This window comes from Paraglaciecola sp. QJM3NY_14 (genome assembly GCF_056173245.1).
Genome location: NZ_CM149664.1, coordinates 4,440,701 through 4,498,371 on the forward strand (window position 1 = coordinate 4,440,701; position 57,671 = coordinate 4,498,371).

The window sequence follows — 57,671 nt, forward strand, 5'->3', positions numbered from 1 at the left end:
ACAGACACGCCGTTTTGGCGTTATTGCAAAAGCATGCCGATACCCAATACGCTATCCCATCGCATGCAATTATTCGAAGGTACCGGAAAAGTCTTTAAAAAAGCCGAAGAGTTATTTGGTGAAACATCATGGATACAAGTTATGCTGGGCCAAGGCATCATGCCCAAACAATACCATCCCATAGTAGACATGATGAGCGACGATGAGTTACAGCGCTTTTTGGATAATATTAAAAATAATGTGAAGCGCAAAGTGTCGAATTGGCCAGATGTTAACGACTTTATCCGTCACTATTGCCGAACCAAAATAGCCAGCTAATGGCATCGTTATTAAGGCTTAACCCAAATAGAAGCGTTAGTGTTAAATACATCGGCATTGAAAAAACGCCGGTTATTGTTATTGATGAACTATTGCTAAACCCAGAAGATATTGAAGTAAATGCCTGCGGCGATGTCGGCTTTAGCAGTGCTAAGAGCGGTTATTACCCAGGAACTCGCACAGAGCTGCCCAGAGATTACATCATTGAGATACTGCGAGCGACATACCAGCAAATAGCGCAAGTTTTTGCCATACCAAAAGCATTGCAACTTAAACCCCAAGCAGGCTACTACTCTTTGGTTGCGACACCCGAAAAGTATCTAAGTACTTTGCAACGCATTCCTCACTTTGATGCCGTGCAGCCTTATTATTTTGCCTTGCTTTATTACATCAGTCCTAGCCCTCATGGTGGAACAGGCTTTTTTAGGGACAATGCAACTCAGTTCGAGCGTATTTCAGAAGAAAAAGAGCAGACTTATTTGAAATTTGCCGAACACTTCATCAATCGTATGGAAGAGCCTGCAGCGGGTTACATTACCGATTCCACCGAACAGTTTACTCTTTATGACAAAGTTGAGTATCGACCAAATCGATTAATCATCTATCCAGGCAATCTTTTGCACTCGGGCTTAATCAATCCAGTAACCGATATCAGTAGCAATCCAGCGCAAGGGCGTTTGACGGCAAACATCTTTATTGATTTTAAGTAACGCGCTATTGCCTTTGTGCTATGTCTAGCAAAATCGGATAGTGATCTGAAAACTGACGTGTCTGTGGCGTTTTGAGCACGCTTGCGCTGATACTACTGATGTTAGCATCTCGCTTCTTCATAAGGCTCAAATCAAAGGATGTCCACAACCGGTCTAACCTAAACAGCGGCCACGCGACGGGGAAAGTCGCTCGAACAGGGTTTTCATTTAAGACCTGGTTAATATCTTTGAACGCCTTGGTCATAAATTGCCATTCGTTAAAGTCTCCCCCTAACACAATGGGTATTTTTGAGCCCGCCATCTTTTCCCGTAGGTACTCAGCAAGCAAGGCAAATTGCTTGCGTCTCTCTTGTTTCTTCAGTCCCTTGTGGGTGTTTATGACTCTAAGGGGGCCTAAACTTGTGTCCAAGACCACCTCTTGAATATTACGCGGCTGAAACCCGCTTTGACTGACATCCAAAGTTCTTTTGGATAGTACCGGATAACGGCTCAGGACAGCGTTTCCATACCAACCGCTGGATTCTTGCAAAGCGGGTGACGAGATAAGCTGAGTAAAGTGCCCTGCACATATTTGTTCAACATCATCCTGAATGCTGCGCTCGGGCGGCCGCGTGTCCATTTCTTGGATTAGCGCAATGTCCACACACTGACTCGCCAAAAACTGCCCTATACGTGCGTAGCTTTGCACTTTATCAACCCCAACGCCGCTGTGAATATTGTAAGTTACAATCCGCATAAATCTTAGCTCGCGTCTGCTTTTTTCAACTGATACATGCGTGCTAACTTTTGGCATACGTAAATCATAAGCGCCCAGAAGGCGATACCCGCTACCAAATAACCTATGGTTTCAGGAGAAGGATTTGTAAAAATCTTACCTAATGAATCCCCTACCAAGCCTTTGGCAATCATTGGAGGAAACATGCCTAAGAATGTACCTGCCAGAAATTGCACGAGCCCAATAGATGAAATACCCGCGACAAGATTAACGAGACTAAAGGGAGCAATAGGAATCAGCCTGATAACAGCCACTCCCACCACACCGCTGTCTTTAAACTTATCATCTACGGCTTGCACTTTAGCTCCGCCCATTTTGCGCAGCCCTTTAATTCCCATGATATGGCCCAAGCCAAACAGTGTTGCTGAGCTAAGCAAAGCGCCGAGCATGCCATAAACTGGACCCCATATTGGCCCGTAGACTGCCGCCACCGCGAGGGATAGAACCGTCACTGGGAAAAACACTAATCCAGCGATGATATAGATGACACAAATGGTCGGAATGACCCACATTGTGCCCCTTGTGTCTTGTAAAAACTGCTCTAAATTATCGGCGGTTAACCAAGGAATGGAATGGCCGGCCCAGAAAATCAAGCCGCCCAGCACGAGTACCAGTAATGCAATCAGCATGAAAACGATGGTTTTTTGTTTGGGGTTGCCGACGCCAACCACTTTGCCGTTGGACATTTGAATTGGTGCAATCAATGGTTTTTCTGGATCTGATAACGAACTAAAAACGGGTTGCCACGCCTTGTTGGTGAATTGATCATCGCGGACTTCAGCGAGTTGGTATCCGTGAGGCGCTTGGTCATTTAAAAGGTTATTCAATGGGTCTGGCGATTCAAAAATCTGCTCCACTTGCGCAATAGTGCGACCGGTATGCTCGGCAAGTAAATCATGACGAACGCGTATAATATCTTGCTGGTTCTGACTTGTGTCTCCAGCAAAGACTAAATCGACTTCAGTATCAAGACTCATAGAGCGGTTGCTAATATTGGATGAGCCAATCACTAAATAACGCTCATCAATACTCATGACCTTTGAGTGCACCCGCTTTTGAATACTCTCACCTGCTTCATTGGTCAGCGTCGAATACGTCACTTTAACGCGATTCTCATCTACCCCGTTTTCTAAAATACGTTTGAAATCAATCCTACTTGCCCAATATGCTTCACTTTCGAACTTTCCTTTTGGCTCGTAGGAACTAACGATTATCACTTGTAATTCTGGGCACGCCTTTAAACGAGCATTAAGTGCCTCCGCTACTTCTTGGCGCGTGGTGAACTGATTTTCAATGAAGATGAAGCGCTTAGCTTGCGCAATTAGGTCGAGCAGTAGGCGCCGCACTTCTTGTACAGGCTCAACCCCATCCATAAACGGTATCGTACGTGCCACAGCGCACGGCAAATCCCCCATGGTAGGTGGAAAACTGTCCGGCCATGACGCAGGTAACTCGCGGCCTGTGTTTTTGACAGGAGAGAAAGGGATCGCTTTTCGCTCGTTTATCCTGTCCCAGCGCCACCTGACAAGCTGAGCGAAACTTTCAACAATGGGCCCACTGGTAAGCACTTGCACGTCATGCAGTGGCCCATGGGGACCGTCGGGCCCTACTCGTTCGGGTTGATCGATCAGGTGTTCCCGGGTATCCCAGCGATTAGTCGACACATCCATACCTCCGGAAAAAGCAATTTCATCATCAATAACGACTATCTTTTGATGCTGGCTTCCCCCCATAGGGATGGTGCTGTCCAGAGTGGTTTTAACATTGTCTGGGGTTTTGTTGTCCCACACTTCTTTTGCCCACATCTCTCGTTGGCTAAAAAACGCTAGGGATGAGTCCCAGCGCAGTAAATATATTTTGATATTTTCGTTTTGCTCTGCCTTCCATTTTAATAGCTCACTTATCACTGATGGGGCGCTGGCGTTTTTTTCCTCGTCGCCGCGCAATAAGCGAATGCGGCTATCAATGTCCCATCCAACAATGAAAATGCTGCGTTTAGCATTACAAATCGCTTTATGTAAGGCCCGATAATAGTTAGCTCCGTCAATTAAAGGGGTAGCATGAGCCGCTTGACTGGTTTGCCAGCAATTTTCATTTTCTTTGAATAAAGACGAAGCGTTATAAGACATAATGTTCCCTTTTAGTTTAATTCGCTCTAAATACCTATGCGTACTCGAGCGAAAATTGATGGAGGTTTATAAGATTTACACATAGCGTGTGTATAAATTTTCACTGTCTAAAGAAGACGATGCTAAATTAGCTAGTGCACGTGATGCCTAAGGTTGCGACTAGTTCTCGCTACCGTTTTAGACGCCTTTACCTCGTAAATTAATGACCTACTAGGGCTGTGAGCAAAATACACGCCAGCTGATGAAAACCAAGGAGTCTGAAAAATTGGCGAGCAAAAAAATGAAGTAAACGTGGAATTGAGCGGATTTACTGAAAAATAACCTATACAATGGTCAACGCAGGTTTTCTGCAAACAATATTTTAAACAAAGTAGAGTAGATTATGAGTCAAGGTACAGTTAAGTGGTTTAATGCGGACAAAGGTTTCGGTTTCATTACTCCAGAAGACGGCGGAAAAGATTTATTTGTTCATCACTCAGAAATTAAAAGCGGTGGTGGATATGCAACTTTGAACGACGGCCAAGCGGTTGAGTTTGAAGTTGGTCAGAGCCCTAAGGGCCCATGTGCGAACAACGTAGTTCCTGTTTAATTACAGACTTACGTTAGTAATCGCCTAAGACGAGCCGCATAGCGGCTCGTTTCTTTTTAGGCTTCAAAAAATAGTCATATCAATGAAACCCAATTTAGTAGGTAATTATTAATTACAACGCAGCAATCGCCGCATCATAGTCAGGCTCATCAGCCGTTTCAGTTACTTGCTCGGTATAAATAACCTTTCCGTTTTCATCAAGTACCACCACACTACGTGACAACAAGCCGGTTAATGGCCCATCAACAAACTCAACGCCATAGTCAGTGCCAAATGTACCTCTGAAACTTGAACCTGTAGCAACGTTTTCGATACCTTCAGCACCACAGAAACGTGCGGCCGCAAAAGGTAAATCCGCAGAGACACATAACACTTTGGTGTTCTCTAACTTACCCACTTGCTCATTGAATTTACGAACAGACATGGCACAAGTCGGGGTATCGACTGAGGGGAAGATATTCAGAACTAAGCGTGAACCCTTATAATCAGCTAAGGTCGTTTCAGATAGATCTGTTTTCACTAAACGAAAATCAGCCGCGCTTTCACCAACACTTGGTAAAGCGCCGACGGTATTAAATGGATTGCCTTTTAAAGTCACTGTGCTCATATGTTCTCCAACTTTCTTTGATTAATAATGTACGTTCTGAAGATATTAAAATGGGGGACGAAAGAAAGAAAACAATGGCGAGGTCTTATAATTACTTTTATGTGGCGAGATAAAAGCTGGGGCAAAGTGTCAGCGAAAATATTCGGAGCATCGTTTGTGCCATTTATCCCGATTGCTATGTGAGGCAATCTAGCGCTGGGCGTCAATGGCTTTAATCACGCCCCCACCCCACTTTTGACGCTGATACCTAGCATCACTTCCAGATGAACATATGGTTATATGTATTGGTTTACATTTGTAGGACGCTCAGTCAACGATGCTAAACAGCCAAAGAGGTTACCTAGCTAAGGTAACAAAGCGATATGAATGGGGGTTTTTCTCATCAGGGTCGTTAGATTCACTTTCAATCTCTTGCCATGCACCATCCGAATAATTTGGAAAGTAAGTGTCCCCTGGGGTATCTAGATCAATAAAGGTCAAATATAAACGATTAGCGTGGGGCAAAAAATGCTGATAAACCGTTCCCCCGCCAATGACCATCACTTCTTGGTCGTGCTCTGGCATTCCGTCATTGTGCATATGTGACGTGGCTACAGCAATTGCTTGCTCACAACTATGTACAATGCTCGCATCTGCCAGTTGATAATTCTGATCGCTAGTGATAACAATATTGAGGCGGCCGGGTAAAGCCCTGCCAATTGATTCGTACGTTTTTCGCCCCATCACAATTGGCTTGCCTAAGGTGACACGTTTGAAGTGTTTTAGATCCGCAGGCATATGCCAGGGCATTTGATTATTAAGACCAATGACTCGTTGGTTTGCCATTGCAGCAACCATAGCTATCTTTGCCATGCTAGAACACCTTACTTTTCAACTACATTACTTGCTATTTACTCGGTAAACCTAGGTTAGCTGAGCTCTTTTTAACATAGCACTCTTTACAGAGCACTCACAGCTAACCTATATGCGGATTACTTTTGGTAAATCACTTCGAAATCGTCGTCTCCATCGAAGTCATCATCATCGTCGTCATCAAAATCATCGTCGTCTTCATAATTTTCCACTGTCTCTTTATGGTAAGTATCCCATTTAAAGCCAACTTCTTCGTCATCAGATTCTTCAATGGCGTCTTCGGGTAAACTTTCAATAAAGTCCATTACCTTGATGCATAACTCTTTGGTATTCTTGCCCTGCACTGCGGAAATACTGTGATATTCACCTTCCCAGTTCATGGCATCCGCGATTTTTTTACACAGGTCTTGTGCTTCGTCTTCAAACATTAAGTCGACTTTGTTAAACACCAACCAACGTGGTTTAGCGGCCAACTTAGGACTGTATTTTTCTAACTCAGTCACTATCGCTTTGGCGTTATCCACTGGGTCTGAACCATCGGCAGGCATCAAGTCAATAAGGTGTAACAATACCCGACAGCGCTCAAGATGTTTAAGGAATTGAATCCCTAAACCAGCTCCCTCAGACGCACCTTCAATCAAACCAGGAATATCAGCAATCACGAAACTGCTCATGGCATCTAAACGCACAACACCTAAATTAGGCACAAGTGTGGTAAACGGATAATCCGCTACTTTTGGCTTGGCAGCAGAGACGCTACGTATAAAGGTAGACTTACCGGCATTTGGCATACCCAGCAAACCTACGTCAGCCAATAACATAAGCTCTAGCTTAAGCATACGTACATCGCCTGGTGTACCTAGTGTTTTTTGACGTGGGGCGCGATTAGTACTGGTTTTAAAGCGTGCATTACCTAAACCGTGATAGCCGCCTTGCGCTGCTTTTAGGCGCTGACCATGCTTGGTCAAATCCCCCAATAGCTCACCTGTCTCGGTATCCGTTGCACGAGTACCTACTGGTACTTTGACTTCTAGGTCAGCTCCTTTACGGCCAGTACAATCAGCGCTTTGGCCATTTTTACCGCGCTCAGCACGATGAAATCTCTCAAAGCGATAATCGATAAGCGTGTTTAGGTTTTCATCTGCAACTAAGTAGACGCTTCCACCGTCACCACCATCGCCGCCGTCCGGGCCGCCATCAGGAACATATTTCTCTCGGCGAAAACTAACCGTACCGGCTCCGCCATCACCCGCTTCTACGCGGATCTCAGCTTCATCTACAAATTTCATCGTTAACTCAACTTTCAAGTAAAGAGTATAAAGAGTTTATACTACTTCGCAGTTGCTGCGGTGTTACACCACAACTGTGCTTATTTGTCTTATTCAAGCAAAATGATAAATAAGACGTCTCAAACAAAAAACCCCGCACAAGCGGGGTCTTTAAAACTGTGTAAGATTGCTAATTATTCAGCAACGATACTTACAAATTTACGGTTTTTAGGACCTTTAACTTCGAATTGAACTTTACCATCTGATAAAGCAAACAAAGTATGATCTTTGCCGATACCCATATTGTTACCAGCGTGGAAACGAGTACCACGTTGACGAACAATAATGTTACCCGCTAAAACTGACTCACCGCCGTAACGTTTAACACCTAAACGTTTACTTTCTGAGTCGCGACCGTTATTAGTACTACCACCAGCCTTTTTATGTGCCATTAGTTCGAACTCCTATTAAGCGCTTATACCAGTGATTTTCACTTCCGTGAACCACTGACGGTGACCCATTTGGGTACGTGAATGCTTGCGTCGACGAAACTTAACAATCTTAACTTTCTCGCCACGACCATGTGTTACTACTTCAGCAGTAACTTTTCCGCCACTTACAAAAGGCGTACCGATCTTAACATCTTCACCATTGCTCACCATCAAGATATCACCGAATTCTACTGACTCACCTGGAGCCACTTCGATCTTCTCTAGACGAACGGTTTGGCCTTCAGCCACACGGTGTTGTTTGCCACCACTTTGGAAAACCGCGTACATAATTAACTCCGCTCTGCGCTTAATCTTAGCGCTATATATTCAAAAACAGGGCGCGAATTGTACGTGAACCGTCCAGTCGTCGCAAGTACCAAATTGAATTTATTTGTTCAAATATGCAGCAACACATATTCTACGCGTCTTTGCGGGCAATTGTTACGTAATGTCTGCTGGATACCCTGTGTAATTTCTGTAAAATCGCACGCTAATTAATACCTTATCGTCAGAGTTGAATTTTAAGTATGGATTTAGACCACATCCTTTCACTCGCTGAGCCAGATATGCTCGCAGTCAATCAACTGATCCAAAAGCAGGTGAATTCAGATGTCTCGCTGATCAATCAACTTGGCTTTTATATAGTTAATAGCGGCGGCAAACGACTTCGCCCGCTGTTAACAGTCTTAGCGGCAAGGGCTTTGAATATTCAGACCGAGCAGCACCACACACTAGCTGCGATCATTGAGTTTATCCATACTGCGACATTACTGCATGACGATGTCGTTGATGAATCAACCATGCGTCGGGGCCGCGAAACCGCCAATGAAGTGTTTGGTAATCAAGCTAGCGTGTTAGTCGGTGACTTCCTTTATACCCGTTCATTCCAAATGATGGTGACCCTCGATAGCATGCGCGTCATGCAAATATTGTCTGATGCGACCAATGTGATTGCCGAAGGGGAAGTGCTGCAGCTCATGAACTGTAATGACCCTGACACCACAGAAGAGAGTTACATGGAGGTTATTTATAGTAAAACCGCTCGCTTGTTCGAGGCTGCCACCTTGTTAGCTGGAGTACTGACTAAGCAAAGTGAAGCGATTGAAAACGCTATGCAAGACTATGGTAAGTATTTAGGCACCGCATTTCAGCTTGTTGACGACATCATGGACTACGCGTCTGACAGTGAAGAGATGGGCAAAAACATGGGGGACGATCTAGCTGAGGGCAAACCCACCCTCCCGCTTCTATATGCTATGTGGCATGGTAATGAGCAGCAAACCGCGATTATTCGCGAGGCCATTGAAACGGGCAACGGCATGGATAACCTCGCTCCGATCTTAGAGACTATGGAACAAACAGGAGCATTAACTTACACCAGACAACAAGCTCTAAAAGCCTCTCAACAAGCCATCGATGCTTTATCCCCGATAGAAGAATCAGTCTATAAAGAAGCGCTAATTGGCCTAGCCCATATTTCGGTTGAGCGTGTAGCTTAGTCATTCATAATATTAAGCGATGTATTTTTGCCCGAGCTTGTCCTCTCGGGCGGCAGTTGAATCAATCCTTCGAAATACTCACTCGACCATTCACGGTTGACACAGATACCTTACCTTGGCCTTGTCCTGTACTTGTGGCTAACCAGCTACTGGGACCGTATTTTTCTTTTTGTACTGTGTCTTGGGTTAAACGGTTAGTGATTTTTCCGCCTGCGTGGGCTCGAATGTCAAACAACGCGGAAACCCCTTCCCTAAAATTCAAATCAATTTCTCCGCCCACCGAAGTGGCGTGAAGCTCTCCCCCTTCAGCCAGTGCTAGTGCGATTTTGAGCTCACCGTTAACGGTCTCTAATTTGGCATATTTAACGGTCTGCATCATTAGTTTTACGTCACCGTTGACAGTGGTAGCCCGTACTTCTTCACTACTGGATTCTGCGTTCACGTCGCCGTTAACCGTTTCATATCTATCTTCACTGCCTAGGGTGCTGCTTGAGCGAATATCACCATTGACCGTCTGAATGGCCACATCACCTTGAAGTTCGCTGGCGTTAATGTCGCCATTGACCGATTCAAGACGCAAGCGTCCAGCCAGCTGCTTGGCCTTAATGTCACCGTTAACCGTTTCTGCACTAACACCTCCTTTAACATCGCTGAGCAATACATCTGCATTCACGGCTGTGTAATTTAGGCGGCTTTGGCGCGGTACAAAAATCACGAGCTGATCTTCGTCATCCTGGTCCCAGCGACTGCTGTGCTTGCGGCTGTTTTTAACTTTCACTTTGATTAACACTTCGTTGCCTCTGCGTTCAAACACAAACCGCTCTGTTTGCTCGCCCAGCGTTCCTTTCACTTGTACTTGAGGTTTGTCCCAACCCTGTATTTCAGCCTGTCCATTGACGTGTTCTATTTCCACATATCCCTTGGGGTTTGCTTCAACGGTGCGATCGATCTGTTCGCCCGCAGAAACACTCAACACAGTCATGATACCGATTACTGTGAACGCCCCTTTAAGCATCATTAGTTTCATTTTTCACTCCTAACATTCTGACTAGATCTGTGACCACTTGGGTGAATGCACACGTTCTATTAAGTTGATCTGTTGCTGATGTACGCTTTGCAGCATTTTCAACAACGCCATGTTATTCGGTTCGTTTTGCAGTGCTTTCTTAATCGCCTCAGCGGCACTATCAAGCTCGGTTAATTGCTGCTGCCAATTGTCAGTGAGTGCGACTTCCCCTTCAAATTGCACTAACAGCGCATTTTTCTGCTCTGCGTGCTGAGCGCTTAAGGCAGCCACTAATTCATCTCCGCTCATCATGTCATCACTAGGGAGCAGTCCTTTCCAGCTTACCAAGGCAAGCATAGCGACAGCCGCTGCCAACACTGATGCCTTGGCCCAATAACGATTATTGCTATTAGCCCGAGCATTCTTCTCACTTAGGTCGAATACATTACCCGCTTCGTCTTCTTGCTTAACTAACGCCAACTCTATGCCCGGCCATAAATCACGTTCAGGTTGCTTTTTTGCGTCGAGCTGGGCAAGTTTTCCCTGCAAGACCTGTTCAAAATCTGGCTTATGCATACCCCATCCACTCCTCTAATAACTGCTTTGCTCGATGGAATTGAGCCTTACTTGTTCCTACTGCCATATTGGTCATTTGCGCGATTTCTTCATGGCGGTACCCCTCAATGGCGTGCAATACAAAAACGATACGAGCGCGCTCAGGTAAGCGGGTCACGTACTTTTCAATATCCACTTCCCCGGCAGAAGGTTCAGCAACGTCGTTTGCGGCGCTTGAGTCTTCTATATTAAACATGCGCTGAACCCAGCCACGCTGCTTACGAATATACGAAATCGTAATATGGGATGTCACGGTATGCAGCCATGTCGAGAACTTGCTTTGCTCTGAGTAATCCCCTATTTTCCGCCATAATTGAATAAAGACCTCTTGCGATGCATCCTCTGCCAACGCCTTATCTCCCGTTAGCCGGTAGCACAAAGCATATACCTGACCAATATATTGATGGTACAGCTGATGATATGCCTGTCGGTTTCCATTTTTTACTGCTAGCAGTAGCTGCCGCTCTTCATCGGTGGCAAACTTATGTTTAGCAGCAACAACGTTCGAATACTCAGTCAATCTTCTATCTTCGTTGGCTAGGTTACTAAGTGAGTCGCAGGTTACCTCACAAAGGTTTAAAGCTACAAAAAAGAAATGCGAATGAGTACAACGGGTTTAGCGACAATGACAACGAGAGCGATATGAAAGTACTAGGTTTATTTGCAGGTGTTACCCGCCCCATCGGCCCCAAACACGCCCCGTCAGGCATTGATAAGCGACCAGTCAAGCGCGCAGAGGTAAATCACCTTGGTATTGTCGGTGACGTTCAGGTTGATAAACGCTACCACGGTGGCCCTGAGCGCGCTTTACACCAATATTCTCTGCGTGGTTACGAAACGATAATAAAGCGCCACCCTTTGATGCACAGGACCGCGGTAATGGGCTCCATTGGTGAAAACCTTGCAAGCACCGATATGCATGATAAAAACGTCAACATTGGCGATATATATCGCGTTGGCGAAATTATAGTGCAGGTGACTTCCCCGCGCATTCCCTGCTGGAAGATTGAAGAAAAACTGAATCAAAAAGGCTTAGTCGAGCTCATTAAAAACCGGCAGATCACAGGTTGGTACTATCGCGTGCTTGAAAACGGGGTAATTACATTAGGAGACAGCATCACTCTTGTTGAGCGTCCCAATGCAAATTTATCAGTGGCATCTTTTGTTCAACAGCACTTTGACCAAAACACGTCAGCGGATTCACTACGCCAAATGAGCAATGCGATAGGCTTAGACTCAGAATGGCAACAAAAACTGCTACGCCGTATCGATAATCAATAAACTGCAGGCATAAAAAAACACCGCTTAGTGCAATGCAACTAGGCGGTGTTTTTAGTATCCAAACAGGCTTAAATTAAGCTTCTTGAATAATAACCAATTTGATTGTGGCCGTTACTTCTGAGTGCAACTGTAGGTCGATTTCGAACTCGCCAGTTTCACGTAAAGTACCAGTAGGCAATTTAACTTCAGATTTAGCAATCTCAACACCAGCGGCAGTAATTGCCAATGCGATGTCGCGAGTACCGACAGATCCGAACAATTTGCCTTCGTCACCAGCAGGTGAAGCGATAGTCACTTCAGCCAACTCAGCAACTTTCGCTGCACGAGCTTCTGCCGCTGCAAGCTGCTCAGCAATTTTTGCTTCAAGCTCTGCACGACGTGCTTCAAATTTTTCTACGTTTGCTTTAGTAGCAGGAACAGCTTGTCCTTGAGGGAACAAGAAGTTACGTGCATAGCCTGATTTTACAGTGACATTGTCACCCAAGCCGCCCAGGTTGGCGACTTTGTTTAGTAGTATGATTTCCATCTTGCTACCTCTTAATTTCGCTAGGGTTACTTGTGAGAATCAGTATATGGAAGCAATGCTAGGAAGCGCGCGCGCTTGATAGCAGTTGACAACTGACGCTGATATTTAGCGCTAGTTCCAGTGATACGGCTAGGTACGATTTTACCACTTTCAGTGACATAGTTTTTCAACATAGCGATGTCTTTATAATCGATCTGAACAACACCATCAGCTGAGAAACGGCAGAATTTACGACGTCTAAAAAAACGAGCCATTTTTTGTCTCCTTATTCTTGTTCGTCAGAAGCAGTAGCTGCTTCTGGTTCTGCAGACTTGTCTTCAGAAGACGGTCTTTCGTCACGCTTTTCACGACGCTCTTCTTTAGCCATTGGCGATTGCTCAGTTTCAGCATCTTTTGTACGCATAACAAGGTTACGCAATACAACGTCGTTGAAACGGAAAGCAGTCTCTAGCTCTTCAACTGCTTCAGCAGAAGCTTCAGCGTTGATAAGTACGTAGTGTGCTTTATGTAATTTGTCGATAGGGTAAGCCAATTGACGACGGCCCCAATCTTCCATGCGGTGGATTGTGCCACCATTCTGGGTAAGAATTCCGGTATAACGCTCGATCATACCAGGAACTTGTTCACTCTGGTCAGGGTGAACCATGAATACGATTTCGTAATGACGCATCATATTGCTCCTCACGGTTGTAGCCTCGACAGCACAGTCAAACTGTATGGAGACAAGGAACTAAAATTAAGGTGACTGTTTTAAGCGGCGCGAATTGTATATAAACTGGTCGAAGGGCACAAGCTATATTTATGCTTATGCCCTATAAAACGGGATGTTTAGACAAATAGAGACGATTTAAATAAAGTGACTCACCTAACTTCGCTGCTCTCTTCCTTAATCGTCTATATCTTGCTTAGTTAGCCAGTCACCAAGTTTTTTCATATCTTCTTCGGCGGCAAAGGTCAGCTCTTCAACCCAATCATGCACATTTTCCCACCATGCGGGGTGGTCGCCCTGCTGTATTTGGTTGGCAATTTTCTGCACCCTAGCCAAGCCAACAGACCCAGCTGCGCCTTTTATTTTATGGGCTTGGGAGCACACTTCATCTTTTTCACTGGCACTTAAGCTGAGCTGCAAAATATCTAAATAAACAGGCATATTCTCTTCGAACACTTTAACACTGGTGCTAACCATTTCATGGCCAATGGTATCCACTAACATTTGCAGTAAATCCAAATCCAATATTGCGTCTAACTCTTTATCAGATTCTTCATCTTTGGGTTTGTGGGACTCATACGGCTGTTCACTAAAGAGTGAATTAAAGACTTCAATGATTCGGCTCTTTTTAACCGGCTTAGCAATAACATCATCCATACCGCTATCAAGGTATTCTTGACGGCGCTTAATCACATTCGCTGTCAAAGCGACGATACTGGTTTGCTCCACCAAGCTTTCTTCATGCAACGTAGCTGCGACATCAAAGCCCGTCATGTCTGGTAGTTGAATATCAAGCAAAATCAAATCATATTGTTTATCGCGTACCATTTTAATCGCTTCGCCACCTGTCATCGCCACATCGACATGCTGATCAAGTTTTTCTAAAAGCGCTTTTGCAACCATTACATTGAGCTCTATATCCTCTACCAACAAGATATTCAGGCCACGTACTTGCAACTCTTCCACTTGCATCGGACGATTACTAATGGGCAAGGGTAACTCCACCGAGAAGCACGTACCTTTACCTATTTCACTGCTGACTTTAATTTCACCGTTCATCAGCGAGACCATTTGCTGACAGATAGCCAAACCTATCCCTGTGCCCGTGGCACTTTGATGCTCAGGCAAGTTCACTTGGTAATACATGGCGAATATTTTATCGAGCTCAGTTTGCGGAATACCCACGCCGGTATCGCCCACACGGAATGTCACATGGCTGATACCATCGCCTGAGGTTTGCGCTTCCACACTCAGGCTGACCTTGCCTTTTTGCGTGAACTTGACCGCATTGAACAGTAAGTTCCACAGAATTTGACGTAACCGGGTGCCATCAACTTCGACAAAATCAGGAAGCGGCTCTCTTATCTCGGTATCAAAAGCAAGGCCTTTATCTGCCGCAAGTAACTTAATAATGCTGCTTAATTCTTCTGTAAAATCTTTGATAGATACGGTTTTTAAAGACAGCTCAAGCTTGTCACGTCCCATGCGGTCAATATCAATAATGTCGTTGAAAATGTTACCTAACGTAATACCGCTGGCATAAATCGTACTGACCCAAGCAAATTGTTCTTTATCCAGTTTGGTGTCACGCAGCATGCGACTTAAACCGACGATGCCATTTAACGGCGTACGCAATTCATGACTGATCGTGGCGATAAATTTAGTTTTATCTTTACTCGCCTTAGCCACAATATTCTCAGCTTGTTTACGCTCAGTAATATCACGTCCAAACGCTAATAATCCCAAGCGTTTATTGTCTTTGTCATAAAAAGGTACCTTGCGCATTTCAAAATACCCACGGCGACCATCGGCGAAGCGCAGCCAAATCTCTTCGGTAATACTGACATCGTTCTCTAAGACTTCTTGGTCACTCGCCGCCACTTGGCGAGCCAACTCTTCTTCCCACACCTCGTGCGGCGTTAAACCAATTAATTCAGCTTCAGTTAGTCCGGTCATTTGCTCGGCGACGCGGTTGCAACCGGCAAATTGTCCTTCTTCATTGCGGTAGTAAATTAAATCAGGCGAGGCATCGATAATGGAACGTAATAACGTCGATAAACGCAGAGCCTGTTCTTCTTTTTCAGCCCTGTCTTTAATTTCATTCTCTAGTTCTACAAATACATTTTCACGTTCTTCTTGCGCATTTTTACGTTGCTCAATTTCGTAATTTAGCTGTTTAATATTGTTTTGTAGCTCTCGGCTAAGCAAAATATCTTCTTCGCGAAGCCGTTCAAGTTGTGTCACAGCGTCCGATAGGTGCTCTCTGGAGCGCTCAAGCTGCTTAACCAACTCACTGAAGAAAAATAACACCCATGGCGCACTGACTATGGTCAGAATAATCGCACTCATAAAGTCTTCGAGCTTTACATCACCAATGATGTAAATGCGCAAAAAGTACGTACCGGTCATGGTAAACACTAGGGTCAGAATAACGAACAGTACGCTGACACGCAGGGTGCCAAAACGGTTGATAAACTGGGCGAATCGAAGGGCCCAAGGTTCTACTGATTCTTCTCGCTGCATGTATCGCTCTCAAATCTGAATGTAAGGCTGTAAGCGCGACATGCTAGCAAGTTCGACCACAGGGTCAACTGATAATCGTTGGTGGCCGATGGCAATCCATGTAGGCTTATTCTGTGTGTAAATGAGATATCTCACCGCTGTTGGCAGGTTCTAGCAGTGTTCCCACATCGATACGCGTACTTTTTATGCAGTTTTTTTGGATAATTATTCTCATAGCAATGGAGAACTGGGTGTTTGCGGAGGCTTAAATTAACTATTTATTAACACTTTACAGCAAACACTACCTTTATTTCATAGGATATAACCAAGTAAATGGAATAGGCTTAACCTACTGTTTAACATGAAGTTAATAAGTAACACCCAACTTAATGTAAGGATTTTTCAAGCAAGTTCGCACTTCTCAATTGATTTATATATTTTAACTCGGTATTTTGTACGGCCTGCTTAGTATAAATATTCGATACTCGACTGGTATCCCCAATAATAAAAACGACAAGAATACATAGCGTGACATGGCGCAATTAGGCCACTTTTTTTGTGTGCCAAAGTTTACCCGTGAGCGCTATAGAAAAATACAGCAGCAACCTAAAACACAACCCTGACCAGTCGTCGGTTGAAGGAGTTACGTCAATGAGTTTATATAATCCTAATGATTCCAAAGACAACTGTGGATTTGGTCTAATCGCCCATACCCAAGGCGAAGCCAGCCACAAGCTTGTCATCACTGCAATTGAAGGATTGGATCGCATGCAGCACCGTGGTGGTATCGCCGCCGACGGTAAGACCGGGGATGGTTGCGGCTTGCTACTTCAAAAACCGGATGCGTTCTTTAAAGAAATAGCCGCTGAAAACGGTTGGAAATTAAGTAAAAAATACGGTGTAGGGGTTATTTTCCTCAATCAGGACGACACCTTAGCGGCCCGTGGCCGTGAAATTTTGAACGAAGAGCTAGAACGCGAAACATTGAGCGTTGCTGGCTGGCGTGTGGTCCCGACAGATCACTCTGTACTAGGTGATTTAGCCGCTTCAGGTGTTCCACAAATTGAGCACGTTTTTGTTAATGCGCCTTCTGGATGGCGCAAACGAGACTTAGAACGCCGCTTATTTATGGCACGTCGACGCGCTGAAAAGCGCATGAGCGAAGACAGCGAATTTTACATCGCTTGCTTATCCACGCTTGTGACTGTGTATAAAGGCCTTGTTATGCCGAAAGATTTGCCAAAGTTCTATTTAGACTTGGCAGATGAGCGCATGCAATCGGCGATTTGTGTATTCCACCAACGCTTCTCCACTAATACTTTGCCTAAGTGGCCATTGGCACAGCCTTTCCGCTTCTTAGCTCATAATGGTGAAATTAACACTATTCGTGGTAACCGTGATTGGGCGCAAGCCCGAAGCAGCAAATTCGTTACCCCCTTGTTGCCTGATTTAGCCGATGCAGCCCCCTTTGTGAATACTGAAGGCTCAGATTCGTCTTCATTAGATAACATGCTTGAGCTGTTCCTCGCTGGCGGTATGGATTTATTCCGCGCTATGCGCTTACTTGTGCCACCTGCATATCAAAACAACAGCACCATGGACGACGAGTTACGCGCGTTTTACGAGTTTAACTCCATGCACATGGAGCCATGGGACGGCCCCGCCGGTATCGTGTTGACCAATGGTCGTCACGTTGCCTGTAACTTGGACCGTAACGGTCTGCGTCCTGCACGTTATGTCATCACCAAAGATGGTTTAATCACACTTGCCTCTGAAATTGGTATATGGGATTACAAACCTGAAGACGTGGTCGAGAAAGGCCGTGTAGGCCCAGGTGAAATGCTGGCGGTTGATACCTACAACGGCAAAATTTGGCGTTCTAACGAAATTGATGAAGAGCTCAAAAGCCGCCATCCTTATCGCGAATGGATCGACGAAAACATTCGTCGCTTAACGCCTGTGGAGCAATGCGATGCGTCATTGATTGGTCAACGTGTGTTTGACGACAACATGATGGCCACGTACCACAAGCTGTTCGCCTACAGCTACGAAGAGCTTCAGCAAATTGTTAAAGTGCTTGCGAAAGATGGTCAAGAAGCGGTGGGGTCAATGGGTGATGACACCCCAATGGCCGTGCTTTCGTCAAAACAGCGCACCATTTACGATTATTTCCGTCAGCAATTTGCCCAGGTCACTAACCCGCCTATCGATCCATTACGTGAAAATCACGTTATGTCGTTAGCCACGTGTATTGGCCGTGAACAAAACGTCTTTAGTGAAACCTCAGGTTACGCTCATCGTGTATTGTTTGACTCACCCGTATTAATTTATACCGATTTAAAGCAACTGCGCGAATACAATGCTGAGCATTATTATTCTGAAGTGGTTGACCTAAACTACAAGCCAGAAGAAGGTCTGAAAAAAGCCATCTCTCGAATTTGTAATGAAGTCGAATATTTGGTCAAAACTAAACGTGCTGCGTTTGTTATCTTGTCTGATCGCAATGTTAAAGCGAACCGCTTAACCATCCCTGCAGCCATGGCTGTTGGTGCGGTGCAACGTCGCTTAATCGACAAATCACTTCGTTGTGACGCCAACATAGTCGTTGAAACCGCATCGGCTCGTGACCCACACCACTTTGCCGTATTACTAGGTTTAGGTGCTACTGCGATTTATCCGTTCTTAGCGTATGAATCTATCGAGCAAATGGCAGATAAAGGTGAACTTGGCGTCAGCGCTATGCAAGGCGTGTTGAACTACCGTAAAGGCATCAATAAAGGTCTGTACAAGATCATGTCTAAAATGGGGATCAGCACCATTGCCAGCTACCGTAGCTCAAAGTTATTCGAAGCCATTGGTATCAATGCTGACGTTACCAAGATGTGCTTCCAAGGCGTACCAAGTCGTTTACAAGGCGCTGGTTTTGAAGACTTCGAACAAGACCAAATTAACTTAAGCCGTGTGGCGTGGTTAAAACGCAAGCCTGTCGATCACGGTGGTTTATTAAAATACGTGCATGGCGGTGAGTATCACGCTTACAACCCAGACGTTGTCACCAGCTTACAAAAAGCGGTTGTCAGTGGTAAGTACGACGATTATCGCGTGTTTAGTACACTGGTGAATGAACGCTCCCCCAGTCACTTCCGTGATTTGCTTGCCCTTAAAGCGCAAAGTCCAGCAATTGATATTAGCGAAGTTGAACCGGCTGAAAACTTATTCAAGCGTTTCGATACCGCTGCTATGTCTATCGGTGCACTGAGCCCTGAGGCTCACGAAGCCTTGGCGATTGCGATGAACCGCTTAGGTGGCAAATCAAACTCAGGTGAGGGCGGTGAAGATCCAGCGCGTTTCAACACTGAGAAAAACTCCAAAATCAAGCAAGTTGCATCCGGTCGCTTTGGGGTCACACCGCATTACTTAGTCAATGCTGAAGTGATTCAAATCAAAGTCGCCCAAGGTGCTAAGCCAGGTGAAGGTGGTCAGTTACCGGGTGACAAGGTCAACAGCTACATCGCTGAGCTACGCTTTGCCGTGCCAGGCGTGACGCTTATTTCACCGCCGCCTCATCACGATATTTACTCTATCGAAGATTTAGCTCAGTTAATTTTTGACTTGAAACAAGTTAACCCGACTGCGCAAATTTCAGTGAAATTAGTATCTGAGCCGGGCGTGGGAACCATCGCAACCGGTGTTGCTAAAGCCTATGCCGATTTGATTACCATTTCAGGTTATGACGGCGGCACAGGTGCAAGCCCACTGACGTCTGTTAAGTATGCTGGTAGTCCGTTTGAGCTTGGCCTTGCTGAAACCCAACAAGCGCTGGTTGAAAACGGTTTACGCCATAAAGTACGCGTACAAACTGACGGCGGCCTTAAAACCGGTCTAGATGTAATAAAAGGCGCCATCTTGGGGGCTGAAAGCTTCGGCTTTGGTACCGGCCCAATGGTGGCGTTAGGGTGTAAATACCTAAGAATTTGCCACCTGAACAACTGTGCGACAGGCGTAGCAACTCAAGACGAAAAACTACGGGAAAACTACTTCATTGGTTTACCCGAAATGGTAATGAACTACTTCAAGTTTATTGCCGAAGAAGTGCGTGAAATCATGGCATCTATTGGTGTAACCAAGCTTGATGACTTGATTGGGCGTACGGAATTGCTTGAAATACTGCCTGGTGTAACCGCCAAGCAAAGCCATTTGGACTTAAGCCCTATTTTGGCTAAGCCAAAAGCGGGTACGCATACCAAGTTGTTCTGTTCAGAAATTGCCAATAACCCTCTGGATAAAGGCGACTTGAACGTACAAATTTTAAATGACGCTCAAGGTGCAGTCGCTTCATTGCGCGGTGCATCGTTAAAGTACAACGTTCGCAACACTGACCGTTCAGTGGGTGCCATGCTCTCTGGTGCTATTGCTAAAGTACATGGCAACCAAGGCATGCACGACGCGCCTATTCACATTCAGCTTACCGGTACAGTCGGTCAAAGCTTTGGTGTATGGAACGCGGGTGGCCTTGAAATGCATCTAGTGGGCGATGCCAACGATTATGTAGGCAAAGGCATGACAGGCGGTAAATTGGTTATCAGTAACCCAACCAACATCAGCTTTGACCCACATGTGAGCGCGATAATGGGTAACACTTGTTTGTACGGTGCAACAGGCGGCAAATTGTTCGCTGCGGGACGTGCAGGTGAGCGCTTCGGTGTCCGTAACTCAGGTGCTGTCGCGGTTGTAGAAGGTACAGGCGACAACGCGTGTGAATACATGACAGGCGGTATTGTTGCGGTCCTTGGCGCCGTTGGCGTGAACTTTGGTGCCGGTATGACAGGTGGTTTTGCCTACATTCTGGATGAATTAGACGATATTGAACATCGTATCAACCCTGAACTAGTGGAGATTATGGGCATTGAAGACAAGGTTATTTTGTCTGAGCACTTGCGTGGCCTCATCAATCAACACTACGAAGAAACAGGCAGCGAGTACGCCATGGGCTTACTCAACAACTTCAATGAAGTGTTGTCTAAATTCCGCTTAATTAAGCCTAAGACCAGTAATGTGAAAAATCTGTTGGGGCACATTAGTCGCTCATCATCAGAACTTAGCATTCAGGCCCAATAAGTAGCAGGACGAGAATCATATGTCTAAAAACGTATACCAATTTGTTGACGTAGAACGTATCGACCCGCCGAAAAAGCCGATCGTTGTTCGTAAAGCAGAATTCGCTGAAATCTATCAGCCTTTGACCCAATCGCAAACAGAGGGTCAAGCTGACCGCTGTTTAGATTGCGGTAACCCGTATTGTGAATGGAAATGCCCAGTGCATAACTTTATCCCTCAGTGGCTTGAATTAGCCAACCAAGGGAAAATTTTAGAAGCGGCTGAGCTTTCTCACAAAACCAACAGTTTGCCTGAAGTCTGTGGCCGTGTTTGTCCACAAGACCGTTTATGTGAAGGCGCGTGTACCTTAAACGATGACTTTGGTGCCGTCACCATTGGCAGTATTGAAAAATACATTACTGATACCGCCTTTCAGATGGGCTGGCGTCCTGACATGTCAGGTGTTGTAGCCACCAACAAGAAAGTCGCCATTGTCGGTGCAGGGCCTGCTGGCCTTGCCTGTGCGGATATTCTAGTACGTAATGGCGTCAAACCCGTTGTGTATGACAAATACCCAGAAATCGGCGGCTTGCTGACCTTTGGTATTCCGGCCTTTAAGCTTGAGAAAGACGTGATCACCCGTCGTCGTGAAATTTTCACTGAAATGGGCGTCGAGTTTGTACTCAATACTGAAATCGGCAAAGACATCGACTTTCAAACCTTGCTTGATGAATACGATTCCGTGTTCTTAGGCATGGGGACGTACAAGCCAATGCAAGGTGGTTTTGCGAATGAAGGCGCACCGGGTGTTTACGAAGCCCTGCCCTTCTTGATTGCCAACATTAACCGTCACCTTAAGTTTGAAAAATCAGCGGATGAATTCGTTGATATGAAAGGCAAAAAGGTCGTGGTGTTAGGCGGTGGTGATACCACCATGGATTGCGTACGTACATCCATTCGCCAAGGTGCCACAGATGTTATCTGTGCCTATCGTCGTGATGAAGACAGCATGCCTGGTTCACGCCGTGAAGTAGTTAACGCCAAAGAAGAAGGCGTTGAATTCACCTTTAACGTACAACCTCTGGATATCGAACTAGATGCCAATGGTAATGCGTGTGGCGTACGCTGCGTGAAAACCGAAATGGGCGAGCCGGATGCAGAAGGCCGTCGTCGTCCTGTTGTCATCGAAGGCTCAGAACATGTCATTGAAGCTGACGCAGTCATTATCGCGTTTGGGTTTCAGCCTAGCCCTGCGGGCTGGTTTGGTGACTACGGTATTATCCTGGATGAAAAGGGTCGTGTACGCGCTCCTGCTAAAGGAAAGTATGCATTTCAAACGTCTAATCCTAAGATATTCTCTGGTGGCGATATGGTGCGAGGCTCTGATCTAGTCGTTACTGCTATTTTCGAAGGCCGCGAAGCCGCAGAAGGTATGCTCGACTACATGGGCGTGTAAGCACCCCCAAGTCTACTGACATATCACACTGAATAAAAAGGAGCTTAGGCTCCTTTTTTTGTCGCTCTTTTTCGTCATTTGGGCACAGTGCGATGCCCTATCCACTTTGCCACTTATCAGTAAAACTCACACTTAGTCCATTAGCCTAAAAAATACCCAATACAATATTTGTATATGGCGCTACTGATGATCATGGGTTAGCGTAAACACATGACTTATTGAGGTATTAGCGCTATGACGACCACGATTACTCTACCCAACATCATGCAAATTGGCGCAGGCGCCATTAACGCTCTACCCGCGACCCTTGAAAGCCTTGGCTGCCAATACCCGTGCATCATCACCGACGCCACTATGGTCACCCTTGGCTATATCGATAAGATCACTACCTTACTAAAAGCGCAAAACATAGATTACGGCCTATTTAGCGAGACCATGGCTGAGCCAAGTGAAGATTCCATCCTGCCTGCAGTCCATTTGGTTCGTCAGGGAAGGTACGATTGCTTGCTAGCATTAGGGGGCGGCAGCGCCATTGATACTGCCAAAGCGATTGCATTATTAGCGACCCACGGCGGCACCATGCGCGATTACAAAATGCCCCGCACGGTTCATATGCGTAGCATGCCAGTGATTGCTATTCCTACCACCGCAGGCACCGGCTCAGAAGCGACCCAAGCCACCATAATTACCGATGCCAGCACAGACGAGAAAATGCTATGCATGGGGCCAGGCTTGATGCCCATGGCTGCCATAGTGGATTACGAACTCACCCTGAGCTTGCCCATGCGCATCGCTGCTGATACAGGCATTGATGCCCTCACCCATGCAATAGAAGCGTACGTGAGTCGCAAAGCGAATCTGTTTAGCGATCAGCAGGCCATCGCCGCCATGAAACTCATTGGGCAGAATTTACTGCGCACCTGCCAAGACCCGACAGATTTGCAAGCCCGGGAAGCCGTTATGCTCGGGGCTACCCTTGCTGGTGTCGCCTTTTCAAACGCCTCTGTTGCCTTAGTGCATGGTATGAGCCGCCCATTGGGGGTGCATTTTCATGTCCCCCATGGGCTAAGTAACGCCATGTTGCTGCCCACCGTCACGGAATACTCCATCAGCAGCGCCCCTACACGCTATGCCCAGTGCGCACTGTATATGGGATTGGTGAATGACTTTGCAGATGAAAACCAAGCGCACCAAGCACTGCTTAGCCAACTCAGGCTTATTAATACGACATTGAAGGTTCCAACGTTAGCAGAGTTTGGCGTACAAAAAGATATGTTCAATAACACCTTGGCGTTAATGGCTGAACAAGCCCTTGCCTCGGGCTCGCCGAACAACAACCCACGCTTGGCAAGTAAAGATGAAATCATCGCGCTGTATAAAACCGCTTGGGATAGTAAATAGGCAGCTGCGGCAACCTTGATCGTTACCTTAGTCGATACCTTTGTCGTTATCGTTAGAAAAGCACTCAACAAAAAAGGAGCCTAGGCTCCTTTTTCTTTATTGCTGATTTATCAAATACTTACTTATCTATTAACGACGTATCGACACAGCAATCTCGAATGGCGGGATTTAAGCGCTCACATTCTCGGCTTCCACTTCTTGGGCAATCTGCGTTAATGCTTGCTCAAACACGGAAGCAGGCTGACCGCCACTGATCAAATGTTTGTTGTTCACGATAACCGCAGGAACTGAACTAATCCCGTTAGATTGGTATAAGTGCTGAGCTTCGCGCACCTCTTGGGTGTACTTACCCGAGGTCAATACTTCTTGGGCAGCGGCTTTATCAAGCCCAACTCGCTCAACCACAGCGAGCAATTGCTCGTGGTTACTTGGGTCACCACTTTCTTTGAAGTACAAATCGAACAAGGCCAACTTAAGCTCTGTTTGTTTGCCTGCCTCTTCTGCCCAGTGCAACAACCTGTGCGCATCGAAAGTATTGTAAATACGACCACCGCCTCGATTACCAAACTCGTAACCCACATCTAGGCCGCGCTGCTTAATCATTTCGCGGTTCTGCTCACTTTGTTCAACACTGATGCCGTATTTCTCGGTGATATGCTCAACAATTTCTTGGCCCTCTGGGGGCATGTTCGGATTCAATTCGAACGGCTGCCAAGTGATATCCGCTGCAACTTTACCGTCAAGTTTGCCTAGTGCTTCATCCAAGGCTTTATAACCTATGATGCACCATGGGCACGACACGTCAGAAACGATATCTATTTTAAGGGGGGTAGCCATAATTTAACTCCTAATTGCTCAGCAAAACACAGTAGCGTGTTGCCGTTTAATAACCATTAGATTGGTCTTGCTTTGCTGATATTCAAGCGCAACAACCAAAAACACATCCTTAAAGCCAGTCAATCATTCGGTCGCATTCACAAAGATAAAGGCATGTAGGCGCAAGCATCAGCCCATCAAAATGCCGATGAATCTTAGCGGGCTAAGTAGCAAGACCGTGGTAAATGAAAAAAAAATGCACTTTTCGTAAAAAAACACGAAATTTTTGACGATTTAACTTGAGATAATTTCCCCTAACCCCATTTATGACCGCAGAACAAATTTCTGAGTAAGGTGAAAACCATGCTCATTTTAACCGTCCGAGTAATCGGCAACTTAAACCTTTATTAACATTGGAATTTTCAGGAGATTTGAAAATGGCAATTCGTCCTTTAAACGATCGCGTTATCGTTAAGCGTCACGAACAAGAAAGCAAATCTGCCGGCGGCATCGTATTAACGGGCTCAGCAGCAGAAAAATCAACTCGCGGTGAAGTTATCGCTGTCGGCAATGGTCGCACACTTGATAACGGCGAAGTGAAAGCTGTTGACGTTAAAATCGGCGACATCGTTATTTTTAATGACGGTTACGGCGTGAAAACAGAGAAGCTAGACGGCGAAGAAGTATTGATCCTTAGCGAAAACGACATCCTAGCAGTAGTCGAATAATCAACCGTTAACCAAATTTAGAGGAATTAATATCATGGCAGCAAAAGAAGTACGTTTTTCTGATGACGCTCGCGTAAAAATGCTAGCAGGCGTTAACATTCTAGCTAACGCAGTAAAAGTTACCCTAGGTCCTAAAGGCCGTAACGTAGTGTTAGACAAGTCATTCGGCGCACCTACCATCACTAAAGATGGTGTATCAGTAGCCAAAGAAATCGAATTAGAAGATAAATTCGAAAACATGGGCGCACAAATGGTGAAAGAAGTTGCTTCTAAAGCCAATGACGAAGCTGGTGACGGAACAACTACCGCAACCGTACTTGCACAGTCTATCGTGACTGAAGGCCTAAAAGCCGTTGCAGCAGGTATGAACCCAATGGATCTTAAGCGCGGTATCGACAAAGCCGTTATTGCTGCGGTTGAACAGCTTAAAACCCTTTCAGTTCCATGTGCAGACAGCAAAGCGATTGCCCAAGTAGGTACTATCTCTGCTAACTCTGACACTGAAGTAGGCGACCTTATCGCTGAAGCAATGGACAAAGTAGGCAAAGAAGGCGTTATCACAGTTGAAGAAGGCCAGTCTCTACAAAACGAACTAGAAGTGGTAGAAGGTATGCAGTTCGACCGTGGTTACCTATCTCCATACTTCATGAACAACCAAGAAAACGGTACTGTAGAACTAGACAGCCCGTTCATCCTATTGGTTGACAAAAAAGTATCTAACATCCGTGAATTACTACCGACTCTTGAAGCAGTAGCAAAAGCCTCTAAGCCTTTGTTAATCATCGCTGAAGACGTTGAAGGTGAAGCACTTGCTACGCTAGTTGTGAACAACATGCGCGGTATCGTTAAAGTGGCTGCTGTTAAAGCACCAGGTTTCGGTGACCGTCGTAAAGCCATGCTTCAAGATCTTGCCACCTTAACAGGCGGTACTGTGATTTCTGAAGAAATCGGTCTAGAGCTTGAAAAAGTGACCCTAGAGGATTTAGGCACAGCTAAGCGTGTTGTTATCAACAAAGACAACACCACAGTGGTTGACGGTGCTGGCGAAGAAGAAGCGATCCAAGGCCGTGTTGCTCAAATACGCGCTCAAATCGAAGAATCAAGCTCAGACTACGACAAAGAGAAGCTTCAAGAACGTCTAGCTAAACTAGCTGGCGGTGTTGCGGTTATCAAAGTTGGCGCAGCCACTGAAGTTGAAATGAAAGAGAAGAAAGACCGCGTTGAAGATGCACTACACGCAACTCGCGCAGCGGTTGAAGAAGGCGTAGTTGCCGGTGGTGGTGTTGCACTAGTACGTGCCGCGTCTAAAATTGTTGACCTTCAAGGCGACAACGAAGACCAAACACACGGCATTAAATTGCTACTTCGCGCAATGGAATCGCCAATGCGTCAAATCGCCGCTAACGCCGGTGCAGAAGCATCAGTCGTCACAAACGCTGTTAAAAATGGCGCTGACAACTACGGTTACAACGCTGGTAACGACACATACGGCGATATGCTAGAGATGGGTATCCTTGACCCAACTAAAGTAACGCGTTCTGCACTACAGTTCGCAGCATCAATCGCAAGCTTGATGATCACAACTGAAGCGATGATCGCCGAAGCACCGAAAGATGATGCACCTGCAATGCCTGATATGGGCGGCATGGGTGGTATGGGTGGAATGGGCGGCATGATGTAAATCGTGTTTCTCAAAGCTCCGCTTTGAAATCTTAGAAAACCCGCTTCGGCGGGTTTTTTATTGTCTTTGATTTATGCGCGTTGCTTACTTATGGCTTTCAGCCACTTTATGCACTACGTGCACTTTATGTGCTGCGCACACTATGCGCAAAGCGCACCTTATGGGCTTCGCCCACGTCATCCATGACGTATTTTCAAACCGCGTCCCTCGGCTCGCCTCACTTCTTTCCAACAGCCGAAAGAAGTAAGCAAGAAAGGCCGCACTCCAACCAATTTGTTGATCCATATTTTGAATCGACTTTCATGTCAGAGCGGCGAAAGGAAACATCCATGTAAAGCACTTCGCCTTGTCCAGACGTCCATGTCTGGACATCTGACAAGCCGAAAAAAAATATGGAAAATTGGAGTCGTGAAAAAGCCAAAGCATGCGCTTCGCTTAGAAGACCCAACATTAGCCTGCGATGCTCGGGAAAAGTTGAGACGAGATAAAGACAACAGCAGCGACTTCGTTGCCAAAGAATACATATTTACTAGCCGCTTTATTCTACGAAAACTTGAATCAGGTGCATATCGTAAGCATAATATGAGCATCAATGATTGGAGTGTTAGTGATGAATATTACGTTAGGTAAAGAGTTTGAAAGAAGGATCACAGAGAAAGTATCTGATGGTCTGTATACCTCCGCAAGTGAAGTGATCCGTGATGGTCTGAGGCTGTTATTTGAAAAAGACGTTGCTAAAGACCAGCAACTGAAAATATTACGCGAAGAAGTCGCTAAGGGCTTCGAGCAGCTAGCTGCTGGCGAATCATCAAATAGCAGTGTAATGGATATATTTGAACAAGCTTCTCACTCGGTAGCTAGTAAGTCAGCGAACAATAATGACAACGCCGAGCTATAAACTATCCCCTCTAGCCGAAAATGATCTATTTAAAATAATATCAACAACGATTGAGGCTTGGGGAAGTCTGCAGGCAAAGATGTATGCCCAAACCATTGAATCCGCATTAACGAAACTAGCTCAATATCCAGATTTTGGTCGAGAAAGAGATGATGTTTATCATGGAGCAAAAAGCTTTCCTGTAGAAAAGCATATTGTGTTCTATCAAGTAAGTGATGAAGGCATTAATGTGGCGCGTATTCTTCATCAACGCATGGATCCATCCAAACATTTCTAATTGTCCACGTTCTGCACTAGGTGCACCTTATGCGCTTCGCTTATTTATCGCTTTCAGCCACTTTATGGGCTTCGCCCACGTCATCCATGACGTATTTTCAAACCGCGTCCCGCGGCTTGAGGAAACATCTCGGCAATTGATCCCTGCATTGCTCTACCTTTCTGCATCCATGCAGATCGCCTGTAAACCAACACGCCTTGTCCAGACATCCCTGTCTGGCCGTCTGACAAGTCACTATCGTCATCGGGAAAGTATGAGTCGCGAGAAGGGTAAAAGCGGCGTCAACGTCGCCAAAGTATGTGCAGCGCTTATCATTTAGATAATTAGATTGAGGCAGTTTAAACGCCTCCGCCTGAAAGAATGAATAACAATTCAAAATAACGCAGGTTGTCGCTGTAATACCGCCACAAAGTTGAAGCGTGTTGCGCAATGCGCTACACTTGAGCCATGATTAAGTCATTTAAACATAAAGGTCTGAAGTTATTTTTCGAGAAAGGGAAAACATCAGGCATTCAAGCAAAGCACGCGAAGAAGCTTCGTATGCAGTTAGCTGCTATCCATACCGCACAAGACATAGATGACGTTAATCTTCCTAGCTTTTCACTTCACCAACTGAAAGGGGAAAGGGCCAACATTTGGTCTATATCAGTTAACGGTAATTGGAGAGTGACGTTCGAGTTCAAGGACGGTAATGCTTACATCTTAAATTACGAGGATTATCACTAATGAATATGCATAACCCACCCCATCCTGGTGAGTTTATTGAATCCATCTATATGGAGCCACATGGCATCAGTTGCAGAACACTTGCTACCCATCTTGGCGTTGCAGCTTCGACGCTTAATCGTGTGGTAAAGGGTAAAAGTGCAGTATCGCCTGAAATGGCACTGCGACTATCTAAGGTACTAGGTCGAAGCCCTGAGAGTTGGCTTAGCATGCAAGATAACTATGAGCTTTGGCAAGCTAAGCAGAACATCAATCTAGATAACGTTCAGCCCATAGACCTGCATGCCGCTTAACAATCGCATTGTCTGGCTCCGAGACTAATTACACTAAAAAATTACATGGACACCAAAAAATCACATGGACACCCATGATAAAAATGCTTACCACCAAGCCTTTGGTGATGGTGTGCTGAAGCTTAAGGGGGTCGTAAACGCGGCGAGTTTTAAGCTGCGCAGGTTTAATCGCTTGATCGGTATTTGTATAAGCTGCTAGATGCAAAAGAAGCCCTCCAATTCGGAGGGTTTATTGTTTATAGGTGAAATTCTGCTAGTTAATGACGGACCCAGCCACCTACTCTATTGATAGCTCTACCACGTCTTTTCTTGCTGCCACTCTAAGTGTTATTAGTATGGCGTTGTCGTTTATATCGGTAATGTAATCCACCGTATCGGGTAATTGGCCAAGTACCTCGAACGAGGCGGTTTCGAGCATGTACTTCCACAGCTGATATTGGTCATTTATGCCGTAAATAACGTCATTTTTTACGATGAAGTGTTGATGGCTGCCTTGTGTTGCCAGTTCGGGTATAAGTGTGTTTTCAATTGCGCCGGATAGCCAAAACCTATCTGCATTGTCTTTATAAATCAGTTCGCCACGATCGGTTTTTGCAGCCCACGTGACTTCGTGATTGGTTAAAATACTAAAGTCACTGTTGCTGAGATTCAGCTCTACCAAAGTACTGACTCCGCGATAGAGAATATTGGCGATAATCGTTTTACTCACGCTGTCCCAGTGGAATAAGCTTTTCACTGGGTAACTCAGTGAAATGCTTTCTTCTGCGCCGTTTAAATAAAGGCGTGTTAGTTGGGATGACGCATTCACAAGTAAGCTTTGGCCATCTGCGTCCCACAGTATGTTTCGCACATAGGTATTGGTAGGAAATTGGCTACGCTGTTTTGTGTAATGGCTGTCTGCTGCATTGTGTGCGGCATTGTGGGGAAAGTCGTTGTGTGAAGCGGTGCTGGCTAAACCTTTCTGGCGTGAAGCAGCACTGCCCTGCGCTAAGTTGGTTGTCCATACCTGTGATGTGCCATCCCCCTCAGAGTAGTAGGCAATAAGGTTTCCATTGGGTTGGTACCTTGCTCGGTCTTCTTCCTGCATAGAGCGCACGACTGTTTCATACTCAACAGTGGCACCTAAAGTGTCAGTCTGTTGCATATGAGAGTAAGAGAATTGTGATAACGGGACAGAGACGATGTCGCTGTCATAATGCCCCTTAATGGCTAACATCTTTTTACCGTTGGGGTGAAATAGGGGCGTACCTATAGCATCGGTAAGTGGCATACTTATGGCGCTAATATCACCGTCAAACGATACCGTGAACAGTTGCTTGCCAGTGCTAAATATTAGGTGCCCCTCTATCGGGGAAAAGTTCGGGTAAATAGTGCCATATTGCGGGATCTCGCCGCGAAAATTAATCGGGTTACTAGAGAGCAGAGCTCCTTCTGGCGTCAGTTTTTCGATATAGAGTTTACCGCTTTCGTGCACGGAGGTAAGCGCAATGACGTTATGTTTTTTTGAGAAGTCGTAAGACACCACGCTGCCATTATTCACCTCATACAGTAATGCGCTTTTGTCTGCTTTCACAGAATAGCGAATTAACTTCCAGCGCCCCTGCTCCTTTTGCAAAAGCGCAATATCATTTGCACTCAACCATGTTGGGCTTTTAATGTCAGTGTGCTTACATTCCATTAAAGTAGTCGGTGTTTGTGGCGATAGCAATGCTTGCTCAAAATCTAGCTGTTGTAATAGAAAGCACTTTTTCTGCAAGGCGGGCGCTGAACAGTTGTTCTGCTTTACAAAAGTGAGTGAAGTGCCATCTTCAGAAAAAGCGAGATTACCATACGAGCCTAAATCACGAGTCAGTTGGAACTCTTGTTGAGTCTCGATGTTTTTTGCCCATAAATGGCTTGTGCACATCACCTCGGGAAAGCGCTGAAATACGATGAATTTCCCATCGGGTGAATACGTACTGGCCAGCTCTCTGTTATCGGTTGATGTAAGCAATCGAATATCGTTAATGAGCAGTGGGCTAGCAGGCGAAAGATTATGTACGGAGGAAGGCCATAGAGTACTGGTGATACTAATCACTAGCGCAAACACAAGCACAGTAAATAAGCTTAATACGAAGATGTGCTTGGCGCTAAACCCTGCTTTTACGACTTTATTGGTGCCGGGCTTCGCGTGGTGATTAGGAGGGCTTTTATCCAATGCCACATTATCAATAACATTCCCTTTTTGAAGATCTTCCCAGCGAATAGCAGCCTCTAAACTGTAGCCCTTTTTAGCATGGGTTTTAATCAGGCCTTGTGCCTTGCCATCATCGCCGAAGGCTTTTCTTAGCTGCGCAATACAACGCTGTAGAGAATTGGGCGAGACGACTGTGTCTTTCCATACCTGATTCAGTAAATCTTCTTGGCTTACCACATCGCCTTGATGCTTAGCGAGGTAGGTTAAAACGGCGAGGGCTTTAGGTGGCAGTGTTTGGGTATGTTCGTTGTGCGTTATTTGGTTTCTTGGCAAGTTAACAAAGAAGTCACCAATCCAATATTGTTCGGTCATATACCCTCTAACCCGTAAATAAACATGAAACAGGCATGCAAAAGCCTGATTAATTTTTATTACCGTACCACTATAAATCATTGATCAGAATAAGGTGTTTGCTGAACACGCAGAAATCAGCAAAAAATCAGGCTTTTGTCATGTATATCTTGTTCAGTTCGTTAGCGTGGTGGCTAACAGCGTTTATGTGCCAATGACACCGTACGCTTTTGTGTGTTTTGCGCGTTTTGCGCTCCCTTAGGTGTCGCCTTGCACGTTAACGCGGCAACGAAAACAACAAGGAGATAGTATGACCATGACAATAAAAGCAACCGCTTTACTCGCAATTGTATGCAGCTTTGGATTCGCAAATGTTTCAACGGTATGGGCTGGGGAAGAACGAACGTTCCCCCCAAAAGCGACTCCCGATGAAGCTCTGATTACCCATTGGAGAATGCCCGAAATAGAAAAACGGTTTATGGATATCCCTGAGTTAGATTCCCCTTACATAGATACATCGCCCGTTGATTTAGGTGACGGTATCGCCGTAGGCCAATTCAGCCATAAAGCTACCCATGCAATTACCGATGAAGGTAACAGATCTATCGAAGAAGCGGCAATAATAACACTCGCCAAAGAGCTGGCAGCAGGTGATCACGGTAAATACGACAGTCTATTAATTGCTAAAGGTGGCACTTTGGTGTTTGAGTCATACTACAAAAGGGGCAGAGTCGATTTGCCTCATCCGCAATCTTCGGCCACCAAGAGTTATACCTCATTAGCCCTAGGCCGAGCGATTCAAATGGGATATTTATCCATGGACGATTTAGATAAACCGGTAATTAGTTTTCTAAACGATATCGACAGCACCAAGCTTGTTAAAGGCGCAGAAACCATCACGCTACACCACGCATTGACTATGACCACAGGTATCGATATTTCTGAGGAGGGGTGGGATGCCATGGCGACGAACCTAAAGCGAGTTAAAGGACAAGGTGAAATACAAGCTATTTTAGAAGACAGTGCGCCTGTCACCGAACAAACACAGGTTTTTAAATACGGTACAGGCCCTCAATTTGTAATGCAAGTGATTGAGGCTGTAGTGCCTGGTTCAGCTGAAGCGTTTATCCGCACTGAGTTGTTTGGCAAGCTAGGTATTACAAACTACGATTGGCGCTTAGCGCCCAGTGGTTTGCCTGAGTCTGGATGGAAGGTAAGCGTGACCGCCCGAGATATGCTTAAAGTGGGGCTGCTCATTGACAACAACGGTAAATGGAAGGGGGAACAACTTCTCCCTGAAGCGTATTTGCAACGCGCCACCAGCAGGCAAATATTGACCGGAGATGACGATATTTACGGCGGCGGTGAGTTAGTATCAAATCAAGGTTATGGCTATTTTTTCTGGGGAACCGACTTGGCACTAAAGGGTAAAAAGCACCATGCTTTTTCAGCACAAGGAGGCGGCGGTATGTATATTCTGTTAGTGCCAGACTTTGATCTTGTGGTGGTGGTCACTGCCCACGAGCGAGAAGATGTTACGCAGCAATTAATAGCCGAGCGCATTTTGCCTTTACTTTCCAAGCCTTAATGTAAATTAAAACGTTAAAGAATCTAGTACTTCAAATAGCTTTACGAACGACGCTGAGTTGAACCCTCAGCGAAAGGTGCAAATGGCGCCTGGTCAAAATTAAGTGACCTGCGCCCTCGGCGTCTCTGCCCCTTGATGATATTAAGCTCATTAGCGGTCTTCAGTATACTGCCCTCATGATATTTAGCTGAGCTCTTGTCAGGGTTGCTCAGTTATAAATCTATCCCTTGAGACCAGCAGCTCGTTCGACAAATCCCCATACCGATTGTTGGGCTGTAACAACTGGCAAAGGGGGTTTGGTGGTGAGTGCAATTCTAACACCTGACATCACACCAGAAAGCAACATTGACGCTAACATTAATGGGTTGTACGTTTCATCGATTTCGCCTTTGCGCTGGGCATCGGCGATGTTTCTTGCGCCTAATTGCTCTAACCTGTCATTGCGCTGCCATTCTTCTTTGGTAAACGCAGGGTCGGTTCGTAGCCGCGTTGCTGCAATCATTGCAACGGGATCATCATAAAATAACGAGACCATGGCATGAATCCGTGCTTTTTCTCTCTCTTTCCAAGTGTCACCATCAAAGGGGACACCTGCAACTTTGTCGTCAAAATCGTGGTAAAATTCATTTACGATGGCGTTGATAAGCCCAGCTTTATTACCGAAATGATAGTATGTCAGTCCGTCAGAGACCCCTGCCCGTTTGGCTACATTCGCAACGTCTAAATCCCCATTGCCGATAACAATTTCAACCCTAGCCGCTTCTAATAAGCGCATTCTAGTGGACTTTTTCGCTGCTTTGCCTTCCATCACATATTCTCTAATAGTCTTTTAGGATGCATGCCATTGACCATTCCAATAAACGGAGGGTGAATGGAAAACCCTAACATTCTGCGTATGTCCTCTGACAATTCCGCGACTACGTTTAATGGCGTACCCAAAAAGTAGTTTTCCTGGGTACGCAACCATGGCTCACAGTACTGGCAAGTAACCGCAAGGCGGTTACCACTTGAATGGTTTGCACCACCACCATGCCAAAACGTTCCGGGATAAAAGAGTACAGACCCTGCTTTCATGACTGCTGATTTCGCTTGTTCTGCTGTGGGCTTTTGGTTGTCGTCCCATGTGTGGCTATTTGGCACGATCACAGTTGCCCCATTGGACTCTGTGAAATCATCAATTGCCCAAATGGTAGCGGCACCTAACGGTGCCCGAGGCCGAGAGATAGGGTAAAAGCCATCATCAAAGTGCAATGGCTGCCCAGATTCGCCCGGCAACAAATTTATGACCTGCAATTGGGACAAAAGATAATTTGGCATAAATAATTTGTCGAGTAAGGCAAGAATGCGCGGATGATCAACCAAGCGGTCCAGTGCTCTGGTTTTGTTCAGAACGCCGTACAATCTTTGTGTTTTGTATCCTTCAAATGAATTCCTGCCAGTTTCATTTAGCAAAGGCAAAATTGCATTTTTGATCGTCGTAATTTCGTCGCTCGACAACACGTTATCGATGACAATATAGCCGTTTTTTTCCACCTGTTTTAGATCAGCTCGTGTCACATGTTCCGGTATCAACTTGACCTTCTCACTCTGGGTCTGTCGATATTTACCAGCATTGTCCCCTGCAGCATATGCGTTATCGATATTCTTTGTTTTAAGCGTTGACATAAGTCCCCTTGAATCCATTCTACTGAGTTGAGTTCAACTCAAATTTAAACACAATCAGATTGGTGGTCAAATTTTAAACATGAAAGAGGAATGTAAATAGCTAAAGAAGAACTGATACGTTCACGTGAGGTAACAATTCAAACCTGCATAAAATGGGGATTTGAAGATGAGTGAAATGACAAATGAAACGTAATATTGGAGTTGTGCGCTCGGTTTAAGTTTGGGTATAACTAGGGGGTTGTATACTTAGTTTTTGCTTTGTGTTGATACATTCGTTTGTCTGCTAATGATATGCATTCTGAAGGCTGATCAGCTTCAAGGCTCGTCGCTATCCCAAAGCTAACCCCCGCATCATGCCATTGCTCGCCTAGCTCAATAGATAAATGTGACATTAGTGCTAATGCTTTATCAGCCGCATTTTGAATACCATGAGCCGAGGTAGCCTGTAGTACCACCACAAACTCATCCCCCCCAGAGCGAAACACGTCACCCAATGAATAAAACGACTGCTGTAATAGGCTCGCCGTTTTAATAATGAGTTTGTCACCTTCATCGTGCCCGTTTCTATCATTAATACTTTTCAAGCCATCTAAATCTATGTAAACAATGACGTAGTCGTCAGCGATATGCCCTATACACTCCGACAGGGAAAACCTATTTCCTAGCTGTGTCATCGAATCAATTCGTGACAAGTATTGGTTTCGGGCAAACTCCTTTTGTTTTAATTTGAACCATTCGGTTAAACACAGCAAAAGACATAGGCAGTCTAATGACAACGCAAATATTACGGCAGATTCAGGGTATGGCAGCTCCCCAAAATACAAGCTGTGAGCCGCGATGTAGTATCCTAACGACAGACTGTAAAGAAGATTTCCCGCCAAAAAGTACTTGGCTCTAAAATCATTCTTTTTAAGCATACCCACACCGACAACTATCGTGAGTACGATCCAAAACATGGCCAGTAAATGAGATAGCAAATACGCTAAGGTAAATGGCATAAACCACATAGTAATACCCAATACAAAGCTCACTACACTCAAACAACGCAAAAACGTAAACAGCTTTTTATGGTCAGTTTTACATTCGAATAAATCAGAAACAAACTGTGCGGCAGACGCAATAGCGAGAGGGAAAATGAGCATCCCCCAGTAGCTGGTATTAATGGGCAAACTTACAATGTCATTGAGCATGCCAGATGCGGCTGCCCAGCCAACCCCATGAAACCCTAAATAACCTGCGCAGGTTAACGCCACTCTTTTTCTCGTCCCCGAGTAAATCAGTACGGCCAACAAAGCCAAAATGAGCATGGCGGTGATACCTGCTATCGAAACGCCATTATTGAATTTTTGAAATTGATAAAACGCTCTGCTATCGAGAACAGAAATGGAAACAGGCGTAGGAAACTGTTTCGCTTTGATAAGCAACCACAGTGCTACTTGTTCATTTTCCGTAGTCGTTTGCACAGTCATGGCTTGAAAATGAAGCAAAGGAGGAGTGGCATCATCACGTAGTTGAGAGAAAACTTGAAAAGTAGGCTCGGGCTGATGACTCGAAGAATACGAGGCTAAGCCTACATCAATGAAGTTCGCATTCACTATGACAAAATACTGCCCTTTTTGGGAAATACTTAAGGTTACTTTAGTAAAATAAGCGCCCGACTTACCTCCCAGTGATGGCATAACTTGCGCAGTTTGAAGCGTACTTCTAGTGTCTTCTAACGTTTCTATTGCCTGAAGATGTGGTACATCAACAGCCTTATCTAACTCATGCCACAAATTCTTATCAATTAGGGTACTTTCCCCCTCAGTTAGCTGCAGAACCCCCTCACCGAATGCAGGGAACGCCACCAGCAACAATAGAAAATAAATAACGCGAGAATGAAAGTAAGAAAGCAAAACCAAACCTTGTTTACCGATTAAGGGACCAATACCACTTTTAGCCATCTAGGGCTGAACAGATACTTATACCAACTCCATTGAATAATTAGCCACTTAGCGAAAATTTAATGGAATTGGTACTACTAGCTCAGAACATAAAATATGCAACATGTTCATATAACATACAGTGGAACTAGCTAAAAATAGCGCTTTATTTGATTTTAAAGTAACTTTCGACCTGCTTCACTTAGCTATTCGGCTAAGTTCCGGTACTTTTACTGGTAAAAAAATGAGGCTAGAGGTTGAAACTGACGCTAGTAACAAAGAGCAAGGCGTGACCCAATTTGACCATTTTGCTTTGATTAAGCAGATTAACCGGGTCTTTCAAACATTGATGTAAGCGTCGCTAAAACCATAGCAACGACTACGTCGCCAAAGTACACTTTACCGTACCGGTTAAAACGTTGCCTTCCGCGTGTTTGCGTTTCTGCATTCGAGTATTGAATACGGAGATTTTCGGATAAAAATGTAATGGAAAGCTGGGGATGAATGAAATGAATGTAGGAATTTACGTCTACGATCAAGCCGAAGTGCTTGATTTTCTGGACCTCATGAGGTTTTTTCGACTGTCGCTCGCTTAAGCAAAAACAGCAATTCTCTGAATACCTTTTGATTAGAATTTACATGAACAATCATTTTAAAATTGTTTTGCAATGAGAGTTTCCAAGACACCCAATACATCCTTTCTATTCGCAACTCCACCTATCAATATGTGTTGATATGCCTTTTAGCCCTCGAGAAAGGACTTTTACTTGAATTTCGGGTGTTGATAAGGAAAGACTGCGACGAATGCGCAATTTTAGCGGAGGACTCGTATCACAACATGCGCCCAAGATGTATTGGCTAAAGCCTGTTTAAGCGCGCTTTAGCAGCTCTTTAGCTTTACCCATTCCACGTATTCGTTGATGATGGGTATGGCGCTTAAAGGCATTCATCATTTGCTCTGCACCTGCTGCGTAGCAGAAGTGTTTTTCAAACTCAGTGGTTAAGGCTAACCACTGAGCGGAATCTAAGCCTAGCCATTCTAAAATGGGGCTTTGAATATTGTCGATATAACCTGCTTTGTCACCACGTATACAGCGGCCTGTGGCATCGATAAGCTCACAGTAGTCTTTTAATGAAAAAGCGATACCTTTGAGCATGCTTTCTTTCGGGTTTCCCACAAAGGGCATCAATGTGCTTGGTTGACCTTGATGATGTTTAGCGGCGTGAATACGCTTTTTGACGCTGGTGTGTTTTGCGGTTTCAGGTGTTTTTGCTATTTTCGCTCTAATTGGGTTTAAATCTACATAGGCCATACAAGCCAGCACAGCACTTTCATCTAACAAGGCTTGTGATTTAAATCGCCCTTCCCAAAACCTGCCCGTGCAGTCATCTTCTGTATTGGCTTGACGGGCAATATATTCATTCAAGTCACGCATGAACCAGCTGATGTCGTACAAACGTTTTCTGTAGATTTCCACAGTGTCATCAAGGGTGATTAACTCCCCTTGGGTTAAGGAATCACCATTTACAAATTTTTGAGTGAGTAACGTGCCTTTATGAAGCGCGTGATAGCGCTTTAATACCGATACGGTATCCCAGTTATCAGCCAAGGTTTTATCCACACAAAGCACTACATGGGTATGATTACTCATGACTGCATAAGCACAAATATCGATAGCAAACACAGTGGACAAAAACAATAAACGCTCTTCTACCCAGCTACGACGATGCTCATAGCTCTGCCCAGTCAGCGTATTTGTACCGCATAAGAAAGACTGGCGTACACAGCGGGAGACACAGTGATAATAAGGCGTATCGATTAAACTGATTTGGCTTTTTCGTGACTGAGGCATAACAGTCGACTCGATTAAAATATGGAACACATATTAAGTGTAATTTAGGTTGGAAAATTAACCACTTTTATAATGGGTGTCTGTTTAACTGTTTAACTCTATTGTTGAGTCGTTGAGAAAAGCGCTATTTGGCATATCCGGCTTTAATTTTGATTGAACGGTTTTCGTTTATACCGCATAAGCTTCTTATCAATTCATTCAGAATGCCTAACCTGCTCGAATTTGTCAGTTGCAAATGCTTATCGTTATAATATAACATAGCCACCTTTATTATGTTATATTATAACGATACGGATTCTGTGTGATAGAAATAGATCAGGCTAAGGCTGTCATTGAAGCAAGTTCGCTTTGCATCAACATAAAAAATAACCCTATTTTGAAAAATTTAAACTTCCAGGTTAAAGCGGGTGAAATATACGCTTTGCTTGGTGGCAATGGGGCGGGTAAATCAACCACACTGAAGACGCTTTTAGGGTTTAACGCCCCAAGCAGTGGCTCGGTAAAAGTAGATGGTAAAGAGGTGGTGAAAGCCCTGAACCATGTACGCGAAAAAACCGCTTACTTACCAGAATCTGCGACCTTATACACTCACCTCACCGCAAGAGAAAACGTCAATTATTTCTTATCATTAGCAGATATTGAAAAAACAGATGCAGAGATTGAGCAAGCGTTTGATCGCGTTGCTTTACAAACGAACGCGCGGGATCGTCACATGCAAACCTACTCAAAAGGCATGCGACAAAAAACGGCCATCGCGCTAGCTTTACTGCGTGAAGCACCGATCTTTTTATTAGATGAGCCTACCTCCGGCCTCGACCCTGTGGCTATCGATGAATTTAACCAACTGGTCCGTGAGCTTGCCTCTGGCGGCGCTACCATATTAATGGTGACTCACGACGTTTACGGTGCTTGCCAAGTTGCAGATCGTATCGGCTTATTGCGCGATGGCGAACTTGTTGGGGAATTTTCGGCCCCGCAAGGCGGGCAGATCGAAACCGAACAAGTACACGCGGCATTTGCCCAACGAGGCGCAGCGTGAGCGGCCATTCATCTTCAATGGCACCTTTTGCAAAAATGATGATTGTCGCCAAAGACGAGTGGCGATATTGGTTGCGCTCTAAATTGGCCATATCCGTGTTGGCCATCGGCTTACTGCTCACATTATCTTCTGTGATCGTTACCGCCATTAATACCATGGAGTTGACCCATACGCGCCATGAATTACAAAACGATGCAGATCAAACTTTTGTTGACCAACCCGACAGACACCCTCACAGAATGGTGCATTATGGGCACTATGCTTTTAGAGCTCCATCGCCACTGAGTGTGTTAGACCCCGGGGTTGATGCCTACACTGGAAATTCTATCTTTCTGGAAGGACACCGACAAAACAGCGCCATGTTCGCTGACCAAAAACAAGGTACAGCATTAACTCAGCTGGGTAGCCTGACACCTGCATTTATCGTACAAACCTTAGCCCCACTACTCCTCATTCTTATTGGGTATAGTTCGGTCAGTCGTGAGCGCGAGTCACACACACTTACCTATCTGTTATCACAAGGCACATCAGGGTTTACCCTCATTGCTGGCAAGGGCTTGGCGTTAATGTCGGTCATTGGCCTTATTTTAGTGCCGCTAACCATTTCAGCGCTTTTTAGCCTGCATGAAGGGGAAAGCATCACCGCTATTTTAGGCTTCATTCTGGGTTATGCCCTTTATCTAACAGTATGGGCCTTGTTGGTTTTGCTATTTTCTAGCGCGCTTTCAAAAAACAGTGAAAGCTTCACCGCTTTAGCGCTCACTTGGATTTTACTGTGTGTGGTTATGCCGCGAGTTGCTAGCTCAACGGCAATCACAACAGTGCCTGCGGCAGGAAAACTAGAAACAGATTTTGCTGTTATCGCCGAGCTGCGAAAATTAGGTGATGGTCACAATGCCAACGACCCTGCATTTGCGCAAATAAAGGCCTCTTTGCTAGAAAAATACAATGTGGACTCAATTGAGCAACTGCCAGTTAATTATAGAGGTGTCATAGCCATGACATCAGAAGCAAAATTAACAGAGGTGTTAAACGAGTTTGCCGAGCAACGCATGCACACTGAGGTAAACCAAACCCAGGTATCTAGATATTTCGGTTGGTTATCACCTATGGTTGCCATTCGCTCACTATCAATGCTTACAGCCGGTACAAGCATAGAAACCCATCATAAGTTTTTACGTGAAGCTGAGGACCTCAGATTTAACTTTGTTCAAAGCTTAAATAAAGTGCATGCAGAGCGGCTAACGTACCAAGATGACATGAATCGCAACAAAGACCTTGATGCGTCAGACAAAGCTCGAGTTGCAGCAACAAACTGGCAAGTGTTAGACGATTTCTCGTTCGCTGTTGATAAGCCTAGCCTTCGATTACAACGCAGTGCACCTGCATTTTTACAACTGCTGGCCTGGGTAGCAGCGCTCATTATAGTCATTCGTTGGGTAGGGAAACGCTTAGTATGAGTTATATGTTTAAACAACTTAGCCGTGAATGGCGATTTATGCTGCGCCAGAAGTACTTACTGGTGCTACTGGGCTGCGCTATCTTGATCTCTGGGTTTTCAGTCCAAAGTGGCTTAAATGAAATTGAGCAACAGCAGCAAACCATTGAGCGCTTAACAGCAGCCGATGCGGCTGACCGCACAGACGCACAGCATAAGCATGATGAAATTGGGATGTTAGCCTATTACACCTTCCATCTTACATATTCAGCCCCTTCGAATTTGGCCTTTGCGGCCTTGGGGGAGCGCGATATTTACCCTTGGAAGCACCGTATTAAAATGCTCGCCATCGAAGGGCAAATATACGAAAGCGATACCCAAAACGCGGAGCTGACCCAAGCGGGCAAAATTGATTTTCTGTTTGTGATAAGTGCGCTTTCGCCGCTGATTATTATCCTGCTGTTCCATGACTTATTCGCGAATGAACGCAGTAGCGGTAGGCACGACCTACTCGTCACCACGGCAAAATCCCCGTGGGCGTTGTGGGGAGCGCGGGGCGCGATACGTTTCATAGCTATTTTCTTGTGCTTAATGCTGCCGTTCTATGTCGGCACTTGGGTCAGTGGCACGTCACTGGCTGCGATAGGGTTAGTTTCGTTCTACTGCTTTATCTACTTAGCATTTTGGGCTTTGTTAAGCGTTTACTGGGGCAGGAACGCAAGCAGCGCCCCAAAAGTGGCGTCTGGGTTAATAGGCATATGGGTATTGTTCGCTTTTATTACTCCAATTTTAGGTGACTTAAGCATTAATAAACTTGTTCACTCTCCTAAGGGTGGCGATATCGTGTTTACCCAGCGAGAAGCCGTTAATGATGCGTGGGATCTGCCTAAAAAAGTCACTATGGATGCGTTCACCGCTACCTACCCTGAATGGAAAGACCATGTCGCCATGCAAAGCATGTTTGAATGGAAATGGTATTACGCCTTTCAACAAGTCGGTGACCAGATCGCAGCTCCAATGTCGCAAGAGTATCGCGCTGCGGCAAAGAAAAAATATGAATTAGCAGGGTATGCATCTTTACTTTCGCCGCCTTTGTTATTGCAACGCCTGTTAACTCGCCTTGCTGAAACCGACGCCGTTGCCGCGTTTAAATACGAGCAACACGTACGGGACTTTCACCAAGAGCTTCGTTTGTTTCACTACCCTTTCCTATTTGCTCAAGGCGAGTTTGACAAAAGGGAACTCATTAACATGCCAAGTTTTGAAAAATTCATTACTAAACAACAAGACGCTCGCAATACAGATAGCGTTCAATCGACCAATAAATAACACTCATACTATAAAGAAGGTTTTACCATGAACCCTGTAACACACGGGCTAAAGCTCACTCATATCAGTGCTTGCTTAGCTAGCCTGTTTATTCATCATAGCGTTGCAGCAGATGAACAAGTTGCGTCACAAAACATCGACCAAGAAAATGCAATCGAAACCTTAAGTATTGTTGGGTCACGACAAGCGTATCAAGGCAACTTTAGTCCTTTAGAAACCCCGCAATCAGAACTGAAAATAAATTCTGAAGCATTAACAAATGCAGGGGCAATTGATTTAAACCAAGCATTAGATTTGTCGGCCTCTGTTGCCCGTCAAAATAATTTTGGTGGACTGTGGAACAGCTTTGCGTTGCGGGGATTTGTGGGTGATGAAAACCTACCCAGTAACTATTTGGTAAATGGCTTTAATGCAGGCAGAGGCTTTGGCGGCTCTCGCGATTTATCAGGTATCGAATCAGTTGAAGTGTTAAAAGGCCCACGTGCCGCACTATTTGGTCGCGGTGAGCCAGGGGGCACGGTTAACCTTGTTACTAAGCGCCCAACTTTTGATACTGCAGGAGAAATAAAGATATCGGCAGGAAGCTACGATACATACCGAGCTGATTTAGATTACACCACCCCGTTGAGCGACGATGTAGCGGTGCGTTTTGTCGGCTTCTATGAAGATGCTGGCAGCTTTCGTGACACGATAAAAAGCAAAAAAGAAGGCTTTAGCCCATCAATTGCGTGGGAAATTAGCGAGCAAAGCACGCTTGTTTACGAATTAGAATACGCTCATCAAGAAGTACCTTTCGACCGAGGTGTGTTAGCGATAGACAACAAGCTTGGGGTCATTCCACAAAGCCGCTTTCTCGGTGAGCCCGCCGACGGCCCGATTGAAACTGATACGCTGGGGCATCAGGTAGAGTTTCAACACGACTTCGACGATAACTGGAGTGTATTACTCGGCGCTAACTACCGTGATACCTCATTAGAGGGCTTCGCGACGGAAACAGGTTTTTCTGGCGTCGTTGACGATGAAGTAAATCGTTTTCGCCGTTACCGTGACTATGATGCCAAATACCAAGTCTTTCGCGCTGAGCTAACCGGTAATTTAGAAATAGCAGGTGTAGAGCACCGCTTAATCGTGGGTGTTGATTCAGACAAGTTTGAGAATGACCAATTTGCTCTACGTGACCGTACCACAGAGCAATACATCAACGTATTTGCCCCGGTTTATAGTGCTGCAAATGCGTTAGCAAATGACTTTTCTATTCAAATTGATCGCGTTGAAACACAAGAATCCCTTGGTGTGTTTATACAAGATCAAATCAGCATAACCGACAAGCTCGATGTGCGTATCGGCGCACGGTTTGACGACTATCAACAAACAATGAATAACCGCTTATCTGAAAGTCAGTCAAAACAAACAGAATCACGGGTTAGCCCTCAATTTGGGATAGTGTATGAAGCATCAGATACGCTTTCATTGTACGCCGCTTATGGCGAAAACTTCCGCCCATTATCTGGCACCGACAGCAATGGTGACGGCTTTGAGCCAAACCAGTCGACCTCTGCCGAGGCGGGTATTAAGTTCACGCTAAACGATGGTGCGTTGTTTGGAACGGTCTCCATATTCAAAGTCGAACAAGACAATCTGCTCGTGGTTGACGACCCGACTAGTTTTACTTACGCAGCGATTGGAGAAGCCGAAAGTCAAGGCATAGAAATAGACATCAACGGTGAAATAGCTGACGGGTTAACCCTTTGGGCCTCTTATGCTTATGTGGACGCGAAAACCAAAAACGCTTTCTTTGATGGCAATTTTGGTTACACCATTGAAGCTGGGACAGACTTACTCAATGTGCCTGAGCAGCAACTCAGTCTGCAACTGGTTCAACTGCTTGAACTAGATGGTAAAGACCTCGAAGTCGGTGGTGGCTTAGTGTACGTAGACAAAAGAAATGGTTACTTTGGTACCGATTTCACTCTACCTAGCTATACCACTGCCAGAGCGTTCATCGCTTATGACATAACAAAGTCGATTTCGTTACGGGCTGAAGTTGATAATTTATTTGATAAAGAGTATTACACCAACTCATTTGCAGACGCTTGGGTACAACCGGGTACTCCCCGTAGCTTTGGAGTATCTGCCTCATACCACTTCTAGTATTGTAATAGTCAATTGGTCATTCACCTCGGGTAAATCGAAGTAAGTTTACCCGTCGCGCTGCCAGTTCGAACTATTCTGAATGCCTAAAAAAAGCCCGCAGATCCAAAGGTCTGCGGGCTTTCTGTTGCTTAATAGAACTCACTGGAGTTATTGCGCCGCCGTTTCTCTCAGCCCAAACGGGTTATCTATGCTCTCGCTTGGCTCGGTAAACCAGCGTGGACCATCGTCTGTCATGTAAAAATGATCTTCTAAGCGAATGCCAAATTCATCGGGTATCACTAGCATTGGCTCATTGCTAAAACACATACCTCTGGCCAAAGGCGTTTTATTGCCGCCAACTAAGTAAGGCCACTCGTGAATATCTAAACCAATGCCATGGCCGGTGCGATGTGGGCAACCTGGTGTTTGGTACTCTGGGCCTAAACCTTGTGAGGCTAAATAGTGGCGCGCCGCGGCATCGACCTCTTCACATGGCGCACCTATTTGAGCTGCATTAAAGGCAGCAAGTTGTGCGGCTTTTTCATCGTTCCAGCACTGTCGCTGGCGACGCGTTGGTTCACCAAATACATACGTTCGGGTAATGTCGGATATATAGTCGTGCACTTTGCATCCGGTATCGATTAACACGACATCCCCTGCCTTGAGAATTTGCGGATCCTTAACACCATGTGGGAATGACGTTGCAACGCCAAACAACACGATACAAAAATAATTGCCCGGCGCACCGACCTTTTGGTGTGCTTTTTCAATGAAGGCTTCCACCTCTGTAGTGCTTATTCCTGGGCGCAACATACTTGCGGTTGCTTGATGCACAGCCAGTGTCATATTCATGGCCCCTTGCATCAACGCCAACTCATTATCAGACTTGTGCATTCTACAGTGGGCCGTCACCTCTTGGGCATTAATGAGGGTTAAGCCCGTTTGGGCTTTATTGATGCCGTCGAATATAAAAAACTGCGCGCTTTCATCTATGCCAACAGTTGCGGTAGTCGCTATGTTTAATTGCTCTAATACATCAACAAATAAGCGATAAGGGTTCTCGTGCTCTTGCCAACCATGAATAGGACCGTCTATGACTTTAAAACCATTTAGACTGCCAATTTCAAAGTGCGGCGCGATATATTGCACAGCGCCGTTTGCTGGCAGAATGGCCCCGACCATGCGCTCACTGGCATACCATTTCATGCCGGTAAAATACGTTAAATTTGTACCTGCATTCAGATAAATCGCGTCAATATTATGGGCTCGCATATGCGCTTGGGCTTTAGCGATGCGCTGTAAGTATTCCTCAGACTGAATAGGCACAAGGTGTTGAGTCATATCGCTTAATGTAGCTAATGCTTGCTCGGATGTTTGCGTGGCGATGCCCGCTGCGGTGCTGGCTTCAGTGCTGGTATCGAAAGTCGTCATTTTTTCTCCTATTGCTAGGCGCTGACAAAAAGCAAAGTCGAGCGACCTATTAAATACTTAATGAATGTGTCATGTAGGCGATGATAGCACTGACATTGTTTAAAATGAGCAGTGATAACTTACTTATTGTTTTGTCTGAAATTGAGAGATTAGCGAGTTCATCATGTTCGCTTATCATCCTGTTCTCAAAGGTATTTTTACGCCTTACTGACAAAAGCACACAGCGTTAACAATAAAGCTGTTTCAATCAGCAGTAAATAACTTAGCGCGAACGGTTGCTCGGTATTCCCTTGGTGAGGTGGCCAGTAACTTCACAAATAAAGAGGTAAAATAGCCCACATCTTGATAGCCAATTTTATCTGCTACTTCGCTTACGTTTAAATTACTTGTTTGTAGTAAGTCTTTGGCGATTTCAATCCGGATTTTTTGTAAATACTGCAGCGGTGTTTGACCAGTGGCATTTTTAAAACGGCGATTAAATGTGCGTACGCTCATTTCAAAGCGCCCTGCTACCTCGCTCAGGCTAATCTGTCGGTTGTAATTGTCTTGCAGCCAAATTTGCGCTTGTACTATTTCCTCATCAGGGTGCTGTTTTGTGCTGCCTTCAAAATAACTGGTTTTCTCGTACGGACGGCGAATTTCATGCGAAAAATTTCGCTCAACCACACTGGCTATTGCTTCGCCATAGAGTCGTTTTACAAAATGCACGGTAAGATCGGCCATTGCATTCACGCTAGCCGAACAATACAGATTGCTAGCTTGGGTAATAAAGTATTGACGCTTTAATTTGACCCTTGGGTAGTCTCGTTGAAACTGATCAAAATAATGCCAGTGAGTGGTAGCAGGTTTGTCATTCAGCAATCCTGCTTCAGCCAAGAAGCAACAGCCTGTGCCTACCGCAGAGAGCATCGCACCATTTTCATAAGCCTTGCGTAACCACGCTAAAATTTCGGGGTGTTTTTTTACAATTGGCCGGGGGTTTCGCCACAAAGCAGGTAAATAAATAATATCGCTGTCACCCACATCTGCCAGTTCGGTATCGGGTAACAATGAAAAACCAATACTGGTTTTAATCGGCAATTTGTCTATCGACGTTGTTTGAATGAGCACCGGTTCAACTTGGCTACCTTCCTTTGCCCGAGCAGCACTTTCGGCGGCACGCAACATTTCAAAAGGCAAAGTAGCGCTAGTGGCCAGCATATTATCGCAAAGTAAAAAGGTAATTTTATGCATAAGTCGGCTTATTCAATTTTGTGGATATTGGCAAAGATAGCGAACAAGTGGCCTAAACACCACGATTTATGGCTAATATGACCCTGCCAGAAGCTAAACCTAGGCAGTAAACTGCTGGCACTCAAACAATTGGTAGCTTAAATATGTCTTCATTACCGGTCATCGTTGGATTTGGTGGTTTTAATGCCGCTGGTCGCAGTTCGTTTCATCATGCTTATAAAAGAATGGTGATAGAAAGCTTGCCTGTGAGTGAACAAGAAGAAACCCTGCTTGGTTTGGCCACAATGATGAAGTTGGTGCGTTTTGAAAACGGGCGTTTTTTTGATAACGCACGTGAGAATAATCAACAAACCTTAACACCAGAAGAAGTCGTTGAACGTTTTTCAGAGCAAATTTTAAATTCGACGCTGATTCGTACCATCGAAAAAAGCCATTTCGATGTTAATGCCGTGCATTGGCAAAAAAACGTCACTATGCACTCAGCAGACAAAGCCGGTATCTGTTTTGAACTAACGCGTAAACAATTACCTGAGCCAATACCATCAAATTGGCAGTTAACTGATATTGATAAAGACCGAGTGAAGGTTAACATAATCGGCGAAGTCGATTTCAAAGTAGACACTTATCGTGAATGCCCAGTAAAAGTAGCAGGGCAATTACCCAGCGGATTTAACCCCGAAGATCACTACAATGCCCGCTTTCATCCTCGCGCCTTACAAATGGCGATCATGGGTGCATCAGATGCCATTCGATCATTAGGCATGGAATGGAAAACAATCGCCGATGCGGTCAAACCAGACGAAATAGGTGTATACGCCAGTAATGCTATGTCACAACTGGATGAAAATGGTTTCGGTGGCATGTTGCAATCTCGCTTGAAAGGCGGCCGGGTCAGTACTAAGCAGTGCCCATTAGGTTTAAACACTATGCCTGCTGACTTTGTGAATGCTTATGTATTAGGGAATGTAGGTCATACGAGTGCAATTGTTGGGGCCTGTGCCAGTTTCCTTTATAACCTCAGTGCGGCCATTGAAGATATAAAAAGTGGTAAGCGCCGGGTGGCCGTCGTTGGCAATGCCGAAGCCCCTATATTGCCAGAGGTCATTGATGGTTATGCCACCATGGGCGCACTTGCCAGCGAAGACAATTTAAAACGTTTAGATCAATCTGATACCGTTGACCATCGCCGCGCTAGTCGCCCTTTTGGCGAAAATTGTGGTTTCACCATAGCAGAATCAACCCAATACGTGGTGTTGATGGACGATGCATTGGCGTTAGAACTAGGGGCGGATATTCATGGCGCAGTAAGCGATGTATTTATTAACGCTGACGGTTATAAAAAATCCATATCAGCACCCGGTCCAGGTAACTACATCACCATGGCTAAGGCTGTCGCTGCGGCCCGTGCGATTGTGGGTGATGAGTCTGTTCGTGAGCGCTCGTTTATTCAAGCTCACGGTTCAAGTACGCCAGCTAATCGCACCACAGAATCACGTATTTTTCATGATGTCGCTAAGATTTTTGATATTCAAAACTGGCCAGTGACTGCGGCAAAAGCCTATTTAGGCCATCCGTTGTCACCCGCAAGTGCCGAACAGTTAGTGGTGAGTCTTGGGGTGTTTAAACATGGATTTATCCCGGGTATTAAAACCATTGATAAAGTGGCAGATGACGTGTTTGATGAGCGCTTAAATATCTCAATAACAGATATCGATAAAGGTGCAGGAAATATCGACGTCGCCTTTTTAAACTCCAAAGGATTTGGCGGTAACAATGCCACTGCGACGTTATTATCGCCTCACGTTGTTGATAGCATGCTCGCTAAGCGATACAGCAGTGAAGATATCGCCGCTTATGAGTCTCGCCGTGAACAAGTACGTGAAAAAGCCATGGCTTATGACCTATCTGCCAACCAAGGCAACTTTGACACTATTTATCATTTTGGTCAGGATCTTATCAAAGAGGATGACATTCAAATGACCAGCCAAGAAATTCGGATTGCTGGATTTGCTAACCCTATCGATTTAAGAATGAAAAACCCTTTTGAAGATATGATTTAGACAAAATAGAAAGTCATAGCAAGCACAGAAAAAATCCGGCTAATTTAGCCGGATTTTTTATGAAAGTAACTTAGTTAAGAGAGACAACTACCGGAACGCTGAATCGATGAGCAAGAGACACTCATGATAAAAATGATGCAGCCTGTTTCGTGTTATTGATTACGCTCACGAAATTTATCGATAAACCACCTGATAGCTCTACCTTTGTTATTGATTCTCCAACCAATGAATAGCGGCGTTAACGCTGCATCTTTAGAAATGGGTAGGGCTACTAACTCACCCGTTCTAAGTTGATTCATAATGCGATGTGTTGGCAAAAAACCAATACCTAGCCCTTTAACTTGAGCCGCTATTTTTTGCTCCATCGAGGCAACGCGCAGAACGCTTTGTTTCTCAAATATTCTATGCGTCATAGCAGGAGATTTTTTCGAAGAGTCCCGAATAATAATTGAATGAAATGGTTTTGTATCTTCTTCTGATAAAGGGAGATCGTATTCTCGCAAAGGATGATTCTTCCCTACGACAAATTGCCAATTCGCTACGTCGATTTGTTCAAATTTAATCCCTTGCGTATTTATTTCTGGGTGCGGGGCACCGATAACTAAGTCTGCTCTACGTTCAACAATGGCTTCCCAACTTCCGGCTAACACTTCTTCAGTAATGTTGACTTCGACGCCCGTTTTAAGCTCATAAAACTCTTCAACCACTTTATATAACGCATCAATATCATAAATGGTATCCAGTGCTATATTGATATGCGATTCCCAGCCGCTGTCCACTTGCTTCGCTGTTTCTACGATACTTTGCGCGGCTTTAAGCAATTCTCGACCTTGTTCAAGTAACACTTTACCAGCAGGCGTTAAAATAGATCTTCGGCCTTCTCGGCGATAAATGATGAGCCCTAAATCTTCTTCTAATTTTTGTACCGTATAAGTAATGGTGGATGGTACGCGATACAAAGCAGCTGCCGCAGCGGCAAAGCTACCTTTTCTGTCTATCGCATCTAAAACTTCACAAGCTTCCAAAGATAATTTCACTCGTACCTCATTAGCATTAATATTCAGTTTATTCGAACATATTTGTCAGTATTACTTGGTTTTTAATCGAAAATAAAAGAAATATGATAGCTGCACAGTTCGAAAAAACAAAACAATTAATAAATTTACCCGTTCACAACGAGAGAGGACATCAGAATGCAAATATTACGTAAAGATTCACTACACAGAGGTGGATTCGCGGGATTAAGAGAAACCCGTTTAATTGTTGATAACAAAATTGGCGGTAAAAACGATACATGGAATGGACTTGGTAATTTTATTTATTTGGCTGATGCGCGCTTTTTACCTCAAGGCGAAACGCGCATGCATCCCCATAGAGAACTTGATGTTATTACGGTCATGTTGGAAGGCAGAATAGAGCATCAGGGCTCAATGGAAAACGGCAAGTCTATGCAGGCCAATCAAGTACAGGCACAGCGTGCTGGTGGAGAAGGTTTTGTTCACAATGAAATTAATCCAGACCTTGATGAAAACAGAATGCTGCAAATTTGGGCTTTACCCGAAACAGCAGGTGAACCGGCAAGTTACAAATTTTATGATCTTAAAAAAGATGAAATGGTACGTGTTTATGGTGGCAATAAATCGCAAAACGTCACACTTGATAGCCCCACGATTATTGAAGTTGGTTTGCTCAGTAAAAATAAGAATGTGACTCAAGAGGGCGAGTTCATCGCTTATATCACTGGTGGTGAAGGGATCCTAAATGGTGTTGAAGTAAAAGATGGTTATTTAGTCCGTGATGAAGACTTAGATTTTACCGCGCTGAGTGATGACGTTCATTTATCACTTATTTATTTGAATACAGCTAATGAACAGCGCTCAATCTAGCGAAGAATACACCCGCTGTAAAAATGGTCGAAGGTTCGCCTTCAATTTTGTTAACAAACCCACAAAACATTGGAATTTTAATTATGAAAAAAATACTGACCGTGTCAGCAAGTAATAGTAAACACTCTATCAATAGGACGTTATTGGAGGTGGCTTCAAGCAAAATTGAAGGGTATGAAGTTGCCATGTTAGATATTCGAGACTATCCAATGCCTTTTTTCAGTCTAGATAGAGAGGAAAGCGAAGGTCATCCCGAAACAGCCAAGCAAGTACGCGCGCTGTTCGCTGAATATGATGCATTTATCATTTCTTCTCCGGAGCATAATGGGTCAATACCTGCAGAGTTTAAAAATTTAATCGATTGGGTTTCACGTTTAGGCGATTTACAAAATCCAATGTTTGCTACGAATAAGCCTGTATTTCTGCTTAGCACTTCACCAGGGCCAAGAGGAGGTTCAAGTAACATCCAAACTTTAACGCAGTTAATGCCATTTTGGGGCGCTGATGTCAGAAGTTCATTTAGCTTAGGCAGTTTTTATGATCACTGGGTAGACGGAAAACTAAGTACTGAAAAAGACAAAGAGCTTGCACTCTCTATAAAAGCTTTTATCAGCGCACTTTAACTATTAAGGCTGCATGCAGTTAATCTGGACATTTGCAGCCAGTTACTTTTACCCCTTGAGAGAAGTGCGTTATGGAAATCGCAGCGCTGTCTAGTTACACGATCGCCATATTCATTGCAAAGAACCACAGTGATACAGCACCAAGCAAACATTCAAAAACAGGGTATTTAGCAGCCGCATGGCGAGCATTACATACAGTTTGACTCGCTCCAATTTACCCTTGTTGGCCGAAACTGGGAGATTACAGCAATTGAAATAAAATTATTCAGCCCCCAAGATAACTATAGTGAACTTACAGTCCCTTGATTCTCATTGGAAGTTAGCTGTTAACTTGGTTTATCATCGATGAATATCCCTATCTCCCTTTGTCACTTCTACCCATCATGGAAAACCAAAAATGACTGATTCGGAAAAGGCGCTATCAATTACGCCAGTCGCACGCACTGAACCGTGGTGGCAGGAGCGTCACTTACAAAAAATGGATGAGAAAAAAGCCTTAAATGACGATGTGGATTTGTTGTTCTTAGGTGATTCCATTACCCACTCTTGGGAGGACACTGGCGCGGCCACTTGGAAAAAACATTACGCCCATTTAAAGCCTTTAAATTTAGGTTATTCGGGCGACTGTACTGAGCATTTGCTATGGCGCTTACAAAACGGTGAAATCGACAACCTAGCGCCTAAACTCACTGTGATATTAATTGGCACCAATAACGCCGGGCATAGAGTGGAATCAGCCCAAGACACCGCCGCTGGAGTCAAGGCTATTCTAAATGAAGTACAAAGCCGATTACCTAATAGCAAAATACTTTTATTAGCCACCTTCCCTCGCAGCAAAAGTAAAAATGCGCCCATGCGAAAAAGAGTGAATGCTATCAATGATGTAGTGCAACACCTCACCGACAATAAAAACACATTCTGGTTAGACATAGGCCATGTCTTTTTAACAGAAGATGGAACAGTGCTAGACACCGTCATGCCGGATTTTTTACATTTAACCAGCGTACAGTACCAAGTTTGGGCAGACGCCATGCAAAATACTATTGCTAGGTTAATGCGCTAGTTAAAGCACGTTTGGCAAACAGCATTACCTTAGCGGTTCGTAATAGGGTCAGCGCAGAATATGAGCCTAGTTATGTTGATTATGTGTGGAGCATCAGTGGGGCTCAATGGCTTATGTCTTGGCTAGGTCACTCCTTTTCTTGTAATTTAGCAGCTGATATTAAAAGCCACGAAATCCTTTTTTCGTTTTGGATTTTTCGCTGCTATTGATACAGCGCGGTAGTCCGTATACACCTTTAATTAAACCCATGTTGCGAAGCTAGTTCGGACGAAACACGTGGTAATTTTTTACTCAATACTTTGCGAAATTGAGATTACTTATTAATCTTAATTGTACACAGATGCGATATTAATGGATGTCAATATTGCTTATTTGGCCACGCGTACAAGGAAGAATCATATGAAAAACCCAACTGTTATCACCTTTTTACTTTCGAATATCTTGCTTTTGTTATTGCTATCAGGCTGCTCTTCACAACCGATATTGTTAGCTGATTTTGACAATGACGCTACAGGCAACCTCCCCGACCTAGCGCTTACTGGCGATCCTACTGGTGATGAAATCACGTGGTCTGGTAATACCGCTAATAGCTCAGAATCGCTGGCTCCGTTAAAAGTCATTGCAGACGCTAATGGCGAAGCTGGCGACAACATCTTGCGCCTGTTTCACGCAACGAGTGTACAAGCGATTGGCCCTCACTTAGGCTTTCATGCACGACCAACTACGGAGCCAAACGGTATTTATAACGTTTTTTGGGACGGTGTCATTGAGTACCCAGGTAATCGGTCATCTCAAGCACTTTTCATTGCCGTTTATAAGACCGCTCAATGGCATGCCTATTCTCTCGTCGGTTTGCGTATTTATCGCACACCTGATGGACCTGGCGAGGGTTGGACAAGCGTGAATGTATTAGACCCAAATGGACCAGAAAGACGGATAGGGTATATCCGCGAGAACTTGCCTCACTCTGGAGTGGTTGTGATAAATCTTGACACTCAAACATACAGTCTCTTCTTTGGCGGCCTTTCTGCGACTGGCGACCTGCCCTCCGATACCACTATTGAACGCTTAAGCCTGTATTTGAGTTACTCCCCAACCGATCCCCAAGATGACTCATCTGGCCTAGGGACTTACTACATTGATGATGTAAAAATGCTGCAAGGTGAAACTGATGAAGACTAAAAAAACGGATCACGTAAACCTGAGTTCACACATGAGAAATGACGTTTGTGAACGGAAATACTTTCATTTGTGATAAGCAAAGGCGGCGATGCCTCTTCGCAGCGTTTCGCCAACGACTTATTAAATACCGGGTAAATGCCTATAGCTTGTGGCTTCCGATAATTTCTATCTCGCCCTTAAAAAGTCTTTATCCAGCGCGCCTGATATATTACGTAGCTCGTAATCAATTATCTCGGCTGTGCGCTTTGCTCCAGCGGTGTTGGTTATCTGAGCTATAGCACTAATGATCAACGCTTCTAATGCGTCGCTGTCGTTAATGTTTTCCTCGCTCGCTGCTGCTAATGCATCGGCTATACATTGTTTGGCAATACTGTATTTACTCATTTTGGCTCTCCTTAAAAAAAGCCCTCGAATGAAAAAGATAAGGGCCAGAATCACTGACCCTTGTTGATGTTGCGCTCTTAAAAAAATGGTTTTAGTTAACCCTTATTACGCTCATATTCACGTACTTCATTTCGCCCCACCACCATATGATGTACCTCATCTGGGCCGTCAGCGTAACGCAAGGTGCGCTGGCCTGCGTACATGGCAGAAAGCGGTGACCACTGCGAAATACCAGTAGCCCCGTGCATTTGCATGGATTGGTCGATAATTTCACATACACGCTCAGGTACCATCGCTTTGATCATGTGGATCCAAATACGGGCTTCTTGGTTACCCAATACATCCATGGCTTTAGCGGCTTTAAGTACCATCATACGCATGGCTTCAATGTCGATTCGCATCTTCGAGATGACTTCAACATTTTTGCCCAATTGATATATCTTTTTACCGAAGGCTTCTCTTGATGTTGAGCGCTCTAAGGCAAGTTGCAATGCTTCTTCAGCTTGGCCAATTGAACGCATACAATGGTGAATACGACCTGGACCTAAACGTACTTGAGAAATTTCAAAACCACGGCCCTCACCTAGCAACATATTGGTTTTAGGCACCCGTACGTTTTCAAGCTTGATGTGCATGTGCCCATGAGGAGCATGGTCATGCCCAAAGACATGCATTGGGCCAACAATTGTTACACCTGGGGTGTCTAGTGGCACAAGAATTTGTGATTGTTGTTTGTGTGCAGGGGCATCAGGGCTGCTTTTCACCATGCAGATCATGACTTTACAACGCGGGTCACCGGCACCAGAGATATAGTACTTCTCACCGTTGATGACCCAGTCATCGCCATCTTCAACCGCCAATGTTGAAATGTTTTTCGCATCAGAAGAGGCAACATTAGGCTCTGTCATACCAAAGCAAGAGCGTATTTCACCTCGTAGCAATGGCTTTAACCATTTTTCTTTCTGCTCAGGTGTACCGACACGCTCTAACACTTCCATATTGCCCGTGTCAGGCGCTGAACAGTTTAACGTTTCAGAGGCGAGTGGAGCTTTACCCAGTTCAACCGCAATATAGGCATAATCCAAATTCGTTAGGCCTTGCCCTGTTTCCGCATCAGGCAGAAAGAAATTCCAAAGACCAGCCTCTTTGGCTTTATTTTTGGCCCCTTCTAATAACTCCATTTGACGATCAGAGTAACTCCAACGATCAGCAAGCTTCTCACCAATTGAGTAAAACTCTTCTTGGATCGGGATAACATTCTCTTCAATGTGTTTCTTTACAGCGAGGTAAAGTGGACGCACATCTTCTGACATACGCAAATCGTTTAAATCTTCAGTCGACATATTTACTTCCTTAAATTTGAGTGAAATCTGCCGTGTTTTATTAACCATTCACGACATGAGTATTGCAGGGTAGAAACCCAAAAAAATCAGTCAAAATATAATATGTAAACAAAGTGTAAATGGCCACCTAAATCGCTTCAAGAATATGAAATTATTGATATTTTTAAAATTTAAGGTGTTTAAAAGCGACTTTATAAAAGTGAATTATAGAGGTGTATCACTCTTAGTTTTTGAAACGCACTTTTGAGCGAGTGACGTGCAAAATATAAACAAATAAAAATTTGAACGTTGCCGCCATTTTTTCAAAAAAATAACGGTACCACAACTTTTATTCTGCACTTCTAATGCAATCAAGTTTTGCAAGCGCCCGATGAGAGCGTCTGGTTTAAGCCTTAATGACTTCAATATTTGCTTGACTTATACTAAGAATCAGGAGTATCTTGGCGCCGAGCTTGAGAAGAAGCTTATTTTTTGAATCCCACGATGTTAGTTATTTGTAGTACTCTAGTTATTAGTTTATTTGTAATTCTTCGCGTTATCCTCAGTAAAATATTCGTTTTCCTCACATGCTTTATCGCCGCAATTTTTTGGCGCACTTATTAATTATTTCTAGGATATCTATTATGTCTACTAAAACTACTGGTTCTGTAAAATGGTTCAACGAAGATAAAGGTTTTGGCTTTATCGAGCAAGAATCTGGTCCTGACGTTTTCGCTCATTTCAGCGCAATCGTTAGCGAAGGCTTTAAAACATTGGCTGAAGGCCAACGTGTAGAGTTTACCGTGACTCAAGGCCAAAAAGGCCCTCAAGCTGAAAACATCGTTTGTATCTAAACCTTGTTAAGCTGCGCAGTCAAATGCTGCGCTATCGTTTCACTCATACTCAGTGATGAGTGAAACAAATATTATGTTTATCTCAAACAACTATTGAATACCCCGTCAAACGAGTTTAAAACAAACCTCGTTTTTCTATTCCGGCTCATACTCCGAGTCATCCCGCCTTATGCTTTAACCCGTATTCCTTTTCCTACATTAAGAATTTTATATCCCTAATTTGAAAATACCCAGTACAAAGCAACCGGCGGCACAAAGAGAATTTTATTAATTTGAATCAAACCGCACAATTATCCACTATCCGTACGTATGACAACCCCATCCCTGGCCGCGAGTTCATTCTTAGTCTTTTTAGTAGCCTAAAAAAGCACTTAAATCGCGAACAAATAGCAGATGCTTTAGCTCTCAATTCCCCTCAAGAAAAAGAAGCACTTAGAAGACGTTTGCGCGCAATGGAGCGTGACGGGCAACTATCATTTCAACGCAAGGGTTATCAATTAATTGATCCTGATTCGCTGGTTAGCGGCCCTATCAGTATTCACCCTGAGGGTTTTGGTTTTGTTACCTATAGCGATGTCGAAAGAGACTTGTTTCTGCCAAAGAGCCAACTGAACCATGTATTTGATGGTGATGTGGTACAAGTGCTAGTAGAGCCTGGGAAAAACGCAAAACGTGCCTACAGTAACCTGATTAAAGTACAAAAGCGCAATACCACCCACGTTGTGGGTATGTTGCAACGCAAAGGTAAGCATTACTTTTTACTGCCTGATGACGTTAAAGTTTCACACACAATTCATGTTGAACACAGCGCCTTAAACCAATCGCGCGTCGGCCAATATGTGAGTGGCAAAATTACCCACTACCCTGACTTTCGCCAAGAAACACAAGT

The 57,671-nt window shown here is 44.7% G+C and carries 52 protein-coding genes (2 of these 52 running past the window's edge); 27 read left to right on the forward strand and 25 right to left on the reverse strand.

Annotation, left to right across the window (positions count from 1 at the left end; translation table 11 throughout):
* Together AC0VYA_RS18900 and AC0VYA_RS18905 are read left to right on the forward strand one after the other, a co-directional pair.
* Positions 1–318, forward strand: partial view of a tryptophan halogenase family protein gene (locus tag AC0VYA_RS18900; protein ID WP_475489294.1) — the final stretch only. It extends 1,176 nt beyond the left edge of the window; 318 of the gene's 1,494 nt are visible here — the last part of the coding sequence; the start codon falls outside the window, past its left edge; the stop codon is at positions 316–318.
* On the forward strand, positions 318–1,028 hold the full coding sequence (locus AC0VYA_RS18905) for a DUF6445 family protein (RefSeq protein ID WP_475489295.1): 711 nt from the start codon (positions 318–320) through the stop codon (positions 1,026–1,028). The genes AC0VYA_RS18900 and AC0VYA_RS18905 overlap by 1 nt, the downstream gene beginning before the upstream one ends.
* Before the next feature lie 4 nt (positions 1,029–1,032).
* Here the strand turns inward: AC0VYA_RS18905 and AC0VYA_RS18910 are convergent, their stop codons facing one another.
* On the reverse strand, positions 1,033–1,764 hold the full coding sequence (locus AC0VYA_RS18910; protein WP_011576451.1) for an endonuclease/exonuclease/phosphatase family protein: 732 nt from the start codon (positions 1,762–1,764) through the stop codon (positions 1,033–1,035).
* A gap of 5 nt (positions 1,765–1,769) precedes the next feature.
* Positions 1,770–3,932 carry a VTT domain-containing protein gene (locus AC0VYA_RS18915; RefSeq protein ID WP_475489296.1) on the reverse strand — a complete coding sequence of 721 codons (2,163 nt, stop codon included), beginning with the start codon at positions 3,930–3,932 and terminating at the stop codon, positions 1,770–1,772.
* A gap of 382 nt (positions 3,933–4,314) precedes the next feature.
* On the opposite strand from AC0VYA_RS18915, the gene AC0VYA_RS18920 reads away from it, so the two are divergent.
* Positions 4,315–4,521, forward strand: coding sequence for a cold-shock protein (locus AC0VYA_RS18920; RefSeq protein ID WP_006990971.1), 207 nt, complete (start codon positions 4,315–4,317; stop codon positions 4,519–4,521).
* A 112-nt stretch (positions 4,522–4,633) separates the two neighbouring features.
* Here AC0VYA_RS18920 and tpx read toward each other — a convergent pair whose 3' ends face one another.
* The 5 genes from tpx to rplU all read right to left on the reverse strand — a co-directional run bounded on the left by tpx (position 4,634) and on the right by rplU (position 8,027).
* Positions 4,634–5,128, reverse strand: coding sequence for a thiol peroxidase (gene tpx / locus AC0VYA_RS18925; protein ID WP_011576453.1), 495 nt, complete (start codon positions 5,126–5,128; stop codon positions 4,634–4,636).
* 336 nt (positions 5,129–5,464) lie between these two features.
* Positions 5,465–5,980, reverse strand: a complete 516-nt coding sequence (folA, locus tag AC0VYA_RS18930) for a type 3 dihydrofolate reductase (RefSeq protein ID WP_475489297.1) — start codon at positions 5,978–5,980, stop codon at positions 5,465–5,467.
* A 119-nt stretch (positions 5,981–6,099) separates the two neighbouring features.
* On the reverse strand, positions 6,100–7,269 hold the full coding sequence (cgtA, locus tag AC0VYA_RS18935; protein WP_475489298.1) for an Obg family GTPase CgtA: 1,170 nt from the start codon (positions 7,267–7,269) through the stop codon (positions 6,100–6,102).
* A 173-nt stretch (positions 7,270–7,442) separates the two neighbouring features.
* Positions 7,443–7,700: a 50S ribosomal protein L27 gene (rpmA, locus tag AC0VYA_RS18940; RefSeq protein WP_006990966.1), complete on the reverse strand. Its 258-nt coding sequence runs from the start codon at positions 7,698–7,700 to the stop codon at positions 7,443–7,445.
* Between the two features lie 15 nt (positions 7,701–7,715).
* Positions 7,716–8,027: a 50S ribosomal protein L21 gene (gene rplU / locus AC0VYA_RS18945; protein WP_006990965.1), complete on the reverse strand. Its 312-nt coding sequence runs from the start codon at positions 8,025–8,027 to the stop codon at positions 7,716–7,718.
* A gap of 239 nt (positions 8,028–8,266) precedes the next feature.
* On the opposite strand from rplU, the gene ispB reads away from it, so the two are divergent.
* A complete protein-coding gene (gene ispB, locus AC0VYA_RS18950; RefSeq protein ID WP_475489299.1) occupies positions 8,267–9,238 on the forward strand; it encodes an octaprenyl diphosphate synthase in 972 nt (323 codons plus the stop codon).
* A gap of 61 nt (positions 9,239–9,299) precedes the next feature.
* Here the strand turns inward: ispB and AC0VYA_RS18955 are convergent, their stop codons facing one another.
* From AC0VYA_RS18955 to AC0VYA_RS18965, 3 genes are read right to left on the reverse strand one after another with little or no spacing between them, the layout of a single operon-like run.
* Positions 9,300–10,265, reverse strand: coding sequence for a DUF4097 family beta strand repeat-containing protein (locus AC0VYA_RS18955; RefSeq protein WP_475489300.1), 966 nt, complete (start codon positions 10,263–10,265; stop codon positions 9,300–9,302).
* 21 nt (positions 10,266–10,286) lie between these two features.
* Positions 10,287–10,820: a hypothetical protein gene (locus AC0VYA_RS18960; protein WP_475489301.1), complete on the reverse strand. Its 534-nt coding sequence runs from the start codon at positions 10,818–10,820 to the stop codon at positions 10,287–10,289.
* Positions 10,813–11,379 carry an RNA polymerase sigma factor gene (locus AC0VYA_RS18965; RefSeq protein ID WP_011576459.1) on the reverse strand — a complete coding sequence of 189 codons (567 nt, stop codon included), beginning with the start codon at positions 11,377–11,379 and terminating at the stop codon, positions 10,813–10,815. Before AC0VYA_RS18965 ends, AC0VYA_RS18960 begins: the two co-directional genes overlap by 8 nt.
* Before the next feature lie 122 nt (positions 11,380–11,501).
* On the opposite strand from AC0VYA_RS18965, the gene AC0VYA_RS18970 reads away from it, so the two are divergent.
* Positions 11,502–12,140: an MOSC domain-containing protein gene (locus AC0VYA_RS18970; RefSeq protein ID WP_475491096.1), complete on the forward strand. Its 639-nt coding sequence runs from the start codon at positions 11,502–11,504 to the stop codon at positions 12,138–12,140.
* 73 nt (positions 12,141–12,213) lie between these two features.
* Here the strand turns inward: AC0VYA_RS18970 and rplI are convergent, their stop codons facing one another.
* The 4 genes from rplI to arcB all read right to left on the reverse strand — a co-directional run bounded on the left by rplI (position 12,214) and on the right by arcB (position 15,898).
* A complete protein-coding gene (rplI, locus tag AC0VYA_RS18975) occupies positions 12,214–12,666 on the reverse strand; it encodes a 50S ribosomal protein L9 (RefSeq protein ID WP_011576461.1) in 453 nt (150 codons plus the stop codon).
* Between the two features lie 26 nt (positions 12,667–12,692).
* Positions 12,693–12,920, reverse strand: a complete 228-nt coding sequence (gene rpsR / locus AC0VYA_RS18980; RefSeq protein WP_006991716.1) for a 30S ribosomal protein S18 — start codon at positions 12,918–12,920, stop codon at positions 12,693–12,695.
* Positions 12,921–12,931: 11 nt separating this feature from the next.
* Positions 12,932–13,336, reverse strand: coding sequence for a 30S ribosomal protein S6 (gene rpsF, locus AC0VYA_RS18985; protein ID WP_191917690.1), 405 nt, complete (start codon positions 13,334–13,336; stop codon positions 12,932–12,934).
* Positions 13,337–13,552: 216 nt separating this feature from the next.
* Positions 13,553–15,898, reverse strand: coding sequence for an aerobic respiration two-component sensor histidine kinase ArcB (gene arcB, locus AC0VYA_RS18990; RefSeq protein ID WP_475489302.1), 2,346 nt, complete (start codon positions 15,896–15,898; stop codon positions 13,553–13,555).
* A 630-nt stretch (positions 15,899–16,528) separates the two neighbouring features.
* Between arcB and gltB the strand changes: the two genes are divergently transcribed.
* From gltB to AC0VYA_RS19005, 3 genes are all read left to right on the forward strand, one after another.
* Positions 16,529–20,995, forward strand: a complete 4,467-nt coding sequence (gltB, locus tag AC0VYA_RS18995) for a glutamate synthase large subunit (protein ID WP_473476273.1) — start codon at positions 16,529–16,531, stop codon at positions 20,993–20,995.
* A gap of 19 nt (positions 20,996–21,014) precedes the next feature.
* Positions 21,015–22,430, forward strand: a complete 1,416-nt coding sequence (locus tag AC0VYA_RS19000; RefSeq protein ID WP_011576464.1) for an FAD-dependent oxidoreductase — start codon at positions 21,015–21,017, stop codon at positions 22,428–22,430.
* Between the two features lie 234 nt (positions 22,431–22,664).
* Positions 22,665–23,831 carry an iron-containing alcohol dehydrogenase gene (locus AC0VYA_RS19005; RefSeq protein WP_475489303.1) on the forward strand — a complete coding sequence of 389 codons (1,167 nt, stop codon included), beginning with the start codon at positions 22,665–22,667 and terminating at the stop codon, positions 23,829–23,831.
* 168 nt (positions 23,832–23,999) lie between these two features.
* Here the strand turns inward: AC0VYA_RS19005 and AC0VYA_RS19010 are convergent, their stop codons facing one another.
* Entirely contained in the window at positions 24,000–24,668 is a 669-nt protein-coding gene (locus AC0VYA_RS19010; RefSeq protein ID WP_011576466.1) for a DsbA family oxidoreductase, read from the reverse strand.
* A 416-nt stretch (positions 24,669–25,084) separates the two neighbouring features.
* Between AC0VYA_RS19010 and AC0VYA_RS19015 the strand changes: the two genes are divergently transcribed.
* From AC0VYA_RS19015 to AC0VYA_RS19045, 7 genes are all read left to right on the forward strand, one after another.
* Positions 25,085–25,375 (forward strand): co-chaperone GroES, encoded by a 291-nt coding sequence (locus AC0VYA_RS19015; protein ID WP_006991724.1) that lies wholly within the window; start codon positions 25,085–25,087, stop codon positions 25,373–25,375.
* 34 nt (positions 25,376–25,409) lie between these two features.
* Positions 25,410–27,056, forward strand: coding sequence for a chaperonin GroEL (gene groL, locus AC0VYA_RS19020; protein WP_473476282.1), 1,647 nt, complete (start codon positions 25,410–25,412; stop codon positions 27,054–27,056).
* A 408-nt stretch (positions 27,057–27,464) separates the two neighbouring features.
* Positions 27,465–27,686, forward strand: coding sequence for a hypothetical protein (locus tag AC0VYA_RS19025; RefSeq protein WP_475489304.1), 222 nt, complete (start codon positions 27,465–27,467; stop codon positions 27,684–27,686).
* On the forward strand, positions 27,667–27,954 hold the full coding sequence (locus AC0VYA_RS19030) for a type II toxin-antitoxin system ParD family antitoxin (RefSeq protein ID WP_475489305.1): 288 nt from the start codon (positions 27,667–27,669) through the stop codon (positions 27,952–27,954). Before AC0VYA_RS19025 ends, AC0VYA_RS19030 begins: the two co-directional genes overlap by 20 nt.
* Positions 27,935–28,231, forward strand: a complete 297-nt coding sequence (locus tag AC0VYA_RS19035; protein ID WP_475489306.1) for a type II toxin-antitoxin system RelE/ParE family toxin — start codon at positions 27,935–27,937, stop codon at positions 28,229–28,231. The genes AC0VYA_RS19030 and AC0VYA_RS19035 overlap by 20 nt, the downstream gene beginning before the upstream one ends.
* A gap of 447 nt (positions 28,232–28,678) precedes the next feature.
* Positions 28,679–28,957 carry a type II toxin-antitoxin system RelE/ParE family toxin gene (locus AC0VYA_RS19040; RefSeq protein ID WP_475489307.1) on the forward strand — a complete coding sequence of 93 codons (279 nt, stop codon included), beginning with the start codon at positions 28,679–28,681 and terminating at the stop codon, positions 28,955–28,957.
* Positions 28,957–29,250, forward strand: a complete 294-nt coding sequence (locus tag AC0VYA_RS19045; RefSeq protein ID WP_140957550.1) for a HigA family addiction module antitoxin — start codon at positions 28,957–28,959, stop codon at positions 29,248–29,250. The genes AC0VYA_RS19040 and AC0VYA_RS19045 overlap by 1 nt, the downstream gene beginning before the upstream one ends.
* A 277-nt stretch (positions 29,251–29,527) precedes the next feature.
* Here the strand turns inward: AC0VYA_RS19045 and AC0VYA_RS19050 are convergent, their stop codons facing one another.
* Positions 29,528–31,798 carry a winged helix-turn-helix domain-containing protein gene (locus AC0VYA_RS19050; RefSeq protein WP_475489308.1) on the reverse strand — a complete coding sequence of 757 codons (2,271 nt, stop codon included), beginning with the start codon at positions 31,796–31,798 and terminating at the stop codon, positions 29,528–29,530.
* 289 nt (positions 31,799–32,087) lie between these two features.
* Between AC0VYA_RS19050 and AC0VYA_RS19055 the strand changes: the two genes are divergently transcribed.
* The gene (locus tag AC0VYA_RS19055) at positions 32,088–33,365 is read left to right on the forward strand and encodes a serine hydrolase domain-containing protein (RefSeq protein ID WP_475489309.1); all 1,278 of its coding nucleotides are present in this window, start codon (positions 32,088–32,090) and stop codon (positions 33,363–33,365) included.
* 220 nt (positions 33,366–33,585) lie between these two features.
* On the opposite strand, the gene AC0VYA_RS19060 is transcribed toward AC0VYA_RS19055, so the two are convergent.
* The 4 genes from AC0VYA_RS19060 to AC0VYA_RS19075 all read right to left on the reverse strand — a co-directional run bounded on the left by AC0VYA_RS19060 (position 33,586) and on the right by AC0VYA_RS19075 (position 38,805).
* A complete protein-coding gene (locus tag AC0VYA_RS19060) occupies positions 33,586–34,173 on the reverse strand; it encodes a TetR/AcrR family transcriptional regulator (RefSeq protein ID WP_475489310.1) in 588 nt (195 codons plus the stop codon).
* On the reverse strand, positions 34,173–35,030 hold the full coding sequence (locus AC0VYA_RS19065) for a phytanoyl-CoA dioxygenase family protein (protein ID WP_475489311.1): 858 nt from the start codon (positions 35,028–35,030) through the stop codon (positions 34,173–34,175). Before AC0VYA_RS19065 ends, AC0VYA_RS19060 begins: the two co-directional genes overlap by 1 nt.
* Before the next feature lie 230 nt (positions 35,031–35,260).
* Entirely contained in the window at positions 35,261–36,973 is a 1,713-nt protein-coding gene (locus AC0VYA_RS19070) for a sensor domain-containing diguanylate cyclase (RefSeq protein ID WP_475489312.1), read from the reverse strand.
* An 848-nt stretch (positions 36,974–37,821) separates the two neighbouring features.
* Positions 37,822–38,805, reverse strand: a complete 984-nt coding sequence (locus tag AC0VYA_RS19075; RefSeq protein WP_475489313.1) for a transposase — start codon at positions 38,803–38,805, stop codon at positions 37,822–37,824.
* A 301-nt stretch (positions 38,806–39,106) separates the two neighbouring features.
* Between AC0VYA_RS19075 and AC0VYA_RS19080 the strand changes: the two genes are divergently transcribed.
* Genes AC0VYA_RS19080 through AC0VYA_RS19095 form a run of 4 tightly spaced genes read left to right on the forward strand, consistent with a single transcriptional unit; the run spans position 39,107 to position 44,762 of the window.
* Positions 39,107–39,844, forward strand: coding sequence for an ABC transporter ATP-binding protein (locus tag AC0VYA_RS19080; RefSeq protein ID WP_475489314.1), 738 nt, complete (start codon positions 39,107–39,109; stop codon positions 39,842–39,844).
* Positions 39,841–41,304: an ABC transporter permease gene (locus tag AC0VYA_RS19085; protein ID WP_475489315.1), complete on the forward strand. Its 1,464-nt coding sequence runs from the start codon at positions 39,841–39,843 to the stop codon at positions 41,302–41,304. Before AC0VYA_RS19080 ends, AC0VYA_RS19085 begins: the two co-directional genes overlap by 4 nt.
* The gene (locus AC0VYA_RS19090) at positions 41,301–42,611 is read left to right on the forward strand and encodes a DUF3526 domain-containing protein (protein ID WP_475489316.1); all 1,311 of its coding nucleotides are present in this window, start codon (positions 41,301–41,303) and stop codon (positions 42,609–42,611) included. Before AC0VYA_RS19085 ends, AC0VYA_RS19090 begins: the two co-directional genes overlap by 4 nt.
* 27 nt (positions 42,612–42,638) lie before the next feature.
* Positions 42,639–44,762, forward strand: a complete 2,124-nt coding sequence (locus AC0VYA_RS19095) for a TonB-dependent siderophore receptor (protein ID WP_475489317.1) — start codon at positions 42,639–42,641, stop codon at positions 44,760–44,762.
* A gap of 150 nt (positions 44,763–44,912) precedes the next feature.
* On the opposite strand, the gene AC0VYA_RS19100 is transcribed toward AC0VYA_RS19095, so the two are convergent.
* Positions 44,913–46,175 carry a M24 family metallopeptidase gene (locus AC0VYA_RS19100; protein WP_475489318.1) on the reverse strand — a complete coding sequence of 421 codons (1,263 nt, stop codon included), beginning with the start codon at positions 46,173–46,175 and terminating at the stop codon, positions 44,913–44,915.
* A gap of 243 nt (positions 46,176–46,418) precedes the next feature.
* A complete protein-coding gene (locus AC0VYA_RS19105; RefSeq protein ID WP_475489319.1) occupies positions 46,419–47,408 on the reverse strand; it encodes a GlxA family transcriptional regulator in 990 nt (329 codons plus the stop codon).
* Positions 47,409–47,551: 143 nt separating this feature from the next.
* Between AC0VYA_RS19105 and AC0VYA_RS19110 the strand changes: the two genes are divergently transcribed.
* Complete coding sequence (locus tag AC0VYA_RS19110; protein ID WP_475489320.1) at positions 47,552–49,468, forward strand: beta-ketoacyl synthase; 1,917 nt, start codon at positions 47,552–47,554, stop codon at positions 49,466–49,468.
* 152 nt (positions 49,469–49,620) lie between these two features.
* On the opposite strand, the gene AC0VYA_RS19115 is transcribed toward AC0VYA_RS19110, so the two are convergent.
* Positions 49,621–50,505 carry a LysR substrate-binding domain-containing protein gene (locus AC0VYA_RS19115; protein ID WP_475489321.1) on the reverse strand — a complete coding sequence of 295 codons (885 nt, stop codon included), beginning with the start codon at positions 50,503–50,505 and terminating at the stop codon, positions 49,621–49,623.
* A 156-nt stretch (positions 50,506–50,661) separates the two neighbouring features.
* On the opposite strand from AC0VYA_RS19115, the gene AC0VYA_RS19120 reads away from it, so the two are divergent.
* The 4 genes from AC0VYA_RS19120 (at position 50,662) to AC0VYA_RS19135 (ending at position 54,222) form a co-directional block, all read left to right on the forward strand.
* Positions 50,662–51,354, forward strand: coding sequence for a pirin family protein (locus tag AC0VYA_RS19120; protein WP_473476308.1), 693 nt, complete (start codon positions 50,662–50,664; stop codon positions 51,352–51,354).
* An 83-nt stretch (positions 51,355–51,437) separates the two neighbouring features.
* Positions 51,438–51,977: an NAD(P)H-dependent oxidoreductase gene (locus AC0VYA_RS19125; protein ID WP_473476309.1), complete on the forward strand. Its 540-nt coding sequence runs from the start codon at positions 51,438–51,440 to the stop codon at positions 51,975–51,977.
* A 397-nt stretch (positions 51,978–52,374) separates the two neighbouring features.
* Positions 52,375–53,040 (forward strand): platelet-activating factor acetylhydrolase IB subunit, encoded by a 666-nt coding sequence (locus tag AC0VYA_RS19130; RefSeq protein ID WP_475489322.1) that lies wholly within the window; start codon positions 52,375–52,377, stop codon positions 53,038–53,040.
* 399 nt (positions 53,041–53,439) lie between these two features.
* Complete coding sequence (locus AC0VYA_RS19135) at positions 53,440–54,222, forward strand: hypothetical protein (protein ID WP_475489323.1); 783 nt, start codon at positions 53,440–53,442, stop codon at positions 54,220–54,222.
* Positions 54,223–54,387: 165 nt separating this feature from the next.
* Here the strand turns inward: AC0VYA_RS19135 and AC0VYA_RS19140 are convergent, their stop codons facing one another.
* Entirely contained in the window at positions 54,388–54,606 is a 219-nt protein-coding gene (locus AC0VYA_RS19140) for a hypothetical protein (RefSeq protein ID WP_006991742.1), read from the reverse strand.
* Positions 54,607–54,701: 95 nt separating this feature from the next.
* Positions 54,702–55,949 (reverse strand): acyl-CoA dehydrogenase family protein, encoded by a 1,248-nt coding sequence (locus AC0VYA_RS19145; protein WP_475489324.1) that lies wholly within the window; start codon positions 55,947–55,949, stop codon positions 54,702–54,704.
* 623 nt (positions 55,950–56,572) lie between these two features.
* Here AC0VYA_RS19145 and AC0VYA_RS19150 point away from each other — a divergent pair.
* Both AC0VYA_RS19150 and rnr read left to right on the forward strand, forming a co-directional pair.
* Positions 56,573–56,782 (forward strand): cold-shock protein, encoded by a 210-nt coding sequence (locus AC0VYA_RS19150; RefSeq protein ID WP_006991744.1) that lies wholly within the window; start codon positions 56,573–56,575, stop codon positions 56,780–56,782.
* Between the two features lie 272 nt (positions 56,783–57,054).
* On the forward strand, positions 57,055–57,671 hold the beginning of the coding sequence (rnr, locus tag AC0VYA_RS19155) for a ribonuclease R (RefSeq protein ID WP_475489325.1). The gene runs 1,630 nt beyond the window's last position; the window shows 617 of its 2,247 coding nt (coding positions 1–617); its start codon is at positions 57,055–57,057; the stop codon falls past the right edge of the window.

Coding starts and splice junctions, on each gene's coding strand:
- AC0VYA_RS18905 (WP_475489295.1), top strand. CDS start 318: ATGGCATCGTTATTAAGGCTTAACCCAAATAGAAGCGTTAGTGTTAAA.
- AC0VYA_RS18910 (WP_011576451.1), bottom strand. CDS start 1,764: ATGCGGATTGTAACTTACAATATTCACAGCGGCGTTGGGGTTGATAAA.
- AC0VYA_RS18915 (WP_475489296.1), bottom strand. CDS start 3,932: ATGTCTTATAACGCTTCGTCTTTATTCAAAGAAAATGAAAATTGCTGG.
- AC0VYA_RS18920 (WP_006990971.1), top strand. CDS start 4,315: ATGAGTCAAGGTACAGTTAAGTGGTTTAATGCGGACAAAGGTTTCGGT.
- tpx (WP_011576453.1), bottom strand. CDS start 5,128: ATGAGCACAGTGACTTTAAAAGGCAATCCATTTAATACCGTCGGCGCT.
- folA (WP_475489297.1), bottom strand. CDS start 5,980: ATGGCAAAGATAGCTATGGTTGCTGCAATGGCAAACCAACGAGTCATT.
- cgtA (WP_475489298.1), bottom strand. CDS start 7,269: ATGAAATTTGTAGATGAAGCTGAGATCCGCGTAGAAGCGGGTGATGGC.
- rpmA (WP_006990966.1), bottom strand. CDS start 7,700: ATGGCACATAAAAAGGCTGGTGGTAGTACTAATAACGGTCGCGACTCA.
- rplU (WP_006990965.1), bottom strand. CDS start 8,027: ATGTACGCGGTTTTCCAAAGTGGTGGCAAACAACACCGTGTGGCTGAA.
- ispB (WP_475489299.1), top strand. CDS start 8,267: ATGGATTTAGACCACATCCTTTCACTCGCTGAGCCAGATATGCTCGCA.
- AC0VYA_RS18955 (WP_475489300.1), bottom strand. CDS start 10,265: ATGAAACTAATGATGCTTAAAGGGGCGTTCACAGTAATCGGTATCATG.
- AC0VYA_RS18960 (WP_475489301.1), bottom strand. CDS start 10,820: ATGCATAAGCCAGATTTTGAACAGGTCTTGCAGGGAAAACTTGCCCAG.
- AC0VYA_RS18970 (WP_475491096.1), top strand. CDS start 11,502: ATGAAAGTACTAGGTTTATTTGCAGGTGTTACCCGCCCCATCGGCCCC.
- rplI (WP_011576461.1), bottom strand. CDS start 12,666: ATGGAAATCATACTACTAAACAAAGTCGCCAACCTGGGCGGCTTGGGT.
- rpsR (WP_006991716.1), bottom strand. CDS start 12,920: ATGGCTCGTTTTTTTAGACGTCGTAAATTCTGCCGTTTCTCAGCTGAT.
- rpsF (WP_191917690.1), bottom strand. CDS start 13,336: ATGCGTCATTACGAAATCGTATTCATGGTTCACCCTGACCAGAGTGAA.
- arcB (WP_475489302.1), bottom strand. CDS start 15,898: ATGCAGCGAGAAGAATCAGTAGAACCTTGGGCCCTTCGATTCGCCCAG.
- gltB (WP_473476273.1), top strand. CDS start 16,529: ATGAGTTTATATAATCCTAATGATTCCAAAGACAACTGTGGATTTGGT.
- AC0VYA_RS19000 (WP_011576464.1), top strand. CDS start 21,015: ATGTCTAAAAACGTATACCAATTTGTTGACGTAGAACGTATCGACCCG.
- AC0VYA_RS19005 (WP_475489303.1), top strand. CDS start 22,665: ATGACGACCACGATTACTCTACCCAACATCATGCAAATTGGCGCAGGC.
- AC0VYA_RS19010 (WP_011576466.1), bottom strand. CDS start 24,668: ATGGCTACCCCCCTTAAAATAGATATCGTTTCTGACGTGTCGTGCCCA.
- AC0VYA_RS19015 (WP_006991724.1), top strand. CDS start 25,085: ATGGCAATTCGTCCTTTAAACGATCGCGTTATCGTTAAGCGTCACGAA.
- groL (WP_473476282.1), top strand. CDS start 25,410: ATGGCAGCAAAAGAAGTACGTTTTTCTGATGACGCTCGCGTAAAAATG.
- AC0VYA_RS19030 (WP_475489305.1), top strand. CDS start 27,667: ATGAATATTACGTTAGGTAAAGAGTTTGAAAGAAGGATCACAGAGAAA.
- AC0VYA_RS19035 (WP_475489306.1), top strand. CDS start 27,935: ATGACAACGCCGAGCTATAAACTATCCCCTCTAGCCGAAAATGATCTA.
- AC0VYA_RS19040 (WP_475489307.1), top strand. CDS start 28,679: ATGATTAAGTCATTTAAACATAAAGGTCTGAAGTTATTTTTCGAGAAA.
- AC0VYA_RS19045 (WP_140957550.1), top strand. CDS start 28,957: ATGAATATGCATAACCCACCCCATCCTGGTGAGTTTATTGAATCCATC.
- AC0VYA_RS19050 (WP_475489308.1), bottom strand. CDS start 31,798: ATGACCGAACAATATTGGATTGGTGACTTCTTTGTTAACTTGCCAAGA.
- AC0VYA_RS19055 (WP_475489309.1), top strand. CDS start 32,088: ATGACCATGACAATAAAAGCAACCGCTTTACTCGCAATTGTATGCAGC.
- AC0VYA_RS19060 (WP_475489310.1), bottom strand. CDS start 34,173: ATGGAAGGCAAAGCAGCGAAAAAGTCCACTAGAATGCGCTTATTAGAA.
- AC0VYA_RS19065 (WP_475489311.1), bottom strand. CDS start 35,030: ATGTCAACGCTTAAAACAAAGAATATCGATAACGCATATGCTGCAGGG.
- AC0VYA_RS19070 (WP_475489312.1), bottom strand. CDS start 36,973: ATGGCTAAAAGTGGTATTGGTCCCTTAATCGGTAAACAAGGTTTGGTT.
- AC0VYA_RS19075 (WP_475489313.1), bottom strand. CDS start 38,805: ATGCCTCAGTCACGAAAAAGCCAAATCAGTTTAATCGATACGCCTTAT.
- AC0VYA_RS19090 (WP_475489316.1), top strand. CDS start 41,301: ATGAGTTATATGTTTAAACAACTTAGCCGTGAATGGCGATTTATGCTG.
- AC0VYA_RS19095 (WP_475489317.1), top strand. CDS start 42,639: ATGAACCCTGTAACACACGGGCTAAAGCTCACTCATATCAGTGCTTGC.
- AC0VYA_RS19100 (WP_475489318.1), bottom strand. CDS start 46,175: ATGACGACTTTCGATACCAGCACTGAAGCCAGCACCGCAGCGGGCATC.
- AC0VYA_RS19105 (WP_475489319.1), bottom strand. CDS start 47,408: ATGCATAAAATTACCTTTTTACTTTGCGATAATATGCTGGCCACTAGC.
- AC0VYA_RS19110 (WP_475489320.1), top strand. CDS start 47,552: ATGTCTTCATTACCGGTCATCGTTGGATTTGGTGGTTTTAATGCCGCT.
- AC0VYA_RS19120 (WP_473476308.1), top strand. CDS start 50,662: ATGCAAATATTACGTAAAGATTCACTACACAGAGGTGGATTCGCGGGA.
- AC0VYA_RS19125 (WP_473476309.1), top strand. CDS start 51,438: ATGAAAAAAATACTGACCGTGTCAGCAAGTAATAGTAAACACTCTATC.
- AC0VYA_RS19130 (WP_475489322.1), top strand. CDS start 52,375: ATGACTGATTCGGAAAAGGCGCTATCAATTACGCCAGTCGCACGCACT.
- AC0VYA_RS19135 (WP_475489323.1), top strand. CDS start 53,440: ATGAAAAACCCAACTGTTATCACCTTTTTACTTTCGAATATCTTGCTT.
- AC0VYA_RS19140 (WP_006991742.1), bottom strand. CDS start 54,606: ATGAGTAAATACAGTATTGCCAAACAATGTATAGCCGATGCATTAGCA.
- AC0VYA_RS19145 (WP_475489324.1), bottom strand. CDS start 55,949: ATGTCGACTGAAGATTTAAACGATTTGCGTATGTCAGAAGATGTGCGT.
- AC0VYA_RS19150 (WP_006991744.1), top strand. CDS start 56,573: ATGTCTACTAAAACTACTGGTTCTGTAAAATGGTTCAACGAAGATAAA.